The sequence below is a fragment of the Methylobacterium sp. genome (assembly GCF_019745455.1).
Classification (GTDB): Bacteria; Pseudomonadota; Alphaproteobacteria; order Rhizobiales; family Beijerinckiaceae; genus Methylobacterium.
The window spans coordinates 1-54,197 of the sequence record NZ_JAIETD010000020.1 but is presented as its reverse complement, the minus strand read 5'-3'; the positions used below and the strand labels follow the sequence as shown (position 1 = coordinate 54,197).

General features: G+C 66.3%; 62 protein-coding genes, 1 tRNA gene and 1 pseudogene (1 of these 64 running past the window's edge). 39 read left to right on the top strand and 25 right to left on the bottom strand.

Translation table 11 applies throughout. From position 1 onward, the window contains the following. The 4 genes in view from K2Y56_RS03555 to K2Y56_RS03540 are tightly spaced (at most 35 nt apart) and all read right to left on the bottom strand, a layout consistent with a single transcriptional unit that may run on beyond the window. A protein-coding gene (locus tag K2Y56_RS03555; protein ID WP_292505128.1) for a methyl-accepting chemotaxis protein crosses the window boundary here: on the bottom strand, positions 1–1,337 show its 5' portion. 334 nt of this gene lie to the left of the window's left edge; only the first 1,337 of its 1,671 coding nucleotides appear in the window; the start codon lies at positions 1,335–1,337; the stop codon falls past the left edge of the window. A 35-nt stretch (positions 1,338–1,372) separates the two neighbouring features. After that, complete coding sequence (locus K2Y56_RS03550; protein ID WP_292505124.1) at positions 1,373–1,945, bottom strand: chemotaxis protein CheW; 573 nt, start codon at positions 1,943–1,945, stop codon at positions 1,373–1,375. Continuing rightward, positions 1,942–3,381 carry a CheR family methyltransferase gene (locus K2Y56_RS03545; protein WP_292505121.1) on the bottom strand — a complete coding sequence of 480 codons (1,440 nt, stop codon included), beginning with the start codon at positions 3,379–3,381 and terminating at the stop codon, positions 1,942–1,944. The genes K2Y56_RS03550 and K2Y56_RS03545 overlap by 4 nt, the downstream gene beginning before the upstream one ends. Further along, positions 3,381–3,965: a chemotaxis protein CheW gene (locus K2Y56_RS03540; RefSeq protein WP_366848178.1), complete on the bottom strand. Its 585-nt coding sequence runs from the start codon at positions 3,963–3,965 to the stop codon at positions 3,381–3,383. Before K2Y56_RS03540 ends, K2Y56_RS03545 begins: the two co-directional genes overlap by 1 nt. Before the next feature lie 302 nt (positions 3,966–4,267). Between K2Y56_RS03540 and K2Y56_RS03535 the strand changes: the two genes are divergently transcribed. The 10 genes from K2Y56_RS03535 (at position 4,268) to K2Y56_RS03490 (ending at position 13,546) form a co-directional block, all read left to right on the top strand. After that, positions 4,268–6,043 (top strand): acetolactate synthase 3 large subunit, encoded by a 1,776-nt coding sequence (locus K2Y56_RS03535; protein WP_292505118.1) that lies wholly within the window; start codon positions 4,268–4,270, stop codon positions 6,041–6,043. Positions 6,044–6,066: 23 nt separating this feature from the next. Then, the gene (gene ilvN, locus K2Y56_RS03530) at positions 6,067–6,609 is read left to right on the top strand and encodes an acetolactate synthase small subunit (protein WP_292505115.1); all 543 of its coding nucleotides are present in this window, start codon (positions 6,067–6,069) and stop codon (positions 6,607–6,609) included. Positions 6,610–6,672: 63 nt separating this feature from the next. After that, positions 6,673–6,909 (top strand): MazF family transcriptional regulator, encoded by a 237-nt coding sequence (locus K2Y56_RS03525; protein ID WP_292505112.1) that lies wholly within the window; start codon positions 6,673–6,675, stop codon positions 6,907–6,909. Next, positions 6,893–7,249 carry a type II toxin-antitoxin system PemK/MazF family toxin gene (locus tag K2Y56_RS03520; protein ID WP_292505109.1) on the top strand — a complete coding sequence of 119 codons (357 nt, stop codon included), beginning with the start codon at positions 6,893–6,895 and terminating at the stop codon, positions 7,247–7,249. Before K2Y56_RS03525 ends, K2Y56_RS03520 begins: the two co-directional genes overlap by 17 nt. A gap of 19 nt (positions 7,250–7,268) precedes the next feature. Next, entirely contained in the window at positions 7,269–7,904 is a 636-nt protein-coding gene (locus tag K2Y56_RS03515; RefSeq protein ID WP_292505106.1) for a glutathione S-transferase family protein, read from the top strand. A 125-nt stretch (positions 7,905–8,029) separates the two neighbouring features. Beyond that, the gene (gene ilvC, locus K2Y56_RS03510; protein WP_292505103.1) at positions 8,030–9,049 is read left to right on the top strand and encodes a ketol-acid reductoisomerase; all 1,020 of its coding nucleotides are present in this window, start codon (positions 8,030–8,032) and stop codon (positions 9,047–9,049) included. Positions 9,050–9,288: 239 nt separating this feature from the next. Then, positions 9,289–10,758 (top strand): NAD(P)/FAD-dependent oxidoreductase, encoded by a 1,470-nt coding sequence (locus K2Y56_RS03505; RefSeq protein WP_292505100.1) that lies wholly within the window; start codon positions 9,289–9,291, stop codon positions 10,756–10,758. Positions 10,759–10,939: 181 nt separating this feature from the next. Then, positions 10,940–11,866 carry an SDR family oxidoreductase gene (locus tag K2Y56_RS03500; protein ID WP_292505098.1) on the top strand — a complete coding sequence of 309 codons (927 nt, stop codon included), beginning with the start codon at positions 10,940–10,942 and terminating at the stop codon, positions 11,864–11,866. Between the two features lie 27 nt (positions 11,867–11,893). Then, the gene (locus tag K2Y56_RS03495; protein WP_292505095.1) at positions 11,894–12,781 is read left to right on the top strand and encodes an alpha/beta hydrolase; all 888 of its coding nucleotides are present in this window, start codon (positions 11,894–11,896) and stop codon (positions 12,779–12,781) included. 111 nt (positions 12,782–12,892) lie between these two features. Further along, positions 12,893–13,546 carry a pyridoxamine 5'-phosphate oxidase family protein gene (locus tag K2Y56_RS03490; RefSeq protein WP_292505092.1) on the top strand — a complete coding sequence of 218 codons (654 nt, stop codon included), beginning with the start codon at positions 12,893–12,895 and terminating at the stop codon, positions 13,544–13,546. Positions 13,547–13,550: 4 nt separating this feature from the next. On the opposite strand, the gene K2Y56_RS03485 is transcribed toward K2Y56_RS03490, so the two are convergent. Further along, positions 13,551–14,243: a haloacid dehalogenase type II gene (locus K2Y56_RS03485; protein WP_292505089.1), complete on the bottom strand. Its 693-nt coding sequence runs from the start codon at positions 14,241–14,243 to the stop codon at positions 13,551–13,553. A gap of 2 nt (positions 14,244–14,245) precedes the next feature. Further along, a complete protein-coding gene (gene trpS / locus K2Y56_RS03480) occupies positions 14,246–15,307 on the bottom strand; it encodes a tryptophan--tRNA ligase (protein ID WP_292505086.1) in 1,062 nt (353 codons plus the stop codon). 174 nt (positions 15,308–15,481) lie between these two features. On the opposite strand from trpS, the gene K2Y56_RS03475 reads away from it, so the two are divergent. Genes K2Y56_RS03475 through K2Y56_RS03465 form a run of 3 tightly spaced genes read left to right on the top strand, consistent with a single transcriptional unit; the run spans position 15,482 to position 17,021 of the window. Further along, positions 15,482–16,267, top strand: coding sequence for a heme ABC transporter permease (locus K2Y56_RS03475; RefSeq protein WP_292505254.1), 786 nt, complete (start codon positions 15,482–15,484; stop codon positions 16,265–16,267). A gap of 5 nt (positions 16,268–16,272) precedes the next feature. After that, positions 16,273–16,434, top strand: coding sequence for a heme exporter protein CcmD (ccmD, locus tag K2Y56_RS03470; protein WP_292505084.1), 162 nt, complete (start codon positions 16,273–16,275; stop codon positions 16,432–16,434). After that, on the top strand, positions 16,431–17,021 hold the full coding sequence (locus tag K2Y56_RS03465; RefSeq protein ID WP_292505081.1) for a DsbE family thiol:disulfide interchange protein: 591 nt from the start codon (positions 16,431–16,433) through the stop codon (positions 17,019–17,021). The genes ccmD and K2Y56_RS03465 overlap by 4 nt, the downstream gene beginning before the upstream one ends. Before the next feature lie 4 nt (positions 17,022–17,025). On the opposite strand, the gene K2Y56_RS03460 is transcribed toward K2Y56_RS03465, so the two are convergent. Next, complete coding sequence (locus tag K2Y56_RS03460; RefSeq protein WP_292505252.1) at positions 17,026–17,637, bottom strand: septation protein A; 612 nt, start codon at positions 17,635–17,637, stop codon at positions 17,026–17,028. Positions 17,638–17,755: 118 nt separating this feature from the next. After that, positions 17,756–19,099: a signal recognition particle-docking protein FtsY gene (gene ftsY / locus K2Y56_RS03455; protein ID WP_292505078.1), complete on the bottom strand. Its 1,344-nt coding sequence runs from the start codon at positions 19,097–19,099 to the stop codon at positions 17,756–17,758. Between the two features lie 41 nt (positions 19,100–19,140). On the opposite strand from ftsY, the gene K2Y56_RS03450 reads away from it, so the two are divergent. Then, complete coding sequence (locus K2Y56_RS03450; RefSeq protein ID WP_292505075.1) at positions 19,141–19,857, top strand: RluA family pseudouridine synthase; 717 nt, start codon at positions 19,141–19,143, stop codon at positions 19,855–19,857. A 36-nt stretch (positions 19,858–19,893) separates the two neighbouring features. Here the strand turns inward: K2Y56_RS03450 and mtaB are convergent, their stop codons facing one another. Both mtaB and dapF read right to left on the bottom strand, forming a co-directional pair. Beyond that, complete coding sequence (gene mtaB / locus K2Y56_RS03445; protein ID WP_292505072.1) at positions 19,894–21,129, bottom strand: tRNA (N(6)-L-threonylcarbamoyladenosine(37)-C(2))-methylthiotransferase MtaB; 1,236 nt, start codon at positions 21,127–21,129, stop codon at positions 19,894–19,896. After that, entirely contained in the window at positions 21,130–22,014 is an 885-nt protein-coding gene (gene dapF, locus K2Y56_RS03440) for a diaminopimelate epimerase (RefSeq protein WP_292505070.1), read from the bottom strand. A gap of 271 nt (positions 22,015–22,285) precedes the next feature. On the opposite strand from dapF, the gene K2Y56_RS03435 reads away from it, so the two are divergent. Both K2Y56_RS03435 and K2Y56_RS03430 read left to right on the top strand, forming a co-directional pair. After that, entirely contained in the window at positions 22,286–22,963 is a 678-nt protein-coding gene (locus K2Y56_RS03435; RefSeq protein WP_292505250.1) for a GyrI-like domain-containing protein, read from the top strand. Positions 22,964–23,018: 55 nt separating this feature from the next. After that, entirely contained in the window at positions 23,019–23,783 is a 765-nt protein-coding gene (locus K2Y56_RS03430; protein WP_292505067.1) for a Fe-S cluster assembly protein HesB, read from the top strand. Positions 23,784–23,884: 101 nt separating this feature from the next. Here K2Y56_RS03430 and ccmB read toward each other — a convergent pair whose 3' ends face one another. Then, complete coding sequence (ccmB, locus tag K2Y56_RS03425; RefSeq protein ID WP_292505065.1) at positions 23,885–24,553, bottom strand: heme exporter protein CcmB; 669 nt, start codon at positions 24,551–24,553, stop codon at positions 23,885–23,887. Next, complete coding sequence (gene ccmA, locus K2Y56_RS03420) at positions 24,550–25,206, bottom strand: heme ABC exporter ATP-binding protein CcmA (RefSeq protein WP_292505063.1); 657 nt, start codon at positions 25,204–25,206, stop codon at positions 24,550–24,552. Before ccmA ends, ccmB begins: the two co-directional genes overlap by 4 nt. Positions 25,207–25,485: 279 nt before the next feature. On the opposite strand from ccmA, the gene acnA reads away from it, so the two are divergent. Beyond that, positions 25,486–28,185 carry an aconitate hydratase AcnA gene (acnA, locus tag K2Y56_RS03415; protein WP_292505060.1) on the top strand — a complete coding sequence of 900 codons (2,700 nt, stop codon included), beginning with the start codon at positions 25,486–25,488 and terminating at the stop codon, positions 28,183–28,185. A gap of 65 nt (positions 28,186–28,250) precedes the next feature. On the opposite strand, the gene K2Y56_RS03410 is transcribed toward acnA, so the two are convergent. Then, on the bottom strand, positions 28,251–29,345 hold the full coding sequence (locus K2Y56_RS03410) for an AI-2E family transporter (protein ID WP_292505058.1): 1,095 nt from the start codon (positions 29,343–29,345) through the stop codon (positions 28,251–28,253). A 345-nt stretch (positions 29,346–29,690) separates the two neighbouring features. On the opposite strand from K2Y56_RS03410, the gene K2Y56_RS03405 reads away from it, so the two are divergent. The 8 genes from K2Y56_RS03405 to K2Y56_RS03370 all read left to right on the top strand — a co-directional run bounded on the left by K2Y56_RS03405 (position 29,691) and on the right by K2Y56_RS03370 (position 36,164). Beyond that, positions 29,691–29,990, top strand: a complete 300-nt coding sequence (locus K2Y56_RS03405; protein ID WP_292505054.1) for an acyl carrier protein — start codon at positions 29,691–29,693, stop codon at positions 29,988–29,990. Between the two features lie 35 nt (positions 29,991–30,025). After that, positions 30,026–30,493, top strand: a complete 468-nt coding sequence (locus tag K2Y56_RS03400; protein ID WP_292505051.1) for a 3-hydroxyacyl-ACP dehydratase FabZ family protein — start codon at positions 30,026–30,028, stop codon at positions 30,491–30,493. Continuing rightward, positions 30,490–31,635, top strand: coding sequence for a beta-ketoacyl-ACP synthase (locus K2Y56_RS03395; RefSeq protein WP_292505048.1), 1,146 nt, complete (start codon positions 30,490–30,492; stop codon positions 31,633–31,635). Before K2Y56_RS03400 ends, K2Y56_RS03395 begins: the two co-directional genes overlap by 4 nt. Before the next feature lie 87 nt (positions 31,636–31,722). Then, a complete protein-coding gene (locus K2Y56_RS03390) occupies positions 31,723–33,006 on the top strand; it encodes a beta-ketoacyl-ACP synthase (protein WP_292505046.1) in 1,284 nt (427 codons plus the stop codon). Further along, positions 33,003–33,761, top strand: coding sequence for an SDR family NAD(P)-dependent oxidoreductase (locus tag K2Y56_RS03385; protein ID WP_292505043.1), 759 nt, complete (start codon positions 33,003–33,005; stop codon positions 33,759–33,761). The genes K2Y56_RS03390 and K2Y56_RS03385 overlap by 4 nt, the downstream gene beginning before the upstream one ends. Before the next feature lie 8 nt (positions 33,762–33,769). Beyond that, positions 33,770–34,048 (top strand): SH3 domain-containing protein, encoded by a 279-nt coding sequence (locus K2Y56_RS03380; RefSeq protein ID WP_292505040.1) that lies wholly within the window; start codon positions 33,770–33,772, stop codon positions 34,046–34,048. A gap of 54 nt (positions 34,049–34,102) precedes the next feature. After that, complete coding sequence (locus tag K2Y56_RS03375; protein ID WP_292505037.1) at positions 34,103–35,125, top strand: zinc-binding dehydrogenase; 1,023 nt, start codon at positions 34,103–34,105, stop codon at positions 35,123–35,125. Positions 35,126–35,213: 88 nt separating this feature from the next. Next, positions 35,214–36,164: a lipid A biosynthesis lauroyl acyltransferase gene (locus K2Y56_RS03370; protein WP_292505035.1), complete on the top strand. Its 951-nt coding sequence runs from the start codon at positions 35,214–35,216 to the stop codon at positions 36,162–36,164. Here the strand turns inward: K2Y56_RS03370 and K2Y56_RS03365 are convergent. The 3 genes from K2Y56_RS03365 to K2Y56_RS03355 form a co-directional block, all read right to left on the bottom strand. Then, on the bottom strand, positions 36,161–37,426 hold the full coding sequence (locus K2Y56_RS03365; protein WP_292505032.1) for an aminopeptidase: 1,266 nt from the start codon (positions 37,424–37,426) through the stop codon (positions 36,161–36,163). The two genes, K2Y56_RS03370 and K2Y56_RS03365, sit on opposite strands and share 4 nt — an antisense overlap. A 74-nt stretch (positions 37,427–37,500) precedes the next feature. Next, entirely contained in the window at positions 37,501–37,794 is a 294-nt protein-coding gene (locus K2Y56_RS03360) for a DUF2218 domain-containing protein (protein WP_292505029.1), read from the bottom strand. Positions 37,795–38,031: 237 nt separating this feature from the next. Next, on the bottom strand, positions 38,032–39,501 hold the full coding sequence (locus K2Y56_RS03355; RefSeq protein ID WP_292505027.1) for an FAD-binding oxidoreductase: 1,470 nt from the start codon (positions 39,499–39,501) through the stop codon (positions 38,032–38,034). A gap of 149 nt (positions 39,502–39,650) precedes the next feature. On the opposite strand from K2Y56_RS03355, the gene K2Y56_RS03350 reads away from it, so the two are divergent. From K2Y56_RS03350 to K2Y56_RS03340, 3 genes are all read left to right on the top strand, one after another. Continuing rightward, entirely contained in the window at positions 39,651–40,349 is a 699-nt protein-coding gene (locus K2Y56_RS03350) for a fumarylacetoacetate hydrolase family protein (protein WP_292505022.1), read from the top strand. An 8-nt stretch (positions 40,350–40,357) separates the two neighbouring features. Continuing rightward, positions 40,358–40,828, top strand: a complete 471-nt coding sequence (locus K2Y56_RS03345; protein WP_292505019.1) for an NUDIX domain-containing protein — start codon at positions 40,358–40,360, stop codon at positions 40,826–40,828. Between the two features lie 136 nt (positions 40,829–40,964). Beyond that, positions 40,965–41,039: transfer RNA gene (locus tag K2Y56_RS03340), tRNA-Gly, on the top strand. A 375-nt stretch (positions 41,040–41,414) separates the two neighbouring features. Here K2Y56_RS03340 and K2Y56_RS03335 read toward each other — a convergent pair. The 3 genes from K2Y56_RS03335 to K2Y56_RS03325 form a co-directional block, all read right to left on the bottom strand. Then, entirely contained in the window at positions 41,415–41,819 is a 405-nt protein-coding gene (locus tag K2Y56_RS03335) for a hypothetical protein (protein ID WP_292505016.1), read from the bottom strand. Between the two features lie 206 nt (positions 41,820–42,025). After that, on the bottom strand, positions 42,026–42,445 hold the full coding sequence (locus K2Y56_RS03330) for an SPW repeat protein (RefSeq protein ID WP_292505013.1): 420 nt from the start codon (positions 42,443–42,445) through the stop codon (positions 42,026–42,028). Then, positions 42,438–42,677: a biotin/lipoyl-containing protein gene (locus K2Y56_RS03325; RefSeq protein WP_292505011.1), complete on the bottom strand. Its 240-nt coding sequence runs from the start codon at positions 42,675–42,677 to the stop codon at positions 42,438–42,440. Before K2Y56_RS03325 ends, K2Y56_RS03330 begins: the two co-directional genes overlap by 8 nt. Before the next feature lie 205 nt (positions 42,678–42,882). Between K2Y56_RS03325 and K2Y56_RS03320 the strand changes: the two genes are divergently transcribed. From K2Y56_RS03320 to K2Y56_RS03285, 8 genes are all read left to right on the top strand, one after another. After that, positions 42,883–43,500: a potassium channel family protein gene (locus tag K2Y56_RS03320; protein ID WP_292505008.1), complete on the top strand. Its 618-nt coding sequence runs from the start codon at positions 42,883–42,885 to the stop codon at positions 43,498–43,500. Next, positions 43,497–43,712: a hypothetical protein gene (locus tag K2Y56_RS03315; RefSeq protein WP_292505006.1), complete on the top strand. Its 216-nt coding sequence runs from the start codon at positions 43,497–43,499 to the stop codon at positions 43,710–43,712. The genes K2Y56_RS03320 and K2Y56_RS03315 overlap by 4 nt, the downstream gene beginning before the upstream one ends. Positions 43,713–43,737: 25 nt before the next feature. After that, positions 43,738–44,025 (top strand): hypothetical protein, encoded by a 288-nt coding sequence (locus K2Y56_RS03310; RefSeq protein WP_292505003.1) that lies wholly within the window; start codon positions 43,738–43,740, stop codon positions 44,023–44,025. Positions 44,026–44,145: 120 nt separating this feature from the next. Further along, positions 44,146–44,355 (top strand): hypothetical protein, encoded by a 210-nt coding sequence (locus K2Y56_RS03305; RefSeq protein ID WP_292505001.1) that lies wholly within the window; start codon positions 44,146–44,148, stop codon positions 44,353–44,355. Positions 44,356–44,450: 95 nt separating this feature from the next. Then, complete coding sequence (locus K2Y56_RS03300; protein WP_366848165.1) at positions 44,451–44,951, top strand: histidine kinase; 501 nt, start codon at positions 44,451–44,453, stop codon at positions 44,949–44,951. Continuing rightward, positions 44,948–45,595: a BON domain-containing protein gene (locus K2Y56_RS03295; RefSeq protein WP_292504998.1), complete on the top strand. Its 648-nt coding sequence runs from the start codon at positions 44,948–44,950 to the stop codon at positions 45,593–45,595. Before K2Y56_RS03300 ends, K2Y56_RS03295 begins: the two co-directional genes overlap by 4 nt. An 88-nt stretch (positions 45,596–45,683) precedes the next feature. Next, on the top strand, positions 45,684–46,493 hold the full coding sequence (locus K2Y56_RS03290) for a universal stress protein (RefSeq protein WP_292504995.1): 810 nt from the start codon (positions 45,684–45,686) through the stop codon (positions 46,491–46,493). Between the two features lie 103 nt (positions 46,494–46,596). Further along, a complete protein-coding gene (locus tag K2Y56_RS03285; RefSeq protein ID WP_292504992.1) occupies positions 46,597–46,836 on the top strand; it encodes a hypothetical protein in 240 nt (79 codons plus the stop codon). Positions 46,837–46,941: 105 nt separating this feature from the next. Here K2Y56_RS03285 and K2Y56_RS03280 read toward each other — a convergent pair whose 3' ends face one another. The 4 genes from K2Y56_RS03280 to K2Y56_RS03265 form a co-directional block, all read right to left on the bottom strand. Beyond that, the gene (locus tag K2Y56_RS03280) at positions 46,942–47,283 is read right to left on the bottom strand and encodes a cytochrome c (protein ID WP_292504989.1); all 342 of its coding nucleotides are present in this window, start codon (positions 47,281–47,283) and stop codon (positions 46,942–46,944) included. Further along, positions 47,283–48,098 carry a universal stress protein gene (locus K2Y56_RS03275; RefSeq protein WP_292504986.1) on the bottom strand — a complete coding sequence of 272 codons (816 nt, stop codon included), beginning with the start codon at positions 48,096–48,098 and terminating at the stop codon, positions 47,283–47,285. Before K2Y56_RS03275 ends, K2Y56_RS03280 begins: the two co-directional genes overlap by 1 nt. Positions 48,099–48,289: 191 nt before the next feature. Next, positions 48,290–49,324: a sodium-dependent bicarbonate transport family permease gene (locus K2Y56_RS03270; protein ID WP_292504983.1), complete on the bottom strand. Its 1,035-nt coding sequence runs from the start codon at positions 49,322–49,324 to the stop codon at positions 48,290–48,292. Between the two features lie 198 nt (positions 49,325–49,522). Then, positions 49,523–50,458 (bottom strand): LysR substrate-binding domain-containing protein, encoded by a 936-nt coding sequence (locus K2Y56_RS03265; protein ID WP_292504982.1) that lies wholly within the window; start codon positions 50,456–50,458, stop codon positions 49,523–49,525. Positions 50,459–50,816: 358 nt separating this feature from the next. On the opposite strand from K2Y56_RS03265, the gene K2Y56_RS03260 reads away from it, so the two are divergent. Together K2Y56_RS03260 and K2Y56_RS26435 are read left to right on the top strand one after the other, a co-directional pair. Beyond that, positions 50,817–51,782: a TerC family protein gene (locus K2Y56_RS03260; RefSeq protein WP_292505245.1), complete on the top strand. Its 966-nt coding sequence runs from the start codon at positions 50,817–50,819 to the stop codon at positions 51,780–51,782. Positions 51,783–52,048: 266 nt separating this feature from the next. Then, entirely contained in the window at positions 52,049–52,243 is a 195-nt protein-coding gene (locus K2Y56_RS26435; protein ID WP_366848200.1) for an ATPase inhibitor subunit zeta, read from the top strand. A 107-nt stretch (positions 52,244–52,350) separates the two neighbouring features. Here the strand turns inward: K2Y56_RS26435 and K2Y56_RS03255 are convergent, their stop codons facing one another. Both K2Y56_RS03255 and K2Y56_RS03250 read right to left on the bottom strand, forming a co-directional pair. Continuing rightward, positions 52,351–52,995: a BON domain-containing protein gene (locus tag K2Y56_RS03255; RefSeq protein ID WP_292504979.1), complete on the bottom strand. Its 645-nt coding sequence runs from the start codon at positions 52,993–52,995 to the stop codon at positions 52,351–52,353. Positions 52,996–53,027: 32 nt separating this feature from the next. Further along, positions 53,028–53,228 carry a hypothetical protein gene (locus K2Y56_RS03250; protein ID WP_292504976.1) on the bottom strand — a complete coding sequence of 67 codons (201 nt, stop codon included), beginning with the start codon at positions 53,226–53,228 and terminating at the stop codon, positions 53,028–53,030. 316 nt (positions 53,229–53,544) lie between these two features. Between K2Y56_RS03250 and K2Y56_RS03245 the strand changes: the two are divergent. Beyond that, positions 53,545–54,122, top strand: a pseudogene (locus K2Y56_RS03245) (phosphoketolase); the annotation flags it as partial. Positions 54,123–54,197 lie beyond the last annotated feature (75 nt).

The following is a 54,197-nucleotide window of genomic DNA, read 5'->3' as shown; positions in this document are numbered from 1 at the left end:
AGAATCGAACGGACCTGGGCCGTAGCGCCCTTGGCCTGATCGGCGAGAAGCTTCATCTCCGAAGCGACGATGGCAAAGCTGCGTCCGCTCTCGCCTGCCGCCGCCGCCTCGATGGCGGCATTGAGGGCGAGGAGATGGGTCCGCTCCGAGATGTCGTTGACCGTGGTGATGATCTCGCCGATCGCCTGGGTCTTCTCGCTGAGGGACACGATGTTGCCGGCTACGGCCTCGGCCTGCTCGCGGATCGCGTCCATGGCCTTTGCGGTGTCTGCGACGGAGCGCAGGCCCGCCCGCGAAGTCTGCGCCGTGGATTGGGCCGTCGCGATGACCTCGCCGGCGCGCTTGCCGATCTGAGCGCCCGAATGGGTGATTTCGTCGACGGTGGCGGCGGTCTCCTGAACCGCGGCAAATTGCTCCTCGACGCTGGCCGCCTGCTCTTGCGCCGAAGCCCGGATCTGGGCGGCCGCAGCGTTCAGGTCCGATGTCGCTGCCCTGTTCGTCCTGGCGAGGTCGGCGAGGCCAGCCACCATGGCGTTGAGCGTGCTTCCCAGACGGCCGATCTCGTCGCTGCCGGCGCGGGCGAGATTGCCGGTGAGATCCCCCGAGCCGACCCGCTCGACGAACTCCATGATCTCTTCCAGGGGTCGGACCACCCCACGCCGGATCAGTGCCGTGACAATGAGGCTCAGCACAACGCAGGCAGTCATGAACAGGCCGATGGAGAGGCGGCTCAGCTCGTAGATCTCGGTCGACCGCCGCTGGCCGGCGGCGATGCCGTCATCGAGGACGTCCCGCGCCCGTCCGATATTGCGCAGCAGAGCATCCTGAATCTGGTTCACGGTGTCGTTCCGCGCCTCGACCGCGTCCATGTCTCTGGCGCCGATGGCGACGAACTGCGCCTCGCTCGCGGCCTGAAGCTGGCGGAAGCTGGCGAGGGCGACGCCGCCGGTATCACTCAGTTTCTTCCAGATCGCCGACCGCTCGGAGGATGGCGCCGTGGCGGAATAGTCTGTGGTAGTGCGAACGATGTCGTTGAGGATGGCCTCGGCCTCCACCGCGACGCGTCGCCAAGTTTCCGCTGTCCCCGACTGATCCGTCCCGGCCTGGCTCGGCCTGAGGGCAGCGATCACGGCATTGCGCCGGACAAGGCCGAGGTCGCGGGATTTGTTGGCGAGGTCATCGAGCTTGCGGGCGATCGACAGGTCGCGGCCGATAATGGTGTTCGTATTGTCGCGCACGGCGCCGACCTGGCTCAAGGCATAGATGCCGAGGGCGATCATCACCGCGATGATGGCCGCGAAGCCGAGGAGGATGCGTCTTCCGATCGAGATCGCCACGCTCAATGAAGCTCCCTGGATGAGGTCCGGCCGCCTCAGGGGCGGTAGCGTCGCAGCAGGCGCCGCGTGTCGACCAAGACGATGGCCTCGTTCGACGATCCGGTCGCTGCATAGACCGAAACCGCAGCGCTTCCCAGGCCCGTGCCCTCCTTGCCTGGGGGCGGATCGATCGCGTCGACCGGGATCTCCACGACGCCCTCGACGCGATCGACGGCGAGGGCGAACGCGGCTCCAGCCCCCTTGAGCACCACGAAGTGACCGGATGGCTGCTCCGTCTCGTAGCCTTCGACGTGGCGCGCGTGCCCTCCCATCGCGGCAGCCAGGGCAATGACGCTCACGACGCGCCCGGAAAGGCCCGCGAGACCGACGACCGCCGCGCTGGCTCCCGGAACGCGGGTACAATGCCGTGCTGGGATGACTTGGGCGACGCTGTCGAGCGAGAGGCCGTAGCGATCGGGCCCGCAGAGGCAGAGTAGAATCGAGCGGGTGGCCAAAGCTGCCTCGGAGGCTCCCCGCCGGGCCAAGGCCACGGAGCGCTCGTCGAGGAGGGCCTTGATACGGGCGTCCGAATCTCGGGGTGTTTCAGCGACGGGGAGCGGTATGGTCATGAGACTTTGTCCAGAAGCGCATCGCGCGCCAGGGCAGCGCCGACGGCAAGGTCGCCCGCGCGGGTACCATCGCCCTCGGGCAGGGCTTCTTGGGGAGGCAGGAGGCTCGCAATCCGAACGGCATTGTCCAGGATGCGCAGAGCTTCGGCCGCCCGGCCCGTGGAGATCATGAGAAGCCCGAGTTGGTAATGCGCCATGACGAAGTCACGGTCGAGGTAGAGCGCGCCCCGCAGCGCCCGTTCGGCTTCGGCATCGCGCCCCAGGCTCCAGGCGAGGAGGCCGTCATAATAGTGCAGCGGCGCCAAGGTCGGGTCGTCGTCGATCGCCACGCGGACCTCGCGCCACGCCTCGGCGGTCTCTCCGGCATCCGAAAGCATGCGGATCCGGTCGAGAGACGACGTGGCCTGCGGGCCCTCTGCGATTGCGAAGACTGCCGGAGGTGGAGCCAAAGGCGGTCGATGCGCTGGCTCGAACTCAGGTTTCATTTCCGGTTCCAGATCGAGCTCCGGCATCGGCAGCGGCCTCCATTCCGGGCGAGGCGCCCGGATCGGGATGGCGCCGCGCGGGCGGTACGCGACGGTTCCGGGAAGGGTGACCGGGTCGAGGACGTCGGCGAAGCTCGGGTTCGGCTCGGCATGGCCGAGGAGGAGCCAACCATCGAGCTTCAGACGCCAGCCGAAACTGCGAACGAGGCTCAGAACGGTCTCGGCATCGAAATAGATCAGTACGTTGCGGCACAGGATGAGGTCGAAATCGGAGAACCGGGGCAACCCGCCGTCAAGGAGCGCCAGGAGATTCTGGAGCTCGAACCTGACCATTCGACGGAATTGCTGACGCAGGGTGAAGCTGCCCTCGCGGGCGGCGCCCGGAGCCGGAGGGCCGGCGACGAACAGGCGCTGACGCTCGTCCGGCAGCATCGTCCTCAGAGCCCAGCGGCCATATTCCCCGGAGCGACCCACCTCCAGCGCGGCAGCGTCGATATCGGTGCCGGTGATGGAGATATTCCAGCTGGTGAGTTCGGCGCCCAGAAGGTCGTAAAGCAGGACCGCGATAGAGTAGGGCTCGGCACCGGTTGAACAGCCGGCGCTCCAAATTCGAAGCGTCCGGTCTTTCGAACGCGCCGCGATTAGGCCGGGCAGGATCGTTTCGCGCAGGGCCGCGAACTGCTCGGCGTAGCGGAAGAAGAACGTCTCGCCGATGGTGATCTCGGATTCCAGGGCTGCCCATTCCGGCGGACCTGCTTCTCTGTCCTTCAAGCGGGCGAGATAGCCGCCGGAATCCGCCAGCCCGCAGGCTTTGAACCTCCGGTGGAGTCGATCGAAAAGAAGGGAATCCTTGTCGAGGTAGTAATGATGGCCGGTTCGGGCGATCACCAGCGCCTTGAGCGCCGGGTAATCCGGGTCCTCACCGGGACCGGGCCGGATTGGGCGCATCATCAGATCGCCAGCGCGGCGAGACGCTCCGCCTCCAGCCCCGCGAGTGCCGCCACGCGGCTCGTCTCCTCGGCGGTCAGAACCTGGGCCATGGCCAGAACCGGGATGAGGGCGTCATCCCAGGCGATTTCAGCCACGACGCAGCCGTTCAGGGTATGGGCGCTGGAAACCGGGCGAATCGCGTCAGCTGGAACCCGCAGAAGGTCTTCGACGCGGTCGACCAGCAAGGCAGTATCTGAGAATGCCGACAGGATGAGGTGGCGATAAGGGTCGTCGTCCTGTGGCGACGGCGTTTTCGACCGCAATCCGAGCAGCCGGGCGAGATCGATCGCCGCCACCGGCATCCCGCCGAGATCGAGGAAGCCTGCGAGGAGCGGCCCCGACGCCGGCGGCCGATGGAGATGGGGAAGCGGCAGAATCTCGCGTATCTCGGCCTGTGCGAGGGCGCAGCGCGTATCCGCCACCGTGAGGAGGAGATAGGCCGTGGTCGATGAGAGGGCCAGGGAGTGACTCCGGTCGAGGCGGCGCGAGGGGTACGACGGTGAAGACCAAGGCCTGAAATAGGACGGACTTGCCGATGGGAGCAAACGAGAACAGTGATCACCCGATGCGATGCGAGCAATGGCGGCGGTTTCGCCGTTGACCAGCTATGCGCCGTCGGATATTCAGACGCACTAACGTTCGAATCGTCATAGTGGCGATACGGGGACTTTTGGGTTTTCGATGCGCGTCATCCTTATCGTAACGGAAGCGTCACCGACGGGGCGCCCCTGATACCAGGGGTCGCGATCCGGATGGTGGCGCATGCAGGGTCCCTCGGGGCCCTTTTTTATTGCCCGTGACGAGACGAATGACACGCGGTTCAGGCGCGTTTCGAGGAGCAGATACGATGAGCGGCGAGGTCATGACCGGGGCCGAAATGGTCATCCGGGCGTTCCGGGATCAGGGTGTCGACACGCTGTTCGGGTATCCGGGCGGCGCGGTGCTGCCGATCTACGATGCCCTCTTCCATCAGGAAGAGCTCAAGCACATCCTCGTGCGCCACGAGCAGGGCGCGGTCCACGCGGCCGAAGGTTATGCTCGCTCGTCCGGCAAGGTCGGCTGCGTTCTCGTCACGTCCGGGCCCGGCGCCACCAACATCATCACCGGGCTGACCGATGCGATGATGGATTCGATCCCGCTCGTCTGCATCACCGGGCAGGTGCCCACGCACCTCATCGGCACCGACGCCTTCCAGGAATGCGACACGGTCGGCATCACGCGCCACTGCACGAAGCACAATTACCTCGTCAAATCGATCGACGACCTGCCGCGTATCCTGCACGAGGCCTTCTACGTCGCCTCGAACGGCCGTCCCGGCCCCGTCGTCGTCGACCTGCCCAAGGACATCCAGTTTGCCAGCGGACTCTACGAGCGCCCGCCCCAGAACGGCCACAAGACCTACCGCCCTGCCTTCAAGGGCGACGCCCAGGCCATCCAGGCCGCCGTCGAGCTGATGGCCTCCGCACGGCGTCCGATCCTCTATACCGGCGGCGGCGTCATCAATTCCGGCCCGCACGCATCGACGCTGCTGCGCAAGCTCGCGGCCGAGACAGGCTTTCCCGTGACCTCAACCCTGATGGGTCTCGGCGCATTTCCGGCTTCGAACGAACAGTTCCTCGGCATGCTCGGCATGCACGGGACCTACGAGGCCAATCTCGCGATGCATGAATGCGACGTGATGATCTGCGTCGGGGCGCGCTTCGACGACCGCATCACGGGACGCCTCGACGCCTTCGCGCCATTCTCGAAGAAGATCCACATCGACGTCGATGCCTCCTCGATCAACAAGGTCGTCAAGGTCGATGTCGGCATCGTCGGAGATTGCGGCTCGGTGCTCGAGGACATGCTCGCCGCCTGGCGCGCGCTGCCGGCCAAACCCGACAAGGATCGGCTCGAGGGGTGGTTCTCCAAGATCCGCACCTGGAAGGCGCGGGAATGCCTGAACTATTGGCCGTCGGGCACGATCATCAAGCCGCAATACGCCGTTCAGCGCCTCTATGAGGCGACCAAGGACCGCGAGACCTACATCACGACGGAAGTCGGCCAGCACCAGATGTGGGCGGCGCAATACTACAAGTTCGACGAGCCCAACCGCTGGATGACCTCAGGCGGCCTCGGCACGATGGGCTACGGCCTGCCCGCCGCCATCGGCACTCAGCTCGCCCATCCCAATGGCCTCGTCATCGACATCGCCGGCGAAGCCTCCATCCTGATGAACATGCAGGAACTCTCGACGGCTGTTCAGTACCGGCTACCGGTCAAGATCTTCATCCTGAACAACGAGTACATGGGCATGGTTCGCCAGTGGCAGGAACTGCTGCATGGCTCTCGCTACTCGCAGAGCTATTCCGAGAGCCTGCCGGACTTCGTGAAGCTCGCCGAGGCCTACGGCGCCAAGGGCATCCGTTGTGAGAAGCCGGGCGACCTCGATGCGGCGATCCAGGAGATGCTCGATTACGACGGGCCGGTCCTGTTCGACTGCGTCGTCGACAAGAAGGAGAACTGCTTCCCGATGATCCCGTCGGGCAAGGCGCATAACGAGATGCTGCTGTCGGACTACCTCGGCGAGACCGGGGTCGAGCTCGGCGACGTGATCTCCGAAGAAGGCAAGATGCTGGTCTGACGGCCGGCTGAGGAGACACGCCCATGAACGCCATGAACACGCACTACCCCGACGCCGGCAAGGTCGAGGCCATCAACCGGCACACGCTGGCCGTCATCGTCGACAACGAGCCGGGCGTCCTCGCCCGGATCTCCGGCATGTTCTCGGGGAGAGGCTACAACATCGAAAGCCTGACGGTGTCGGAGACCGAGGTGGCGCGCCACTTGTCGCGCATCACCATCGTCACCGCCGGCACCGATGCGGTGATCCAGCAGATCAAGGCGCAGCTCGACCGGCTGGTGCCGGTGCACCGGGTCGTCGACCTGACGCTCCAAGGCAAGGCACTCGAGCGCGAGCTCTGCCTCGTGAAGGTGGCAGGCACCGGCGAGCATCGCACCGAGTCCCTCACCCTTGCCGCCGCCTTCGGCGCCAAGACCCTCGACGCAACCCTGAACTCCTTCGTTTTCGAGGTGACCGGCACGACGGAGGAGATCGACCGCTTCATCGGCCTGATGACGGTGATCGGACTCGTCGAGATCTCCCGCACCGGGATCGCCGCCATGGGACGGGGTGCCGAACCGATGTGAGGCGAAGCTTTCAGCGTCGTTCTACGCTATCACTTCGGTGTCATCTAACCTGTGGAGACCGCCATGGAAGCGAAGGTAGTCCGATGGGGCGACGACCTCGCGGTGAAGCTTTCCTCCGATGAGGTCCGTGCGCTGGGCCTCAGCGAGGGACAGATCGTCGAGGTGACTCCAAAGCGGCGACGCATCACGGCCGAAGAGATGTTCGCAGAGATGCGGCGGCTTGGACCCGCTCATGAGCCGGAAACGATCGATTGGGGGCCAGACCGCGGTTCCGAGATCATTGATGACGATCCGCGATGACGTAGGTGTCGAGCCCGGTGACCTCGTTCTGGTCGAGCTCGGACCCGTGCGCGGCAGCGAGCAGGACGGCCGCCGTCCAGCTCTCGTCGTCTCGGTCCGGAACGTACATCTTCTAACCAGACGCGCTCTCATCTGCCCGATCACGAGCAACATCGATCCTTGGCCGAGCAAGGTCCTGCTGCCGCCAGGACTCGCTGCCAAGGGCGCGGTGCTGACGGATCAACTGCGGGCCATCGATCGCCATGAGCGGATTCTGCGCCGTCTAGGCTCAGTTCCGGACCATGTTCTCACCGAGGCGAAGGATCAGATCGCGGTTCTGCTCGGTCTTCGTAACGATTGACGGGAAGCACAGATCTCCGATGCCGACCACCCTCTACTACGCCCCCGGCGCCTGCTCGCTAGCGTCTCACATCGCCCTCGAAGAGGCGGGCGCTCCCTTCGAGACCGCGCGTCTCAACCTCATGGCCGGTGACCAGCGCAGCCCCGAATATCTTGCCGTCAATGAGCGCGGCCGGGTGCCGGCTCTGGTCGAGGACGGCTGGGTACTCACGGAGAACACCGCCATCCTGCGCCACATCGCCCGTCTCCATCCCACCTTCTGGCCGGAGATTCCGCGCGATCAGGCGATCGCCGACGAGTGGCTGACCTGGATGGCGACGAGCCACCACATCGCCTACGCGCATGTCCGCCGGCCAGAGCGATATACCGCCGACGAGGAGGCCTATCTGGCCATCAGCGCCAAGGGCGCCGACACCTGCGGCGATCTCTTCACGATGACAGAGGTGAAGCTCTCGAACGGCGGCTGGGCCGTGGCGGATCGCTACAGCGTGGTCGATCCCTACCTGCTGCTGTTCTGGACCTGGGGTCGCGGTCCCGCGCTCAAGTTCGACATGCCCGACCGCTTCCCGCATTGGACGGCGCATGCCCGCGCCATGGCGCAGCGGCCTGCGGTGCAGGCGGTCTTCGCGCGGGAAGGCCTGGAACTGCCGGCGTGAAGCAATTCCCCCTTTCGCCGCGGGGATCACCCCGCTAAAAGCCGGCTCTCGCACGGCCGCGCGGATGTCGTTTCAGATGAGGGCGCCGGGGCGCACTCATGTCTATTGGAAGAGAAGGGACCGCCATGCGGGTCTATTACGATCGTGACGCCGACCTCAACCTGATCAAGGGCAAGAAGGTCGTCATCGTCGGCTACGGCAGCCAGGGCCACGCGCACGCACTGAACCTGCGCGATTCGGGCGTGCAGGGCATCGTCATCGCCCTGCGTGAGGGCTCGGCCACCGCCAAGAAGGCGGAGCACGAGGGCTTCACGGTGATGTCCGTCGCCGACGCCGCCAAGCAGGCCGACGTCGTCATGATGCTGACCCCGGACGAGCTGCAGGGCGACATCTACAAGGAGTCCCTGGAGCCGAACATGAAGCAGGGCGCCGCCCTCCTGTTCGCCCACGGCCTCAACGTCCACTTCAACCTGATCGAGCCGCGCAAGGATCTCGACGTCCTCATGGTCGCCCCGAAGGGCCCCGGCCACACCGTGCGCGGCGAGTACCTCAAGGGCGGCGGCGTGCCGACCCTGATCGCCATCGCCCAGGACGCCTCGGGCAACGCCCATGACCTCGGACTGTCCTACGCCTCGGCCAATGGCGGCGGCCGCGCCGGCATCATCGAGACCACCTTCAAGGAAGAGTGCGAGACCGACCTGTTCGGCGAGCAGGCCGTGCTCTGCGGCGGCCTCGTCGAGCTGATCAAAGCCGGCTTCGAGACCCTGGTGGAGGCGGGCTATGCCCCCGAGATGGCCTATTTCGAGTGCCTTCACGAGGTGAAGCTCATCGTCGACCTCATCTACGAGGGCGGCATCGCCAACATGAACTACTCGATCTCGAACACCGCCGAATACGGCGAGTACGTCACCGGCCCGCGCATCGTGACCCCCGAGACCAAGGCCGAGATGAAGCGCGTCCTCACGGATATCCAGTCGGGCATCTTCACCCGCAACTGGATGCTGGAGAACAAGGTCGGCCAGACCTCGTTCAAGGCCACCCGCGCCAAGCTCGCCGCCCACCCCATCGAGGAGGTCGGCGCTCGCCTGCGCGGCATGATGCCGTGGATCGGCGAGAAGGCTCTGGTGGACAAGACCCGGAACTGAGGACGTCGGAGCGGCGACAGCCGAGGTTTTTTCAGTTGGGCCAGGCTCCGATGGAGCCTGGCCCTTCTTTTGCCGCGGCATCCTGAGACGAGTGTGCGACCTCGTGTTTCCTCCCGAACCTTAGCGTGATCGGGATGAACCTCTTCCATCGGATCGTCCCATGAGGTTCGCCGTGATCTCCCAGACCCGCCCATCCCGTTCGAGGATCGCGAAGCCATCCTCTCTGCCGACCATCGGGCGTGAAGCCGTTGGCTGATCCCGCCGTTACCGTCGCGATCGTCGGCGCGGGTTTCGGCGGGCTCTGTCTCGCCATGAAGTTGAAGGCCGCGGGCATTCACGACTTCGTGGTGATCGACAAGAACCCGGAGGTCGGTGGCACCTGGTTCGAAAATGCCTATCCGGGCGCAGCCTGCGACATCGATTCGTACCTCTATTCCTACTCGTTCCTTCCGACGCCAGCGTGGACTCGCAAATTCGCTGGCCAGGCCGAGATCCAACGCTACCTCGCCGCATGCGCGCGCGATCAGGGCCTGTTGTCCCATGTGAGATTCGGGACCGAGATCGTGAGCGCCGTCTTCGATGCGACGGCAGGGCGATGGCGGCTCTCGACGGGCGAGGGCGAAATCATCGAGGCGCGAATCCTGGCTCCAGCCTGCGGTCAGCTCAATCGTCCATCGATGCCGGCGATCCCCGGTCTCGAACGCTTTGCGGGTCCCTGCTTCCACTCCGCGCGCTGGGACGCCGCCTTCGATCCGAGCGGCAAGACCGTTGCGGTCATCGGGACGGGGGCGAGCGCAGTTCAGATCGTACCGTCTATCGTTCCGGCAGTGGAGCGGCTGATCCTGTTCCAGCGCTCGGGGGCCTGGGTTCTCCCAAAGGGCGATCGTCCTTTTACGCGGCTGGAACGCAGGCTTCTGTCGGCCGTGCCTTCGCTGGCGCGCCTCTACCGGACGGCGATCGGCGCGAAGAACGAGATGCGCGGGGTCGCCTTCGTCCGCTTCCCGTGGATGCTGGCGCCCATGGCGTGGCGCGTGCGACGGCGGATCCGGCGCGGCGTGCGTTCGCCTGAAAAACGTTCGGCGCTAGTCCCGACCTATCGGCTCGGCTGCAAGCGTGTCCTGATTTCCGACGACTGGTATCCCGCCCTCGACCAGGACAAGGTCGAGATCGTCACTCAGGCGATCACTGCGGTCGTGGCGGATGGGGTCGTGACGGCCGAAGGGTTCCTGCACAAAGCCGACGCGCTCGTGCTCGCGACCGGCTTTGCCGCCGCCAACCCCTTGGCGGCACTCCATATCGTCGGGCCAGATGGACGTGCGCTGAACGAGGCCTGGGGGAAGGGTGCCTTCGCCTATCTCGGCATGAGCGTTCCGGGCTTTCCCAACCTGTTCATCCTCTACGGCCCGAACACCAATCTCAGCCACGATTCCATCGTAAAGATGCTGGAGGCGCAGGCGGACTACGTCGTCGAAGGCATCAAGCTACTTGAGGAGCATCGGCTGCGTACCCTCAGCGTCAAGCCGGCAGCGGCGACTGCCTTCGACCAGTGGTTGAGGGTTCATTTGAAGGAAACGGTTTGGAACGTGTCCTGCCCCTCCTGGTACAAGACGACCGACGGCCGCATCACCAACAATTGGCCAGGACTCGTAAGCCGATTCCGGGCTATGACGCGTCGCTTCAAACGCGATGATTACGACTTTCAGTCATGAGTTCGTTCTGGCCGGCGGGTCGGGATCTCCGCGTGATGTCGAGAGCCGGGTCCGTCGATCGATCTTCCGAGCGGAGCGAAGGGCCGTTGATGCTTGAAGCGCCTTCGAACCGCGATCCTGGACTCGCGGCATGACCGGTTTGGGACGACATTCGGCAGCATCGGCGCCGAGGACGGCGCTGGTGACAGGCGCGGGTTCGGGCATCGGCCGTGCCTTGGCTTGTGAACTCGGGCGACGCGGCTTCCTCGTCACCGCAACGGATATCGACGGCTCGAGCGCCGAGGCGACCGCCGCCCTGATCGGGCCCTTCAGCCGCCACGCCAGCCTCGACGTGCGCGATGCCGAGGCTGTCGCGGCCTGTGTCCGACACATCGTCGAGGAGTCCGGGCACCTCGACATGCTGGTCAACAACGCCGGCATCCCGATCAGTGGCGAGGTACAGGATCTCACGCTGGCTCACTGGGACCGCATCATCGACATCAACCTGCGCGGCGTCGTCCACGGCGTCGCTGCCGCCTATCCGGCCATGCAGCGTCGGGGCAGCGGCACTATCGTCAACGTTTCGTCGATCGCCGGCCTCTCTCTCGGCCCGCTCGGCACGCCCTACGCGGCCACGAAGCACGCGGTTGTCGGGCTGTCGCTCAGCCTGCGCGCTGAGGCTGTTGCCTATGGCGTCAATGTCAGCGTCCTCTGCCCCGGTGCCGTCGAGACCCCGATCCTCGACCGGGACAATCCGTCCGACCTGCCGTCGGTGCCGTGGCGGCCAGATAATCGCTCGTACCTGACACGCCTCTGCGGTGCGCCGATGCCGGTCGATGTCTTCGCGCGGCAGGCCCTCGATGCGGTCGAGCGAGGGGAGGGTGTTGTCGTCAGGCCGTTCCTGGCCCGGGTGGCATGGTGGACGCAACGTTTCATGCCCGTCCTCGCCAGGATGCGAGTCCGCATGGTGCTCGCCGAACAACGCGCGGCGGCCGCGAATGGTACATCCGGCCCACCCCCGACCGCTCTCCGAGCGACCCGAAGCGATCCCCCGCGCGAAAGCCGGCTCATCCCGCCTCCCGAGGGAACCAACGATCTGACCGGTGTCGGCCGGCAGGCGGTCGGATAAGACGCGACGCGCGCCGGAACACAGCCATTGGCAAGTCTGCGGGCCCACTTCCTCCATGCCCTCCTGCATCGCACGGTGAAGGATCACTTCGGACGAGCGAAGGACGCACGGCGGTTCCGGAAGATCTTCGACAAGATTTTCGACCGGCCCCTCCTGCGGGCGCGCAGGGGCGTCCATTACGCTCCCTGCTTGAGCGGAAATGTCGCTTGCGAACGGGTACAGGCCCGGCCGGGAGACCGCCCGCGGCTGTTCTACCTGCACGGCGGCGGCTTCGTGGCGATGTCGAGCCGCATCTACCGGCCGCTCACAGGAGCCTTCGCACTGCGCGGTTTCGACGTGCTGACAGTCGATTACCGGCTGGCGCCAGAACACCCGTTCCCCGCAGCCCTCGACGACGCCATTGCCGCCTGGCTCGATTTCTCGCGTGAAGGACCTGCCGCCATTGCTGGAGATTCCGCCGGAGGCAACCTGGCGCTGGCACTGATGATGAGGGCACGGGACGAAGGCTTCACACCGCCCATCGCCGCAGTTCTGTTCTCGCCGGTCACGGATCTCATCGGTACCGGACCCTCGTATACGGAGAATGCCGAACGCGATGCGATATTCGGAGGGCACGCGCTTGAGCGGCTAGCCGAATGCTATCTCGGTGAGGCTGACCCGGCTCATCCATATGCCTCGCCTCTTGCAGGCGAGATGCGTGACCTGCCGCCGATGCTGATCCATGTCGGCGCCCGCGAGGTCCTGCGCGACGATGCGGTGCGTCTCGCGGGAAAGATCCAGGCCGCGGGTGGCGACGCGGAATTGAAGCTGTGGAAGGTGGTCCCCCATGGCTGGCAGTTCGCCGATCCGCTCCTGCCGGAGGCGCGGCGCTCCCTCAACGAGGCAGCGCACTTTCTGAAAGCGCATCGGCCGTAAAGATCGAGGCTCGGCTTTCCCTTCAGCCGGGATTTCGGGCACAAGCGGAGCAGGACAGGCGGCCCATTCCAGCGAGGCCGCCGCCCTCAAAAGCCATCAAGGGAGGATGTCATGGCGTCGCTTTACTACGATGCGCACCGCGCGCTTCAGGAAGAGTTCAACACCGTCAAGCTTGCCGAACGCCTCGACACCGGCTGGGTTCAGGACCGGATCGGCGAGAACGAGGCGGCCTTCATCGGCAGCCGCGACATGTTCTTCCTCTCCACCGTCGACCCGGACGGGATGCCCACCGTCTCCTACAAGGGTGGAAGCCCCGGCTTCGTGAAGGTCGTCGACGGCAACACGCTCGTGTTCCCGGGCCTCGACGGCAACGGAATGTTCTACTCGATGGGTAACATCGAGGGGCAATCGAAGGTCGGGCTCCTCTTCATCGATTTCGAGACGCCGCACCGCGTCCGCGTCCAGGGCCACGCCCGGATGCTCCGCGACGATCCCCTGATGGCGGAGTTCACCGAGGCGAAGTACCTCGTACGGATCGAGGTGACGAAGGCCTGGGTCAACTGCCCGCGCTACATCCACAAGTACAAGAAGCTCGAGCAGAACCGCTACGTGCCGGTCCCCGAGAAGGAGACGCCGCTCGCGCTCTGGAAGCGCCTCGACATGGTCGGGGACGTGATCTCCGAGGAGGACAAGGCCCGCGTCGCCCGCGAGGGCCGGATCGAGCTGCCCGAATACGAGGCCCGCGTCGCGCGCGGCGAGAGCTGAGGCCTCAGCAGCCGAGTTGGGCGGCGAGATCGGCGAGGTCCGCGGCGGCATAGGTCGTCGGCACGCTTGGCCGCCTCTCGCCGCCGCCCGGCCCGTTCTCCAGCGGACGGGCGATATGGGCGGTGGGTAGGCCGAGCTGGCCCGCCGCCGCAAGGTCGCTCGAATGGGCGGCGACCATCAGGGTCTCGTCCGGCCTCAGTCTGAAGGCCGCGACGGCATCGAGGTAGAGCGCGGGCTTCGGCTTGTAGTCGCGAGAGAACCCGCCGCCGAAGACCGCATCGAAGTGCCAGCCATTGCGGCGCGCCAGCGCGACGGCGAGCCCCACATGGGCGTTCGAGAGCGGTGCCAGCAGGTAGCGTGAGCGCAGGCGGGCGAGGGCCTCTCCCACCTCGGGCCAGCCATCGAGCCGGTGCCAGGCAAGAACGAGTTCCGCCCTCGTCTGGGGATCAACGCCCGCAACGCCGAACTCGGCCATCACCTCGTCCAGACTGTCGGCATGGATCGCGTCGAGATCGACGTAGGCACGTTGCCCCGAGCGGATAGGCTCCAGCGAGGGCTGGTAGCGGCGCCGCCAGGCATCCGCGAAGGCGCCTGCATCGATCCCCGGTCCGAGGATGCGCGCCGCTTCCCGCGCAACGCCGGATCGCCAGTCGACCAGCGTACCGAAGACGTCGAAGACGAGGGCCGCGATCGCCATGATCAGACGCCGCGCAGGCGCGGCCCGCGCCGGACGAAGCCGACGATATCCTTGACCGCGTCGAGGGTCGGAGTGGCGATAGCCTCGGCCCGCTCGGCGCCGTCGGCGAGGACCGCGTCGATATGCTCTGGTTCGGCCACGAGCCGCTTCATCTCGGCGCCGAGCGGCGCGAGGGTCTCGACGGCGAGTTCGACGAGGGCGCCCTTGAACGCCGAGAACTGCCCGCCGCCGAAATCGGCCAGCACGGCCTCGCGGGTCGTCCCCTTCAATGCCGCGAAAATGCCGACGAGGTTGTCGGCTTCCGGCCGCCCGGCGAGGCCCGCCACCTCGGAGGGCAGGGGCTCGGGGTCCGTCTTGGCCTTGCGTACCTTGTTGGCGATGGAATCGGCATCGTCGGTGAGATTGATGCGCGAATTGTCGGAGGGGTCGGATTTCGACATCTTCTTGGTGCCGTCGCGCAGGGACATCACCCGGGCCGCCGGGCCGCCGATCAGCGGCTCGGTAACGGGGAAGAACGCCTCGCCATGGCCATGCGCCGCGATCGACTGCGAGAAGTCGTTGTTGAACTTCTGGGCGATGTCTCGGGTCAGTTCGAGGTGCTGCTTCTGGTCCTCGCCGACCGGGACATGGGTGGCGCGATAGGCCAGGATGTCGGCCGCCATCAGGACCGGATAGGCGTAGAGGCCGATCGAAGCGTTCTCGCGGTCCTTGCCGGCCTTGTCCTTGAACTGGGTCATGCGGTTGAGCCAGCCGAGGCGGGCGACGCAGTTGAAGATCCAGGCGAGCTCGGCATGGGCCGGCACCTGGCTCTGGTTGAACACGATCGACCGCTCCGGGTCGATGCCGGCCGCGAGGAAGGCGGCGGTGACCTCGCGGATCTGCGTCTTCAGCTCGGCCGGATCCTGCCAGAGCGTGATCGCGTGCAGATCGACGACGCAGTAGAGGCACTGCGCCTCGCGGGCCTGCATCTCCACGAACCGCTTCACGGCGCCGAGATAATTGCCGAGATGCAGGTTCCCGGTCGGCTGCACGCCGGAGAAGACCAGATCGTTGAACGCGGCCATCGCGCGTGTCCCCGTGCGTTCGTGAGGCGAGAAAGCAAGCCGCGCGGCTGTCCTTTCCGGACGCGGCGCGGGCGCAGGTTTCTGGACCGGTCGTCAGGGAGGGTCAAGGTAAAGCCGCCAATGCGCCGAACCCCCGCATTGCGATTGCACTGCACCCTGCGCTATGGGCGGCGCATGTGGACGCGCCTTGCTCATCCCGGCCATTTCCTTCGCTGGACCGCCCCGCTGATGCCCTGGCTCGCGGGGCTCTCGGGGCTTCTCCTGGCCGCCGGCCTTTATCTCACCTGGTTCGTGGTGCCGCCCGACTACCAGCAGGGCGAGACCGTCAGGATCATGTACATCCACGTTCCGGCGGCCTGGCTCGGTGTGTTCTTCTACGGGTCGATGTCGCTGTCGGCGATCGGCACCCTAGTCTGGCGCCATCCCCTCGCCGACGTCGCCCAGCGCGCGGCAGCGCCGATCGGCGCCGCCTTCACGATCATCTGCCTCGTCACCGGCTCGCTCTGGGGCAAGCCGATGTGGGGCACCTACTGGGTCTGGGACGCGCGCCTTACCTCGATGCTTGTCCTGTTCCTCATCTATTGCGGCATCATCGCCCTGTGGCGGACGATCGAGGATCCGAACCGGGCGGCCCGCGCCATCGCGATCCTCACCCTCGTCGGGGCCGTGAACCTACCGATCATCAAGTTCTCGGTGAACTGGTGGTCGACCCTCCATCAGCCGGCCTCGATCCTGCGGATGGGCGGGTCCTCGATCGATCCGAGCATGCTCTATCCGCTGCTCCTGATGATCCTCGCCTTCACACTCCTCGGCATCACCCTGCACCTCTACGCCATGCGCACCGAGATCCTGCGCCGACGGGTGAGGGTGCTGACCATCCGCGAGGCCGAGCGCCTCGATGCCGGCAGCGTCGGACGCGGCGCCGTCCCGCCCGGCGGCCCGGCGATGCAGGGCCTGTGACGGCGATGGATCTCGGGCAGCACGGCAGTTTCATCATCGGCGCCTATGCCTTCACCGCCCTGGTGATCGGCGGCCTGATCTTCCACGCCATTCTGGACAACCGGAGCCAGCGCCGGTCGCTCGCGGCGATGCAGGACGAAGGCGGTACGCCCGGGGAGCGCTCGTGAGCCTCGACGCACAGGCCGCGGCGCCGCGGCGCAGGTCGCTCCTCGTCATCCTGCCGCTCGTGACCTTTGCGGCCCTCTGCGCCGTGTTCTTCCTGCGCCTGCGCTCCGGCGCCGACCCCTCGGCCGTACCATCCGCCATGATCGGCAAGCCGGCGCCTTCCTTCGTACTCGAGGCGCTGCCCGGCCTCGTCGGCGAGAACGGCCCGGTGCCGGGCTTGTCGAGCGCCGAGTTCAAGGGCCGGGTCACGGTCGTGAATTTCTGGGCCTCGTGGTGCACGCCCTGTCAGGTCGAGCACCCGCAACTGATGCGGCTCGCGCGCGAGCCCGGCGTCCGACTGGTGGGGATCGACTACAAGGATCCACCCGAGAACGGACGCCGCTTCCTCACCCGCAACGGCGTGCCGTTCCAGGCGGTGGGCATGGATTCGACCGGCCGCACCGCCATCGATTTCGGCGTCTACGGCGTGCCCGAGACCTTCATCGTCGGCCCCGACGGCATCATCCGCGACAAGCTCGTCGGCATCCTGACGCCGGAGAATTACGGGTCGATCCTCGACAAGATCAGGGCTGCCGCGGCCAAATCCTGAAGGTTCAGGTTTTCGGCGCGTCCTTGCGCTCGTGACGCATCAGCAGCGGGGTCTGCGAGAGCGCGAAAATCACGGTCAGGGGCATGATGCCGAAGACCTTGAAGCTCACCCAGAAATCCTCCGTCTGCGTGCGCCAGACCACTTCGTTGAGGATGGCGAGCAGGAAGAAGAACAGGCCCCAGCGGAAGGTGAGCTTGCGCCAGCCCTCCTCGGTGAGCGCGAACATGCTGTCGAGCACCACCGAGAGCAGCGATTTGTTGAAGATCAGGCCACCGAGCAGGACCATGCCGAACAGCGTGTTCACAATGGTCGGCTTCATCATGATGAAGGTCTTGTCCTGCAGCAGCAGGGTCAGTCCGCCGAACACCACCACCACCACGCCGGATACGAGCGGCATGATCGGCAGCCTGCGCATCAATGCGTAGTGGATCGAGAGCGCCACGACGGTGGCGAGGATGAAGACCCCGGTGGCGACGAAGAGCTTCTGGTCCGCGGTCACGCCGAACCGCTCGGCATAGGCATTGGCGAGGAAGAACACGACGAGAGGCCCGAGCTCCAGGACGAGCTTCAGGAGCGGCGGCAGGTGGCGCTGCGGCGGGACGGCTTCGATCTGCATCATGAGGGTCGCTACGGGTCCCGACGAGCGCAGGCAAGGGCGTTGCCGGCGCGGCCGCTATACATCAGATCAGGGACGAGCCTCCAGCGACGCGGAGACGCCGCCTCATGCCCATCACCTAATCCGCCTCCAGCCCGGCGATCGCCCGCGCGAAATCGCGCGCCGCGAAGGGCTCCAGATCGTCCACGCCCTCGCCGACGCCGATGAAATGGACCGGCAGGCCGAACTTCGCCGCCAGCGCCACCAGGATGCCACCGCGTGCCGTGCCGTCGAGCTTGGTCATCACGAGGCCGGTGACGTCGGCGGCCTTCGAGAACAGCTCGACCTGGCTGATCGCGTTCTGTCCGACCGTCGCGTCGAGGACGAGCAGCACCGCATGAGGCGCCGAGGCGTCGATCTTGCGGATCACCCGCAGGATCTTCTCGAGCTCCGCCATCAGCCCGGCCTTGTTCTGCAGCCGCCCGGCGGTGTCGATGAGGAGGACGTCGGTGCCCGTCACCTTGGCCTTCTGGAAGGCCTCGAAGGCGAGGCCGGCCGCATCGGCCCCTTGTGCGCCGGAGATCACCGGCGTGCCGGTCCGTTCGCCCCAGACCTTGAGCTGCTCGATCGCGGCCGCCCGGAAAGTATCGCCGGCCGCCAGCATGACGCTATGCCCCTCCGCCTTCAGCTTGAGCGAGAGCTTGCCGATGGTCGTGGTTTTTCCCGCTCCGTTGACGCCGATCATCAGGACGACGAAGGGCTTCTTCGCCGTGTCGATGGAGAACGGGATGGCCACGGGCGCCAGCGCCCGCTCGACCTCCGCCGCCAGAATCGACCGAACCTCGTCGGGGGAGATGCCCTTCTCGTAGCGGCCCTTGCCGACCGCCTCCGATATCCGCGTCGCGGTCTCGACGCCGAAATCGGCCTGGATCAGCGCATCTTCCAGCTCCTCCAGGGTATCGGCATCAAGCTTGCGCTTGGTGAAGAGCCCGGTGACCCGTTCTGAGAGAGCGGATGAGGTGCGCTTCATGCCCCCCGTCAGGCGGCTCCACCAGCTCCGCTTCTCCGGCTCGGTGCTGGCTACCTCAGGGGGTGAGGTCAGGGGCGCAAAGGCCTGGCTCGTTGTGTCGGCCCACTCGCCGCCGCGCTCCGGCGGATCGCCGGCGGTGCCGGCGGGCGGGCGCTCCTCCTGGCCTTCCACCGGCTGCAGGTCGGCGCCCTCGATCTCGTCCGGAACGGCGTTGGCGTCGGGTTCGACGGAAGACGGCTCGCTCGGGGGCAGCGGAACGTGGGCGACGTCATCCGCAGCCGTGGCGAAATCGGGCTGGCCTTCCGAGAGGGACGCGGGCGAGTCGAGCGGCGGCGTGACGGGTTCCGGTTTCGGATCGGGCGGCTGAACCGGCACCGGCTTCGGCGGCCAGGACTCCTCCTTCGTCCCGAACATCCGCCGCAGCAGCCAGCCGGGTCTCTTGTCCTCACTCATTCACGCTTGCTCCCCGGCCCCGGCCTGATTAGCGCAGGGCCATGCCCTCAGCCGACGCCCTCCTAGCAGACATAGGCGCACGCCTCCTCTATCGCGATGGCCTCGTCCTCGTCATCGACAAGCCGGCGGGATTGCCGGTGCATCCTGGCCCAAAGGGTGGACCGACGCTCACTGACGGGCTCGACGCCCTGCGGTTTGGTCTGCCACGCCGGCCGGAAGCCGCGCACCGCCTCGACCGCGACACCTCCGGCTGCCTGGCTTTAGGACGGCATCCGAAGGCGCTCGCCCGCTTGAACAAGCTTTTTGCCACCAGCGCCGTCGGCAAGACCTATTGGGCGATCGTCGAAGGCGGTCCAGCGGAGGAGGCCGGCAGCATCGACTTGCCGCTGGCCCGGCGCTCGGACGACCCTCGAAGCTGGTGGATGAAGACCGATCCGGCCGGCGATCCCTCGCTGACCCATTGGCAGGTGATGGGACGCAGCGGCGACCGTACCCAAACCTGGCTCGCCCTGACCCCCGTCACCGGCCGCACGCACCAGCTCCGGGTCCACTGCGCCGCCATGGGCTGGCCGATCCTCGGCGACCCGATCTACGGCAATGCGCCGCGCTCGGGAGGGCCTGGGCTGCAACTGCACGCCCAGCGGCTGAGCCTGCCGCTCTATCCGAGAAAGCCGCCCATCGTCGTCGAGGCGCCGGCACCGGGGCATATGCGGGCGGGATTGGAGGGGTGCGGGTGGACGGCACGGCGGTCGGATTAGGTTCTTTTGCCTCGCTCTCGCGAGAGTGCGGGTTCATCAAGCCGCGATCAGCACCCGCCCATCGTGCCCCGCGATCACGACGTCGGTGATCTCGCCGGGCTCGCCGGCAAGCCGAACGACCGTGAATTCTTCCGTCCGCCCCGTCCCGCCGCGCTCGGTCAACACCCGCCTCGTCAGGCCGACCTCGGCGTCGAGGTGGCGCGTGAGCGCCGCCGCACCGGCCTCGCGCAGCCTCGCAGCGCGCTCGCGTACGATCTCGGCAGCGACCGGCGGCATGCGTGCGGCGGGAGTTTCCGGCCGGGGCGAGTATGGGAAGACGTGGAGATGCGTCAGTCCGCACTCGCGCACGAGGTCGAGGCTGCGTGAGAACTGTTCGTCGGTCTCGGTCGGAAAGCCTGCGATCAGGTCGGCGCCGAACACGATCCCAGTCCGCATGCGCCGCACCTCCTCGCAGAAGCGGATTGCGTCGTCGCGCAAATGCCGCCGCTTCATCCGCTTGAGGACGAGATCGTCGCCGGCCTGGAGCGAGAGGTGGAGATGCGGCATCAGCCGCTTATCGGTCGCAAGAGCCTCCATCAGTTCGGGATCCACCTCGACGGAATCGATCGAGGAGAGCCGTAGCCGCGCAAGGTCCGGCACGCGGGCGAGGATGGCGCGCACGAGCCGCCCCAGCGTCGGCGTTCCGTCGAGGTCGCGACCATAGGCGGTAAGGTCGACGCCGGTCAGCACCACCTCGCGGCCGCCATGGTCGACGAGGCGTGCGACCTGCTCGACCACCGCGTTCAGGGGCACCGAACGCGAGTTGCCGCGGCCGAACGGGATGACGCAGAAGGTGCAGCGGTGATCGCAGCCGTTCTGCACCGGCACGAAGGCGCGGGTATGGCCCGGCAGATGCGCGAGGGAGGTCGCGGCCGGTCGCCTTGCCGACATGATGTCGTCGATGGCCACGCGCTCGGCGGGCCCAATCTGCTTTTCACGCCAGGTCTCGGGCCGCAGCTTGGCATCGTTGCCGACGAGGCGGGCGACCTCGGGCATCGCCGCATAGGCCTCTGTCTCCACTTGCGCACCGCAGCCGGTGACGACGATCTCCGCGCCGGGCCGCTCCCGGGCGAGCCTTCGGATCGCCTTGCGGGCCTGGCGCCCGGCTTCCGCCGTCACAGCGCAGGTGTTGACGACGACGCGGTCGCGGCCCTCAGCCTCGGCGTGGAGGCGGATGATTTCCGATTCGACGATGTTGAGGCGGCAGCCGAAGGTCAGGGTCTCGACGGCCACTCAAGCAGCCTCGAAGATCTCTGGCGGGAAGGCATCCTCCCATTCGAGCGCCACCGGGCCGGTCATCAGAACATGCTCATCGGCGCGCCATTCGATCATGAGGTCGCCTCCCGGAAGGCTCACGGTGGCGTGGCGGCCGATCATTCTGAGGCGCGAAGCCGCGACGACGGCTGCGCAGGCGGCGGTGCCGCAGGCGAGGGTCAGACCGGCGCCGCGCTCCCAGACCCTCAAGCATATAGCCTCGTAGCCGGTGACCCAGGCCAGCGAGATGTTGGCTCGCTCCGGGAAGATCGGGTGGTTCTCCAGCATCGGGCCGATCCGGCCGAGGTCGTAGCTGTCGGGATCGCGGTCGACGAAGAAGACCGCGTGCGGGTTGCCCATGCTCACCGCTCCCGGCGAATGCAGGACCGGATCGTCGATCGGGCCGACCTGCAGCTCGATGCGGCGGGTATCTGGGAAGGGCTCGGCCAGGGGTATCTCGTCCCAGGCGAGCTTTGGCCGACCCATGTCGACGGTGAAAGAGCGCTCGGCCATCCTGGCGACCGTGACGAGGCCGGAGACCGTTTCCAGGGTCAGCCTTCCGCCCTCGGCCGGGCGCGCCATGGCCGGGTCGTCGAGCATCGCGAAGGCCACGCAGCGGGTACCGTTGCCGCAGGCCCCCGATTCCGAACCGTCGGTGTTGTAGATCCGCAGGTAAGCGTCGGTGCCCGCCGAGCGGGGATCATGGATCACCATCAGCTGGTCGAAGCTTGAGCGCGGATGCTTCGCGATGCGCCGAGCCTCCTCCGACGTGACCCGGTTGCTCGAGCCGCGGAGGTCGAGGACCACGATCCGGTTGCCGGCGCCGTGCATTTTTAGGAAGCGTCGATGGGCGAGGGGACTCATGCGTGGGTTTGCTCGGGTTAGCGATCCGCTGCCTATAGGGCAAAGCGAAGGAGGGCGCACGCCGGGACGGCGTTGCAGAACCGCCGCGCTCGCGCCCCATCGTGCGTTACGGCACAAGCGATGGCTCGCGGGTCGACCCATTCGCCGATACGGTGACGGAAGCGCCATGGTGAAGCGCGCGACCTCAACGTGACGCCGCCGGAGTGCCGCAGTGACCCGCCTTCGCCTCTCGCTCCTTCCTGGTGTCTTGCCCTGTGTCCTGCCGTGTGCCTTGGCCGGCGCCCTGGCGGTTTCCGCCTCTGCCCTGGCGCAGTCTCCGTCTCCTGCCGTCACGAACCCACTTCCGACGACGACCTCGCCAGATCCGGCAAAGCCCGCGACGCCCGAGATCCCGGCCCCGGCGCAATCCGTCCCCCAGGCGCTGGCGCCAGCGAAACCCACCACTCCCGCGCTGCCGACCTTGGTTGAGACGCCCGGCGAGACCAACGACGTCGACGACGTCGTGCTACCGGCCAAGCCCGCCGCCATCCTCGCCGGCCGTGCCAAATGGGAGGAGGCGGTGCCGACCCTGCAGGGCGCCTTCAAGCGCATCGAGGCCGAGCTCGCCAAGGCCGGCCTTGCTCCGGCCGGAAGGCCCCTCGCGGTCTTCGCCAAGACCGACGACGACGGCTTCCTTTTCGAGGCGATGGTCCCGATCACCGGAGTGCCCGAGGGCAAGCCGGCGCTGGGCGAGGACGTCCGCTTCGGCAGCACCCCGAGCGGCAAGGCCCTGCGTTTCAACCACAAGGGCTCCTACGACGACATCGACGGCACCTACGAGACGCTGACCGCCTATCTCGACGCCAAGGACTTGGTGGTGCAGGACCGCTTCATCGAGGAATACGTCACCGACTTGAGCGACAGGGCCGACGATCGGCTGGAGGTGAATATCTACGCCTTGCCCCGGTGACCTCACCGCGATGACGTGATCGGAACCATGCGCGAATCTTGTGGATTCGCGTCTTATGGCAATTGCATCGACACCCGACCTCTTCACCGTTCGATCAAGGAGCCGCAGCCCCGATCCGGCGGCTTTGCGCGACACGGCCCTTGAGATCCATCGCCGGCTCTGTCCGGTCTATGGTTGCCCGATACCCTATTTCCACAGCCTCGATCCGGTCAGCGAACTCGTCTCCTCGCTGCTCTCGCACCGGACGCGCAACGCCGAGTCGGGCCGTGCCTTCAAGGCGCTCAGAGCGCGGTACCCCGATTGGAAAACCTTCCTCGACGCACCGGTAACGGAGGTCGAATCGCTCATCGACGGCGTCACCTGGCCCGAACTGAAGGCGCCGCGCATCCAGGCGATCCTGCGTGCGGTCCGCGAGCGCCGCGGTTCACTCGACCTCGATTTTTTGGCGGATCTCCCCGTCGCGGAGGCACGGGGCTGGTTGGAGGCGATTCCCGGCATCGGTCCGAAGACGAGCGCCGCCGTCCTGGCCTTCAGTCTGCTCCGGATGCCGGCCCTGCCAGTGGACAGCCATCACCACCGCGTCGCCCAGCGTACCGGCCTCATTCCGGCGTCGATGGATGTCGGCCCGTCGCACCCCGTCCTGCGGGGGCAGCTCCCCGAAAATTGGAACGCGCAGGAGCTCTATGACAACCACGAAGTCCTGATGCTTCACGGCCAGCAGGTGTGCCGCCACCGCGCCCCGGCCTGCCATGCCTGCGTGCTGGTCGATCTCTGCCCGACCGGGCAGGCGCGTCTCGCGGAGCGGGGGCGGATGTCCTGACGGGCTGCGCTCAATCGTTTCGGCGTGTCCGAGCTGAACGCATCCACTCCCCACAAGGAGGAGAGAAGCCGCCTAGCCTATCTCCTTGAGCGGAATCACCGTCACTCAGACCAGCGCAGGGCCGCCGCCGCGGCTAGGGTGCCGATCACCGCGGCGATCAGGCTCAAGGCGGAGAGGATCACCAGGGGCGTCGCGAACGGCACGGTGCCGCCGGAGGCCGCCTGGCTCGCCGAGACTCCGAAGATCAGCGTCGGGATCATCAGGGGCAGCACCACGACCGCGAGGATGAGTCCGCCGCGGCGGATCGAGGCGGTGAGGGCCGCGCCGACCGCGCCCACGAAGGTGAGGGCAGGGGTGCCGACGAGGAGCGTGAGGGCCGTCGCCGCCATGGTCGTGCCGTCGAGGGCCACCAGCAGACCGAAGAGCGGCGAGGCGAGGGCGAGCGGCAGGCCAGTGGTGAGCCAATGGGCGAGCACCTTGGCGAGGACTACCGCCTCCATCTGGACCGGCGCCCCCGTCATGAGGTCGAGGGAGCCGTCCTCCTCATCGGCCTGGAATAGTCGGTCGAGGCCGATCAAGGTGGCGAGCACTGCCGCGAGCCAGAGGATCGAGGGTCCGATCCGGCTGAGCAGGTTGAGATCCGGCCCAAGCGCGAAGGGGACGATCGACACGATCATCAGGAAGAAGACGAGCGACAACGCGCCCGAACCGCCCACCCGGGCGGCGAGAAGGAGGTCGCGGCGGACGAGGGCGACGAGGGCGCGGATCACCACCATACCTCGGGCGCCGACGCAGTTAGGGGAGACGTCGCAGCTCGAGGTGCCGCCGCCTCGCCGATGTTCAGTTCGCGGGTGCCTTCGAGGCCGAGCGACTGATGGGTCGCGGCAATCACGAGGCCGTCCTCCGAGAGATGCTGGGTCATCAGATGGGCGAGCACGGCCTGCGAGGCGGTATCGAGTGCGGCGGTGGGCTCGTCGAGGAGCCAGAGCGGGCGCCGGCACACGAGGAGCCGGGCCAAGGCCACCCGCCGCCGCTGACCGGCCGACAGATAGGCGACCGGAAGCTTCAGGGCATGGCCGAGGCCGAGTTCCTCCAGGGCGGCTCTGGGGCTCAGCGTCGGCGCGCCGAGGAGATCGCGGGCGAAGACGAGGTTCTCCTCCGCCGTCAGGGGACTTTTGAGCCCGTCGCGATGACCGACGACGTGAAGACATTCCGGCAGCGTCGCCTCGCCGACATCTTCCACCGTGATCGTGCCGGCATCGGGCTTCAGCCGGCCGGCCAGCAGGCTCAGCAGCGTCGATTTGCCCGCGCCATTGCGCCCCGTCACCATCAGCGCCTCGCCGGGGACGAGGGTGAAGGACAGATCGGAAAAGATGCGGCGGCCGGAGCGGCGGGCGGCGAGATGGGACGCGGTCAGCCGCACGAGGTGTCCTGCACGTTCAATTCTCTGCCGACCTCGACACGACACACGCCGTCCCGTGTCACCGCGCGGCGTAGCGGCCCGTTTCGAACTGTTCTATACCGATTCCAGGCTGCGCCGCGCGAATCCCGAGCGTCCAAATCGCTCGTCGCGCATCATCCTGTCCGGGCACCCCCGGAGCGGCGCGCGCTTTTTTGAGAAGCGCTCCAGCCGAACACGACCTTCGTGGCGCAGGTCATGCCTGCGCGTGTTCGACAACCGCTCGTGAGGAAGACAACCACCGTGGCATCGATCGACAGCTTCCGCTCCCGCCAGACCCTCACCGTCGGCGACAAATCCTACACCTACTACTCGATCCCCCATGCCGAGCAGGCGGGCCTCGCCGACGCCACGGCGCTGCCGTTCTCCATGAAGGTCATCCTCGAGAACCTACTCCGGTTCGAGGACGACCGCTCGGTGAAGAAGGACGACATCTCGGCCACCGTCGCCTGGCTCGGCAACCGCGGCAAGGTCGAGACCGAGATCGCCTTCCGGCCCTCGCGCGTGCTGATGCAGGACTTCACCGGCGTGCCCGCCGTGGTGGATCTCGCGGCGATGCGCGACGCCATGGTGGCGCTCGGCGGTGACCCGCAAAAGATCAACCCGCTGGTGCCGGTCGATCTCGTCATCGACCACTCGGTGATCGTCGACGAGTTCGGCACCCCGAAGGCCCTCGCCGACAACGTCGCCCTCGAATACGAGCGCAACGGCGAGCGCTACACCTTCCTGAAATGGGGCCAGTCGGCCTTCGACAATTTCTCGGTGGTGCCGCCGGGCACCGGCATCTGCCACCAGGTCAACCTCGAATACCTGTCGCAGACGATCTGGACCAAGAACGAGGACGGCACGGAAGTCGCCTATCCCGACTCGCTCGTCGGCACCGATTCCCACACCACCATGGTCAACGGCCTCGCCGTGCTCGGCTGGGGCGTAGGCGGGATCGAGGCCGAGGCGGCGATGCTCGGTCAGCCGCTCTCGATGCTGATCCCCGAGGTCGTCGGCTTCAAGCTCTCGGGCAAGCTCCCCGAGGGCACCACCGCCACCGATCTCGTGCTCACCGTCACGCAGATGCTGCGCAAGAAGGGCGTCGTCGGCAAGTTCGTGGAGTTCTACGGCCCCGGCCTCGACGACATGGCGGTGGCCGACCGCGCCACGATCTCCAACATGGCCCCCGAATACGGCGCCACCTGCGGGTTCTTCCCCATCGACCAGAAGACCATCGACTTCCTGCGCGTCACGAGCCGCACCGATGAGCGCATCGCCCTCGTCGAGGCCTATGCCAAGGCGCAGGGCATGTGGCGCGATGCCCATACGCCCGACCCGGTCTTCACCGACACCCTCGAACTCGACATGGGCGAGGTTCGCCCCTCGCTCGCCGGCCCCAAGCGTCCGCAGGATCGGGTTCTCCTCGACGGCGCCAAGCCCGGCTTCGCGCAGTCGATGGAGACCGAGTTCCGCAAGGCCGCCGACATCGCCAAGCGCTATCCGGTCGAGGGTGCGAATTTCGATATCGGCCACGGCGACGTCGTGATCGCCGCGATCACGAGTTGCACCAACACCTCGAATCCGAGCGTGATGATTGGCGCCGGGCTTCTCGCCCGCAACGCCGTGGCCAAGGGCCTGCGCTCGAAGCCATGGGTGAAGACCTCGCTGGCACCCGGTTCCCAGGTCGTCGCCGAGTACCTCGAGAAGGCCGGCCTGCAGCAGCCACTCGACGCCCTCGGCTTCAATCTCGTCGGCTTCGGCTGCACCACCTGCATCGGCAATTCGGGGCCGTTGCCGGCGCCGATCTCGAAGGCGATCAACGACAACGACGTGGTCGCGGCCGCCGTGCTCTCGGGCAACCGCAACTTCGAGGGCCGCGTGAACCCGGACGTGCGGGCGAATTACCTCGCCTCGCCGCCGCTGGTCGTCGCCTACGCGCTCGCGGGCTCGATGCAGATCGACATCACGACGGAGCCGCTCGGCACGGGATCCGACGGCAAGCCTGTCTACCTCGCCGACATCTGGCCGACGAGCGCGGAGGTCCAGTCGTTCATCGAGGCCAACATCACCTCGGCCCTGTTCAAGTCGCGCTACGCCGACGTGTTCGGCGGCGACCATTACTGGAAAGCCGTCGAGGTCACTGAAGCCGAGACCTTCGCCTGGGATTCGACCTCCACCTACGTGCAGAACCCGCCCTATTTCGAGGGCATGCAGAAGGAGCCGGCGCCCGTCACCGACATCGTCGATGCGCGCATCCTCGGCCTGTTCCTCGATTCGATCACCACCGATCACATCTCGCCGGCCGGCAACATCCGGGCGAACTCTCCGGCTGGCGCCTACCTGCAGGAGCATCAGGTCCGGGTGCAGGACTTCAACCAATACGGCACGCGGCGCGGCAACCACGAGGTCATGATGCGGGGCACCTTCGCCAACATCCGCATCAAGAACCAGATGGTCCGCGACGAAACCGGCCAGGTCGTCGAAGGTGGCTGGACGCTGTTCCAACCCTCGGGCGAGCGGATGTTCATCTACGACGCGGCGCAGAAATACGCGGAAGCAGGCACGCCGCTCGTCGTCTTCGCCGGCAAGGAATACGGCACCGGCTCGTCACGCGATTGGGCGGCCAAGGGCACGAAGCTCCTCGGGGTCCGTGCCGTCATCGCCGAGAGCTTCGAGCGCATCCACCGCTCGAACCTCGTCGGCATGGGCATCGTGCCGCTGGTCTTCCAGGGCGAGACGTCCTGGGCCTCCCTCGGCCTCAAGGGCGACGAGACCGTGAGCCTGCTGGGGCTCGCAGGCGAGATCAAACCGCGTCAGACCATGGTCGCGGTGATTACCTCGGCCGACGGCACCAAGCAGGAAGTGCCGCTCACCTGTCGGATCGATACGCTCGACGAGCTCGAGTATTTCCGCAACGGCGGTATCCTGCCCTACGTGCTGCGCTCGCTAGCGGCCTGACAAGCAAGAAGCTGCCCCTCTGATCCCGTTCTGACCTGGGAATCAGAGGGGTGAAGTGATGCGCTTCATGCGTGCGACTCAGTGTCGGTGAATTCCCGCCACAGCAGCATCAAAGCCGCCATCACAGCCGGCCCGAGGAACAGACCGAGCAGGCCGAAACTCTCGACGCCGCCGAGGATGCCGAGCAGGACCCAAAGGAAGGGGAGGCGGGTCGTGCCGCCGATCAGCGCCGGCCGCACGAAATGGTCGGCGACGAACGTCACCACCAAGCCGGCCGCGACGACGATTGCCGCGGCGACCATCGCGCCCTTGGCGAGCAGCAGCAGCGCGGCGATTCCGAAGACCAGTGGCGCCCCGAATGGAATCATCGCCGCCACCGCGGTGAGTGCCCCGAGCAGGACCGGGTGCGGCACGCCGGTGAAATAATAGATCAGTCCGAGCAGGAAGCCCTCTCCGATCCCGACGAGGACGAGGCCGTCGACGGTGCCGTGGACCGACGCAACGACCTGTCGGGCGACGCGCTCGCCGCGCGGGCCGAACAGCTTGGCGCTCGCAGTTAGTCCCTGCGCGATGATCGCCCGACCGTCGCGAAAAAGGAAGAACAGCGTCACCAGCGTGAACCCGAACAGCACGACGCGCCGGACGATCTCTGAACCGAGGCTACGGGTCATGCCGAGAACCGAGGAGTTATCGAACCGGTGCAGCAGGTCGGAGCCGGCGGAGGGATGGCTGAGGTTCTCATTCCACCAGGCCATCGCCTGCGCAGCACCGAAGGGCAGGTTGTTCAGGATCTCCGGCGCCGGGATGCCGTTCAGCTCGGCCTCCTTCGCCCATGTCAAGGCATCGTGGGCCTCGCGCGCCGCCTGCACGCCGAGCACCACGAGCGGCGCCAGGAACACGATTGCGACGAGGGCCGTGAACAGGGCTGGCAGGGCGACATGGTGGCCAATCGACGGCCATCGCTGCTCAGCCCTCGCGTAGAGCGGCCAGAGAGCGATCGCCAGGATCGCCGCCCAGACCAAGGCCGGCAGGAAAGGGTGCAGGACCCACAGGCCCGTAGCCGCCAGAGCGAGGACGAGGGCGACGCGGGCAATCGCTTGTGATCGCGCCCGCGTCAGAACCGGCTCGGTGTCGTTCGCGGCCCGCAGGGGTCGGTCCATGGTCGGGCCCTCTCGGACTCAGGCGCAGCCGGGCGGCGCGGCCTCGACATAGGCGCGGAGTTGCCACGGGGGAATAGGTCGCCGCCCCGGGGTCGCAACCGATGGTTCAACCGTCAAGGTTTAACCGCCAAGCAGAGAAGACTCGGAATGAGGCCAAGGTTGCCCCTCCAACACCCCTCGTGTAAGCCACCGCCATCGCGCACCCGCCGTGTCGAGCGGCGCGCTGCGCGTCGCAAGACCGCGCGACCGGGGGCACCGGGCGTCCTGCATCCTGCCCCGATCGCCGAACGTCGCTTCCCCAGCGCGAGGGATGCCGCCGGGCGTGCGAGAAACCAGCGAGTGTCCATGTCCGACCCCTCCACAGTCACCTTCGACCGCGTCGCGGACATCATCGCCGAGACCGCCGACATTCCGCTCGACACCATCAGCCCCGAGAGCCATGCGATCGACGATCTCGGCATCGATTCGCTCGCCTTCCTCGATATCGCATTCGCGGTGGACAAGGCCTTCGGGATCAAGCTGCCGCTGGAGCGCTGGACCCAGGAGGTCAACGAGGGCAAGGTCCCGGCCGAGGAATACTTCGTGTTGAAGAACCTCTGTGCGCGCATCGACGCCCTCGTCGCCGAGAAGGCCGCCAAGGCCTGATCTGACCCGAAGCCCACCAGCGCGAAGCGATCGCCATGCGCCTCGAATATTTCGAGATGATCGATCAGGTCATCTCACTCGACCGCGAGGCCGGTCGGATCGTCGTGCGGGCCGACGTGCCACGCGAGAGCCCGGTTTTCGAAGGTCATTTTCCCGGCCATCCGCTCGTGCCAGGGGTACTCCTCACGGAGACGATGGCCCAGGCCTCCGGCTACCTTCTCCTCGCCCATCTCGATTTCAAGCTGATGCCGTTCCTGATGTCGGTGGAAAAGGCTCGGTTCCGCGGTTTCGTTGGGCCGGAGGCGTCGCTCACCGTCGAAGCCAGCCTCGAACATGACGGCTCCGGCTACGCTGTGACCAAGGCGGCGATCCGCAACGGCACCAAGCTCGTCGCCGATTCCGAGTTGCGCTTCCGTACCATGCCGTTCCCGGATTCGCTGGCCGCGCCGATGCGCGAGCGCGCCCAGGCAATCGGTCTCCTCGCCTTCGGGCCGTTCTCGTGAGCGGTCACCGGCGCGACGTCGTCGTTACGGGCATCGGTCTCGTTTCATGCGCCGGCGAGGGCATTGCGGCTCATCTCGACGCTTTGAATGCCGATGCGCCGGCCCGCATCGATACGACAAGCTTCGCACCCTATCCGGTCCATCCGGTGGCACCCCTCGTCCTCGACGGGCAGATCCCCAAGAAATCCGACCAGCGACAGATGGAGCCTTGGCAGAGGCTCGGCGTCTACGCAGCCGGCCTCGCCCTTGAGTCCGCAGGGGTGAAGGACGATGCAGCCTTCAAGTCTGCCTTGCATCTTGTCGTGGCCGCTGGCGGCGGCGAACGCGATACCGCCGTCGACGGCGCGATCCTCACGGGTCTGCGCGATGCCCCCGATCCCGGCGCCTATCTCAACGAGCACCTCCTGAACGACCTGCGCCCGACGCTGTTCCTGGCCCAGCTCTCGAACCTCCTCGCTGGCAACATCGCCATCGTCCACGGCGTCACCGGCGCCTCGCGCACCTTCATGGGCGAGGAGGCCGCCGGCACCGATGCCCTGCGCATCGCGCAAGCGCGGATCGCGGCCTCGCAGCTCGACGCCATGCTGGTCGGCGGCTCCTACAGCGCCGAGCGCCCTGACGTGATGGTCGTCCACGAAATGGGCGGCTATCTCGCCAAGGGCGAGTACCGCCCCATCGCCGAGCGGGCGCGTGCTGGCGAGGGCGGCATGATCCTCGGCAGCGTCGCAGCCTTCCTGGTGCTGGAAGCGGCCGATCACGCCGCCGCACGGGGAGCCAGGGCGCTGGCGCAGATCTTCCCCGTCGCGAGCGACAGAACTCGACGCGAGCCCGGCTCCGTCGCCTTAAGCCTCGACAGAATCTGGCGCGAGGCCGGGATCGCGACGCCGGATGCCGTGATCTCTGGCGCCTCGGGCGTTGCAGCCGCGACCACCGAGGAATTGGATGCCCTGTCGCGCCTCGCTCCGGGCGCGCCGGTCACAACGCTCGGCGACGTCACCGGCCATGGCCTCGAAGTCACAGCCCCGTTCGGCGCCGCCCTGGCCGTGGCACTCATTGCCGAGCGTGGCGCCCGCGAGGTCGCGGTGACGACGGTTGGGCATCACCGCGGCGAGGGCGCGCTGCGCCTGACGGCCATTCCTTGAGCCGGCGGCACTTGCGCTGCCATCATCCGAAAAATGATCTATGAGGGTCGCCCGGAGCCGGCGCGACGGATCGACCGAGACGGCGTGATGACCAACTCACCTCTGCGCGACTCGAAGGGCCGGCCGCTGGTGGCAGTGACGGGCTTCGGCATCGTGACCTCCCTCGGCCAGGGCCAGGACGACAACTGGACGGCATTGACGGCCGGTCGCTCGGGCATTCACACCATCGCGCGGTTTCCCACAGAGGGCCTGCGCACGCGCATCGCCGGCACGGTCGACTTCCTCGATGCCGAACCGCTGGTGGCGCCCGCCCTTTCGCAGCGCTTCGCCGAGAGCGCGGCCGACGAAGCCGTGGCCCAGGCCTGCATCGGCACGAAAGGCGATTTTCCTGGTGCGCTCTTCATCGCAGTACCGCCGATCGAGATGGAATGGCCGCAGCGGCGGGCGATGGCCGAGGCTCTCGGTGAAAAAGGACCGGTGACCTACGCGGTGCTGCAGCGGGCGGCCGCCAGCCGGCGCTTCGATGCCCTGCACCCCTACATGATCTTCGGGACCGTCGCCGACAGGATCGCAGACCGTTTCGGCACCAAGGGATCACCGATCTCGCTCTCCACCGCCTGTTCCTCGGGGGCAACTGCGATCCAGCTCGGCGTCGAGGCGATACGGCGCGGCGAAATGTCGGCGGCGCTCTGCATCGGCACCGACGGTTCGGTGAACCCGGAATCGCTGATCCGCTTCTCGCTGCTCTCGGCGCTCTCGACCCAGAACGACCCGCCGGAGGGCGCCTCGAAACCGTTCTCGAAGAATCGCGATGGCTTCGTCATGGGCGAAGGCGCCGCCGCCCTGATCCTGGAAGACGCCGAGGCCGCGAGGGCACGGGGTGCAAAGATCCTCGGCTACGTGCTCGGCTGCGGCGAGAAGGGAGACGGGTTCCATCGCACCCGGTCGAGCCCTGACGGCGCCCCGATCATCGCGGCGATCCAAGCGGCGCTGGATGATGCCGGCACCTCGCCTGCGGAGATCGACACGGTCAACGCGCACGGCACCTCGACTCCCGAGAACGACAAGATGGAGGCGATGGGCTGCATGGCGGTCTTCGGTGAGCGCATGGGCGCTATCCCGATCTCGTCGAACAAGTCGATGATCGGCCATACGCTCACCGCCGCCGGCGCGATCGAGGCAGTGGTCTCGCTCCTCACGATCCGGCACGGCCGCATCCCGCCGACCATCAACTACGCGGTGCCGGATCCGGCGATTCCCCTCGATATCGTCGCGACGACGCGAGATATGCCGGTCAACCGCGTGCTCTCGAATTCCTTCGGCTTCGGCGGCCAGAACACCTGCCTCGTCTTCGGCGGAGAGCCGACATGAGCGACGCCCGGCGCATCCTCGTTACCGGTGGCGCCTCGGGGCTCGGAGCGGCCATCGTGCGTGGGCTGGCCGCGGCCGGCCGCGATGTCGACTTCACCTATCGCTCCTCGGGTGATGCGGCCGAGGCTCTGATGGCGGAGTTGCGGACCTCGTACCCGGAGCGACGCTTCCAGGCCCATTCCCTCGATCTTGCCGACAAAGCCGCGCTCGACGCCTTCTGCGAGAACGTAGAAGGGGAGGGCTTCCACGGCCTCGTCCACAATGCCGGGCAATCCTACGACGTGCTGGCCGCGATGATGGCGCAGGACAAGGCGGAAGCCGCCATGCAGGTGAACTTCTGGTCGCTCACGCGCCTCGCCAAGAGCCTCGTGCGCGGGATGATCCGAGCCCGCTCGGGCCGGATCGTCGCCATCGGCTCCGTGGCGGCGCTCCAGGCCAATCCTGGCAACGCGGCCTATGCGGCGACGAAAGGCGCGCTCATCGCCTATTGCCGCACGCTTGCCATCGAGACCGCCAAGCGCGGCGTCACTGTGAATGTGATCGCGCCCGGCTTCATCGACACCGACATGATGACGCCTTACGCCGCTTATCGCGAGGGGATGGAGCGCCAGATCCCGTCCGGCCGCTTCGCCATGCCCGATGAGGTCGCGGCGCTGGCGACCTTCCTCACGAGTGATGCGGCCTCCTATATCACCGGGGCGGTGCTGCCGGTGGATGGCGGCCTGACCGCGATGATGGGCGTCCATCGCGCCTGAGGTCGAGCATGATCTTTCGTCCGGTCTGCGTCTTCGTCGTCTTGTGCTGGGCCGGGTCGGCCTCCGCCCAAGAGGCTTTTCGCGTCTCCGGCCTGCCGCCGGGCGACACCCTGAGCATCCGCGAGACACCGGACGCCGAGGCCGTCGCTTTGGGACAAGCCCCATCCGGCGCCCGCCTGCGCGGCTTCGGCTGCACCGCGGATACGCCGAGCAGGCTGACCTGGTGCCGGGTCAAGGCCGGCCCAATCCTCGGCTGGGCGCGGCGGCGCTATCTCGCGCCGGATTGAGGTGAGATGACTTTCGTCCGATATGGGTCGCCATTCCTCATTTGAGACGAGCTGATGCAAGCCCTCCAACTCTTCGGCGACCGCGACCTGCGCGTGAGCGAGGTCGAGCCTCCGCCCGCTCCCGGCCCCGGCGAGGTCCGGATCCGTGTGCGTGCCGTCGGTCTCAACTTCATCGACGTCTGGGGTTTTCGCGGCATGGCCTTCGCCAAGCGCAAGCTCCCGCTCACCGTCGGCGCCGAGGCCTCGGGCGAAATCGTGGGCGTCGGCGAGGGAGTCGAGGGCCTCGCCGAGGGTGATCGCGTCGTGATGTACGGCGCCCAGACCTGTGGCCGCTGCAAGGCCTGCCGAGAGGGCCGCGACAACCTCTGCGAGGACGTTTCGGGCGTAATGGGCTTCCACCTCGACGGTTTCGCCCGCGAATTCGTCACCATGTCGGCGCGCCTCGTCATCAAGGTGCCGGAGGGCGTGAGCTTCACCGATGCCGCCTGCGCGCCCATTGCCTTCGGCACGGTCCAGCACATGCTGTTCGACAACGCCAAGCTTGAGCCCGGCGAGAGCATCCTCGTCCATGCGGGGGGTTCGGGAATCGGCACCGCCGCGATCAAGATGGCGAAGGCCATCGGCTGCACCGTGTTCACCACGGTCGGCGACGATGCCAAGGGCGAGAAGGCGGCGGCCCTCGGCGCCGATCACGTCGTCAACTACCGCACCGAGCGCTTCGAGGGTGAGGTCAGGCGGCTGACGAAGCGCAAGGGCGTCGACGTGGTGTTCGAGCATGTCGGGCCGGAGACCTGGAACGGCTCGCTGCTCTGCCTCAAGCGCGGCGGGCGTCTCGTCACCTGTGGCTCGACCTCAGGCGTCTCGACGTCGATGAACCTGATGCAGCTCTTCCAGCAGCAGTACCGCATCACCGGCTCGTTCGGTTGCTCGATGACCAACATTCGCGCCTCGCTGGCGAAGATGGCGGAGGGTCTGACGCCGGTGATCGACACGGTGCTGCCGCTCGCGGAGTTCGGCCAGGGCCTGGAGCGCCTCGAATCCCGAAAGGTCTTCGGCAAGATCCTGGTGACGCTGTAGGTCGCCAAGGGGTGTCCGCGGCGGAGAAATCGCATTAAGCGAAGCGCTACCGTGCCCGGTCGGGCGCTGCCCCACACTCGAGTCCGCTTTGCTCCGCCTCGCCCTGATCCTGAACCGTCACCTGCCGCGCCTCGCGGGACTGGCGATGATCCCGCTCGTGCGCGGCCTGTTCTGGCTCGCGCGCGCGCTGGGGCCCGAGAGGGCGAGCCGCTATGGCGGCGCTCTGACCCGGGCCGTCGGCCCCTGGCTACCGGCTCACCGCACAGCCCTCGCCAATCTGCGCGCGTCGTTTCCCGAAAAGAACCAGGCGGAGATTCGGTCACTCGCCGCTGAAGCCTGGGACAATCTGGGGCGAACAGGCGCCGAATACGCTCACCTGCACACCCTGTTCGACGCAGCGGACGGCGAACTGATCAGCTCGCGCATGGAGGTCGAGGGCATCGAGCATTTCGAGGCCCTGCGCGACGACGGCAAGCCCGGCCTGATCTTTTCCGCTCATCTCGCAAATTGGGAATTACCGGCGATCTGCGCCGCGCGCTACGGCCTCGACGCCACCGCGATCTTCCGGCCGCCGAACGATGCTGCCACCGCCCGCCTCGTCCAGGAGATCCGCCGCGAGACCATGGGCGGATTGGCCGCGGCAGGGCAGGGGGCTGTGTTCTCGATGCAGGGTGTGGTGGAGCGCGGCGGCCATCTCGGCCAGCTCATCGACCAGCATTTCACCCGTGGCGTGGTCGTCGAATTCTTCGGCCGGCCGGTCCTCGCCAACCCGCTCCTCGCCAAGCTCGCGCGGCACTACGAATGCCCTGTCCACGGCGTACGGGTTATCCGGCGCCCCGGCGTCCGTTTCAAGCTCGAACTCACCCCGCCCCTCGACCTGCCGCGCGACGGCTCTGGCGCCATCGATGTTCAGGGCGCCACCCAGGCGATGACGCGGATCGTCGAGGAATGGGTGCGCGAGAACCCCGGCCAATGGCTGTGGATGCACCGCCGCTGGCGCCCGAACATGCTGCCGAAGCCGAAGGAACCTAAGGGCTAGTCGATCCACTCGCCGCCGCGCATCACCGGCACGGCGCGGCCTTCCTGGGTGAGCCCGTCGACGTCGACCTCGGCCGATCCGATCATCCAGTCGATATGGATCAGGCTGCGGTTGGCGCCGCGCGCCGCGAGGTCGTCCTCGCTCATGCCCTCGCCGCCATTGCGGAAGCACTTGCTGTAGGCTTGGCCCAGCGCGATGTGGCTCGCGGCGTTCTCGTCATAGAGGGTGTTGTAGAACAGGAGGCCCGAAGCCGAGATCGCGGAGGAGGCCGGCACCAGGGCGACCTCGCCTAGCCGGCGGGCGCCCTCGTCCGTATCGAGCACCTTGGCGAGGACGTCGGCACCGGTGCGGGCATTCGCCTCGACGATGCGTCCTTCCGAGAACTTCACCGTGATGCCCTCGATCAAGGTGCCCTGATAGGAGAGCGGCTTGGTGCTGGTGACGAAGCCGTCGACCCGCGACTTGTGCGGCGTCGTGAAGACCTCCTCAGTCGGAATGTTGGCATTGCAGACGATGCCGTTGCGGGCAGTGGAAGCGCCGCCGCACCATTCGTGATCGACGGCCAATCCAACCGTGAGATCGGTGCCAGGCCCTTTGAAATGCAGCGCTGCGAAACGGTGGTAGTTCAGCGACTCGGTCCGGCTGCGAAGCGCGGAATTATGCGCTTCCCAAGCCGCGACGGGATCGTCGCCATCGACGCGTGAGGCCGCAAAGATCGCATCCCAGAGCTTGGCCACCGCGACGTCGTCGGGTTCGTCGGGAAAGACCGTACGGGCCCATGGCAGGGTCGCAGCCGAGACGATGGTCCAGTTGGTGGAGAAATTCGCGATGAGTTCGAGGGCCGGCACATAGGCCTTCGACCGAGCCCGGTTGGCGCGTGCTACCTTGGCCGGGTCCTGCCCCGCGAGCAGGGATGGATCGTCCCCTGCGATGGCGAGCCGGGCGGCGCCGTTGCGGTAGGCATCGGCCATTCCGGCATAGAGCCAGCCCGAAGCCGTATCGAAGGCCTCGTCGGGGGCGTGGGCAAAGCGCGCGAGCGTCGCGGCGTCGTCGGTGTAGAAGGTGGTCACCAGGGAGGCGCCGGTCTTGTAGGCGGCTTCCGTGATGGCCCGCGCCAGCGGAACGGTCTCGAGCGGCGCCGTGATCACCAATTCTTGGCCGCGTTTCAAACCGAGGCCGACTTTAACCGCCACCTCCGCAAGCCGCGCAAGGCGGGCCTCATGAGGACGGTTCGATCCCATCGCATTGCCGGCATGCGTCATGATCTGTCTCCCGCGTTCCCCGTCGGGTAGGCGGGAACGGCGTCCCGTTCAAGCTCGGGATGCGTCGCAGCGGTTCAAGCAGCGCGCGACCAGCGTATCTCGCCGAGGTTTTCGCGGAAGGCGAAACGCAGGAGGTGATCGGCGACAACATTCTCGAGACGGGTCAAAGCCGCAGGGTCCGGGGTCACGACACGCATCAGGAGGGCGTCGGCCTCCGCCTCGAAGGTGCAGACACGGTCGTCGCCGAAAGGTACGGTACCGTGATCGTCCGTCGTCTCCACCGGAAATTTGTGGCTCCAGTGCCGGCAAAGTTGCTTCAGGTAGCGGCTCGCTTCGGCAGTGGGCACCCGGGCCTGCGAGGTCGGCATCTCGTCGTCTCCAAAATCATGCTTCGGTCCCAGTCCAATCGACCAGGATCGCGGCAGTGCAGCGGACCCGAGACCTGCTAGCCAAGGCGCGATCGCGACCTTGAAAATGCTTCCCGTCGGTTAACGCGCGGCTAACATCGGGAGTGGGAATTCCGTCGGTCTGCTGCAATGCGTCCGGTATCCTTGCCTGGATTTGTGCGCCGCACAATCCCCTTTCGGCTCGGAAAATCTGATACCTTACCAACTGGCCGACGGGACTTTCGGTTCATCTGAAGCAAGGACGCCCGGCACAACCTTGCCGGGAACGACCTTTCCGGGATTGAGGGTTTCGCGCGAGTCCAGGGCGTTCTTGAGGCAGCGCATCAAGTCGAGTCCGACCGGATCGCCATACAGAGCCAGTTCGTCGCGCTTGATCAGACCGATTCCGTGCTCGGCAGCGATCGAGCCATCCATGCCGTGGACGATGTCGTGGACGATTCGGTTGAATCGGCCCCATTCCCGAAGGAACGCCGCCTTGCCCATCCCGACGGGCTGGCTGAGATTGAAGTGGATGTTGCCATCGCCGAAATGCCCGAAGGCGCAGACACGCAGGCCCGGCATGGCGGCCTCGCAGGCAACGGTTGCCTGTTCCAGGAAATCTGCGAGGCGTCCGAGAGGCACCGAGACGTCGTGCTTGATCGAACCGCCCTCCTGGCGCTGCACCTCGGACAGGTTCTCGCGAAGGGCCCAGAGCGCTTCGGCCTGGGCATCGCTGGCGGCAATGGTGGCGTCCTCGACGAGGCCGTTCTCCATCCCGCTCTCGAGGGCGGCGGCGAGGTCATCGGCGGCGACGGCGCCGGGCCGGGGGGTGGAAAGCTCGATCAGCGCATAGGCCGCATGCTCGCCCTCCAGGGGCTTGCGGGCGCCGGGCAGGTGCTTGAGCACGATTTCGAGGCCGAAGGGCGGAATGTACTCGAAGGCGGTGAGATCGCCGCCGGCCTGCCGGCGCAGGTCCCCGAACAGGGAGAGGGCATCCCGCGGCGAAGCGAGCCCGGCGAAGGCGACGGCGCGCGACAGGGGCTTGGGAAACAGCTTCAGCACCGCGGCGGTGACGATGCCCAGCGTCCCCTCGGAGCCGATGAAGAGGTGCTTCAGGTCATAGCCCGCGTTGTTCTTGCGCAGTGCCTTCAGCCCGTTCCAGACCCGCCCGTCGGCCAGCACGACCTCGAGGCCGAGCACCAGGTCGCGGGTGTTGCCGAAGGCGAGGACGGCGGTGCCGCCGGCATTGGTGGCGATGTTGCCGCCGATCCGGCACGAGCCCTCGGAGGCGAGGGAGAGCGGGAACAGCAGCCCTGCCTCACCCGCAGCCGCCTGGACCTCGGCGAGGGTCGCGCCGGCCTCGATCGTGATGGTCGAGCCGATGGGGTCGAGGCCGCGGATCGCGGAGAGCCGCACCAGCGAGAGCACGATGCCACCGTCGGGAACGCCGCCGCCGACGAGGCCGGTATTGCCGCCCTGCGCCACCACCGGCACCCCTGCCTCGGCACAGGCGGCGACCACGAAGGCGACCTCCGCCGTGTCGGCAGGACGTACCAGCGCCAGGGCGCGGCCCTGATAGAGGCCGCGTGTCTCGATGAGGGCGTGCGCCATGGTGTCCGCGTCGGTGAGGACGTGGCGGGCACCGAGCCTTTCGACCAGGGTGGCGAGCAGCGTGTCGGATGACGTCATGCGGAAATCGCCTCTCGCGTCGCGTATGATGGGCCTGCGGCTGGCGCGCCGGACTCTCCCGCCTATGATAGCGGGACGGCCGCGTCTTTGCAGGCGGGGCGAGGATTTCCATTCGGCAGGCCGAAGCGCCGCCGACCAGCGAGGCGCTCATGCTCTCCGTCATCCCCAATCCGCCGCGGATCGCCCTGCCGATCGTCGGCAGCGACGATCTCTTCCCGGTTCGCCGGGTCTACTGCATCGGTCGCAACTACGCCGCCCATGCCCGGGAGATGGGCGCCGACCCCGATCGCGAGCCGCCCTTCTTCTTCATGAAACCGGCCGACGCCCTTCAGCTCGTTCCCGCTCACGGGACGACGGAGCATCCCTACCCTCCGCGCACGACGAACTACCATTTCGAGGTGGAGCTGGTGGCGGCCCTTGGAGAGGGCGGCATCGACATTCCGAAGGAGCGCGCTGCGGCGCATGTCTACGGCTACGCCATCGGCCTCGACATGACGAGGCGCGATCTCCAGGACGAGGCGAAGAAGCTCGCCCGCCCTTGGGATCTCGGCAAGGCCGCGGATTTCTCCGCACCGATCGGTCCTCTGCATCGCGCCGCGTCGTTCGGGCACCCCGACAGAGGAGCCATCACCCTCGGCGTCGACGGCGTGGTCCGCCAGTCCGGTGACCTTGGCGAGATGATCTGGTCGGTGCCCGAGCAGATCGCGCTGCTCTCGACCTATTTCACCCTGGCTCCTGGCGACCTCATCTTCACCGGCACGCCTTCGGGCGTCGGCCCCGTCGATCGCGGGCAGACGATGAGTGCCGCCATCGAGGGCCTCGGCACGATCAGCCTCGTCGTGACCTGAGCGAGTTCATGCTGCTCGATCGGCCTATCTTCCGGCGCCTGTTCCACCTCGGCGCCCTGGCCTTGCGCGGAATGACGCTGGGGGTGAGGGGCGTCGCCATCGACGAGCAGGAGCGCGTCTGCCTCGTGCGCCACACCTACGTCTCGGGTTGGCAATTGCCGGGAGGCGGCATCGAGGTCGGCGAGGACGCGGCCTTGGCGATGGCGCGGGAATTTCGAGAGGAGGCGGAAATCGTCGTCGATCCGGCCGTTCCGCTGCGCCTTCACGGATTCTACCACAATCTGGCCGGCTCCCGCCGCGACCACGTCGCCCTGTTCCTTGCGCCCTCCTTCACCATCCCCAAGCAGAAGGAGCCCGACCGCGAGATCGCGGCCTGCGGCTTCTTTCCGCTGAACTCCCTGCCGGAGGGCACCACCCGCGCCACCCGCGAGCGCCTCAGGGAGATCCGCGACGGCTCGGCACCGGCAGCCATCTGGTGAGGAACGTCCATGGACCAAAGACGCGCCGGCTACCGGCATCGCGATTTCCGCGCTTGCCAGCGCCAGCGGAATGGTGTTTAGAGACGCCGTCCGCAGCCGCCGGGGCGTTTCTTACCTCCAGCGGCACGGTTTGTGAGCGGGTGTAGCTCAGGGGTAGAGCACAACCTTGCCAAGGTTGGGGTCGAGGGTTCGAATCCCTTCGCCCGCTCCAAATCAGACTGCAATTTTCCCTTCTTAATCAGCGATGCTTCAAAGCGGCCTCCGGGCCGCTTTTTCTCAGTGAGGCCCTAACTGGGGCCGAAACGAAGGAAAACCCTGCTCGGGGCTCCGTCGTCTGGATCAGGTGACGGTTGCCGGCCGGGATCAAGGCCGTCGCGCCGAGACCCGTGCCCGGTCCGATGACGAGACGCGTGCCCTTTCCGGATCCTGTTTGGCGATCCGCACCAAATCGGCCGGATCGTCCTGGTCGAGGACGGTCAGAATTGCCGATAGGGACTGTAATCATTGACGAGGCGCATCGCCTCAAGTCCAAAAACAATGCCAATCTCGTTGAGATCGAACCGACAAACCGCATTTGCCATGCGAGTCACGCCACCATTGATCCGCCCTGCGACGGCGAGGAAGGGAACGCGGTCGGATTGCGTCCTGTTGGGTTCAGATAAGCCTGGATGGCCGCGAGTGGACCGTGAAAATCGGCGGTCGCTACCTTCCAGATCGGCGTCGGATGAGTCCCGGTACTCACGAGGACGGCAAAACGCGCGTAGGTACCAACGACGTCAGCGAGCAAGACAGGATAGGTCAGCATCGCGGCAGTTCCTCCTGTGCGGGCCAGCCCGCACTTGCCTCGGGGATTCGCCTTCCTGTCGGACTTCAGGGTGAGGATGTCGTCGATCACTGCATCCATCTCATCGCGATCCAGCCTGATGCTGGGCGTCCCTTGGTAATGGCTCCGCAGGAAGACGTTGAGCGCCCAGCCTGCGGTCGGCGGCATGGCAGCGATGGTCCTGAAGGAAGGTCCGACATGTCCGTTTGGCTGCGACTCCCTGCCGATGACGTGACACCGGCTGCAGAGCTCCACCGACACGGTCCACCCCGGGATGCGACGGTCCACTTTCGCCTCGCTGGCCGGATGGCGGGCAGACGCCGTCAGCAATCCTGCAACGATAGTCGCTACGATCCGGCATGACGTTCCGCGGGTCATGGCTCCCTTTCGAACTTCAGCCAAACCATCGCGCAACCGACGGACAGGATGCCGAGTGTCAGGTGTGCCCAGGTGGCGAAGTCATGAGCGGCGAAGCCGAGCATCCAGGGAGCAAGCACGGCGCACGCACCAGCCACCGCGACGAGGTACTCGACCGCCGTTCGGAAGCGGATCTGGTTGGCCCGGGTCAGAGCTGAGATCAGGAGACCGAGCAGAAGCGCCGATCCTGCGGCTCGGCTTTGGTTGGTGGAAACAACCAGGACGAAAGCGGACACGATCAATGCGGTGCTCGCTAATTGCTGAAGTATCCCGAGCAAGATTTCGTCGGTTCGCCAAACAGGATTGTGAGAGGTGTGTCGTCGAACCCGAGCCATGGCTTTACCCTTCCAGACGAAGCGGGGCGGGCTTTCAGGCATGGATCTCGGCGATGATGCATCCGGGATCGACGATCTCGCTGGCGGGCGCGATGACGTCCAGTTGCCCCCCAGTCGGCGAAATGATGTCATGGAGAGCCTCACCGATCCGGACGGTCGCCACGGCCTCTCCGGCCCTGACCCTCGCTCCGTCCTCCACGAGCCAGCGTTCGAGGATGCCTTCGGGCAGCATCCCCGTGGACCAGAGATCCTCGGATACGCGAATGTCCGGCATGGCCTGCTTCCCTGAGTTCATGGCACCCGACACCCGGATCCCACGAGGGAAAGTTTCCGCATCGAGGCAGCGGCCGCGTTGATCTGGATCAGCAAGCATCCGTCCGCTTCAAGGTCGAGACGCGCCGACCGGGGTTGAGGCACATCAAGGCGGCGCTGGCAGCGGTGCGCGTACATCCTTCGACGCCTTGCCCCGGGTCGGCACCATGCTCCTCGCGATGTTCGCCAGCGTGATCCTCGTCATCGGCACTATCATGGTGCTGTACGAAGTCCTGCGCCTGACTTCCGAGCACCTCGCGGAACTGCCGATCCCGCCGCGTGCCCGCATTCTCGTCGTGGTGCTGGCAGCCTTCGTCGGCCATACGGCGGCAGTCTGGATCTATGCCGGCGCCTACTGGCTTCTGGTGCTCCAGCTCGGCAACGGCGCTTTCGCGGGAGTGCCCGTCACCACCTTCGAGGACTGCCTTTACTTCTCGGTGGTGACTTATACCTCGCTGGGCTTCGGCGACCACTTCCCGACAGGCCACGCGCGGCTGATCTCCGGCGTCGAGGCGCTCAATGGCCTACTCCTGATCGGCTGGTCGGCATCCTTCACGTATCTCGCCATGGAACGCTACTGGCCGCTGCACGGGAAAGGTCTCACGCAAGAGGCAGGAAGCGCCGGCCTCGATGTCGTCGAAATGGAAACGAAACGCGCTCGCTTCTATCCGGCGGTGGGTGCCGCGTTTGCGGCAGATCAAGGCGCCCGCCTGGCCACAGGCTCCATCCCGCTCTCAGAAGACGAGACATCATCTCTTCACGGGAGATCGGAGGCGAGCCGATGAGGCAGTTTCTGGTGACGTTCCACAAGCTGGTCGGCGATGGACGGGGTTACGAGCGGTGCGCGCTTCAGCACCAGGTCCTCATTCCGGCGACATCGACAGCGTCAGCCATCGCAGGTGGACAAGCCCTGTTTTGCGAAGCCAACGGCATCGTCGACTGGCGGCTTCGCGCGGATACATGCGAGGCCACGGTGATAGAGGAAAAGTTCACCTAGCCTTGCTCGAACGGAGACCGACGTCATGGTCCACGATCTGACCGATCACGTGCATTGGCAGGGCCGCCAATGGGCGGTTACCGAGTTCGGGATCGAAGCTCTCGACGGGATGTATCATGTCCCTTCGTCCGAGATCTGGGACGACAATGGGCGGCCGCCGGGTTGGCTCAATAGCCTGCACCGCCGCTATGGCACGGACCGTGACGATCTGAACGCCGCCGTGAAGGTCGCCAGGTCGATCTGGTCGCGCCCCTGTGCCCCGCCCTTGGAAGGCACAAGGGCAGGGACAGGAGCGACCTGGCGCCAGCGCTGAAACAGCCGGTAGAACCCGATGATCCGGAAGGTCTGAGCACCGCCATCGGTCCCTCGAAACCGCGTCTTGTGGGCATTCCCGGATCGCGCCTGATCACGGGCGCCTCGGACGACGATCCTGGTGGGATCGCCGCTTACGGGTAGGCCCGAGCGCAATGACGTCATTGCGGTGCCGATCATGGGGGTGATGATGCGGGCCGCCTCTCGGAGCGACATCATGGGCACCTTCGCGGTGCATGGCCCCATCAAGTGGTTTGAGTGGACGGCCGCCGCCTGCATGCTGCTCGCCGTCGCAGCGATGCTGGTCGGCGCAGTTATTCCCTTGCGATAGATCAAGGCCGGCCAAGCCTAGCTGCTGGATCCTCGGTGAACCCATCGACGCAAGGGCGCACCATGCCAGAGACAGACCAACCTTCACGACCAGCCGTGCTCGTGGCCGAGCCGCAGGCGTTGCCGGCCATGTGGCTGGAGGACACGCTGGCCGAGAAGGGTTTCACGGTCGAGGGGCCCTACGCCACCTGCGAGGCGGCCGTTGATGCACTTGCCCGCAGCGAGCCGGCCTTCGCCATCGTGAGCGTCGACCTCCGGGAAGGACCTTGCTTTCCGCTGACCTGCGCGTTGCGCCGCCGCGGCATTCCCTTCGCGATGCTCTCGGGCTCGATCCTCGTTCCGCGGTCCTTCCTCGACATCCCGGTGCTCGACCGGCCTTGCTTGGCCGAGGTCGTCGAACGGGCCGTCAGGACGGGTCGACTGCCGGAGGGGGGACAAGCGGAGCTCAGGACATGCCCGATGGAGGACAGGATCCGGTCCGGTGAACCCTTTGCGCTGAATCAATGCCCCCCGTCCTGCGGGGGCGAGGATGCATTACCCGGCCCGGAACATCCGAATCCCTGCCGGCCTCCTCCGTCCAAGGGAGATTCCCGATGAACGACAAGATCCTTCGCCAGAGCATCATCGACGAGCTCGACTTCGAGCCCAGCATCGACGCGGCCAACATCGGCGTCGCGGTGGACAACGGCATCGTCACGCTCACCGGACATGTCGGGAGCTACGCCGAGCGCCTGACGGCCGAAAGAGCCGCTCGAAAGGTGCGCGGCGTGCGGGGAGTGGTCGAGGAGATCAAGGTCCGTTTCGCCGGCCAAGCGGCGCCACGCGACGAGGACTTGGCCAAACGCGCCGTGCAGATGCTCGACTGGTCCGTCACGGTTCCCGAGAACGCCGTCCAGGTGAAGGTGCAGGACGGCTGGGTGACGCTCACGGGCGACGTCGAGTGGCAGTTCCAGAAGGAGGAGGCCCAGGCCGCCCTCAAGCGGCTCTCGGGCGTCGCCGGCATCATCAACATGATCGAGGTGAGGCCCAAGGCGAATGCCGCCGACGTGCGAAAGAAGATCGAGGCGGCGCTCAAGCGCAACGCAGAGGTCGAGGCCGACGCGATCAGGGTGACGGTCCAGGACGCGAAGGTGACTCTGAAGGGGAAGGTGCACGCCTGGCACGAGCGGAGCCTCGTCGAGAATGCCGCCTGGTCGGCTCCGGGCGTGCGGTCCGTCGTGGATCACCTGACGCTGGGATGAGAGGCAGGCCGGAGCCAGAGGAAAGCTCGGTTTTGGACGCCCATACGCTTGGACCTACCCCAAGCCGTCATTGAGCAGGAGATCTTCCATGACCTACGCCAGCCTCATGGTCGCCGTCGACCTCGGCAAGCATGCGCGCGACCGCGTCCGACTGGCCGGGCACCTCGCCGACGAGTTCGGGGCGCGCCTCATCGGCGTCGCAGCCGAGATGCCGGCCTACGAGGCCGCACCCGTCGGTCCGACGCTCGGCGGAGCGTATAGCCTCCCCTCGATCCGGGAAGCCGTACTCGTCGACCTCCAGATGGCCCATGCCGCCTTCGACGAAGCCTCCCGTGGCCGAAGCCGCGTCGAGTGGCGTTCGAACCTCGACCTCCCGATGGCGTTCCTCGCCCGCCAGTCGGCCGCCGCAGACCTCGTGATCACGGGCCGAGGTAACGACGGCAACCCGCTGCTGTCCGTCGATCCGGGAGATGTGCTGATGCAGCTCGGCGGTCCGGTGCTGGTCGTCCCACCCGAAATCGACCGCCTCGACATCAAGCGTGTGGCGATCGCCTGGAAGAACACGCGCGAGGCACGCCGAGCCCTCCGAGACGCTTTGCCGTTTCTCAACCTGGCGTCCCACGTGGTGGTGGTGAGCATCGACGACGGAAAAGGCGCGGCCGACACCCGCGACGTCGTCGGCCTACTCCAGGCACATGACGTCTACGCCACCGCCGTCGCGAAGGACGCCTATGGCGCCGCGACCGCCGAGGTGCTCGTCGAGGCGGCCTGCGAACATGCCGCCGACCTCATCGTGGCAGGCGCCTACGGACATGGTCGTCTGCGCGAGTGGGCCTTCGGAGGTGTTACGCGAGACCTGCTCGCGAGCTGCCCCGTCTGTTGTCTGATGAGTCACTGACCAAGTCCGACACGTCGCGGGACCTCATCCTGTCCATCTCGTAAGACCAAGCAGAACGGATAGACCGGTAATTCGTTGGAATATACCATTCTCGGGGATTGCAATGCCCTTGTATTTCTTCGATGTTTATGATGGCGCTATGCAGTTGGACGAAGAAGGCGTCCAATGCGAAGATCTGCAGGCTGCGCGCCTCGTGGCAAAGAAGCTCCTGCCGAACATCGCGAGAGATGAGGCTTCTCAAGGCAGCGACTCCCACATCTACGCCGTCGTAGTCAGCGACGCAGATCATTGCCCGGTCTATACGGTCAGCCTTACCGTCATAGGGCTATGGATCATCCGATGACCCGAACCGCACCGCGGCGGCGGTTCTCAGCGAGTTCAGCGAAGCATTTGCCATCAGCTGCAGGTATGCAGACCACCATAGGGAAATCGAGCTCGGGGCGGCGGATCAATTCGCCAGCGATTTCATGTAGGCGATGAGAGCGTCCGCCTCGTCCGGTTCGAGCCGGAACTCAGGCATGGTCGGATGTCCAGTAGTGATCCCCTCGACCAGAGCCTCCGCCAAGTCCCCGACTGGATAGCGCTCGTGCAGCGCGCGGAAGGGGGGCGCCTCGCGAAGGGGGCTAGACCCGAACCGCGCCACGGCATGGCAACGGGCGCAGTTGGCCAAGGCGATGAGCTCGCCCCGCTTGACCCGACGGTCCCAGGCGGCCGCAGAACCGACCGAAAGGGTTTCGATGAAAACGAGCGCCAGGACGGCTAGGATGCGGACAGAGCTTGAGCGGAGCATCAGTGGCTCATCAGGCAGCAGACCGGCATGGTCTGTAGAGTGTCGCGAGTGGCACCACCGAAGATCCACTCCCTTAGTCTGGTGTGGCCGTAGGCGCCCATGACGACGAGGTCGGCTCGCTCACGTTGGGCGAGGCTCATGATCTCGTCGGACGGTTCGAACGTTGGGTTCGGCAGCAGGTGCGTGGTCACGCTGACGCCATGTCCTGACAAATAAGCGGCCACGTCCTCGGCCCCCTCCTGATGCGCATGTGATCCGACCACCACGACATGGACCGCGTCCGCGCGGCAAAGGAACGGCAAGGCGTCCTGGACAGCCCTCCGTGCCTCGCGCGTATCCTTCCAGGCCACGACGACCCGCTTGGCCGAGAGACGTTCGATGCCGGGCGGAGCGACGAGCACGGGGCGACCGACCTCCATCAGGAGCGGGCCGGCCGAGACGCCCATCAGGCCAGGATCGCCGTCGGCCGGTCCCTGGCGTCCGATCACCACCAGATCCGCGGCGCGGGCCTGTTCGACTAGAAAAGCCGTCGGGTTGGCCAATGCCGCGCGCCATGCCATCCGCACGCCACGTTCCACCTCACGCTCGAACACGGCTCTGACCTCGGCGAGTTGCTCGTTCGCGCGCCGTTCCTCCACCTCGTAAATTCGCTCCACCTCCCCGACGTCGCTGACAGCGACGAGGCCGGGCACCTGGCGCGCGGCGACGCCGGTCAACGTGGCCTCGAAGCGCTCGGCGAGACCTGCGGCGAGCTGGACCCTGTCCGCTGTGGCTGACCCGAGATCGAGCGACACCATTATGTTGGAGATCTTCATTTATGCCTCTCCCTGGTCAGTTGCGCCAGCCATAGGGAGGATTGAGCACTCACGCCTGCGGACCGCCTTGATCCATCTCAAGGGTTGGTGATGGTCGGTCCAAGGCTGAAGCCGATGACACGACGGTGTGTCCTTCGTTCGCCGATGCGGCCATCAAGGGTGGGTTCCATGGATTGGCGCCGTGAGCAGGATCAGCTGTAGAGAGCCTGAGCGAGGGCTTGATAGAGCGGCAACCCGACAAGGATGTTGAACGGGAAGGTGATCGCCAGCGAGCAGGTCAGGTAGAGGCCAGGATTGGCCTCAGGCAGCGCCAGTTGCACGGCGGCTGGAGCTGCGATGTACGACGCGCTGGCGGCGAGCGCCGCGAGCACGACCGCTCCGCCCGGCGACATCCCCAGGACATGCGCCAGTCCGATTCCCATCAAGCCGTGCAGGACCGGCATCACCAGTGCGAACCCGATGAGGAAGGCACCGACCTTGCGGAACTCTCCCGCCTTGCTCGCCGCCATCCGGCCGAGTTCGAGCAGGAACAGGCAGAGCGCACCCTGGAAGAGATCGACGAAGAACGGCTTGACCTTGTCGATGCTCGCAGGTCCGGCGAGCGCCCCGATGGCGAGGCCGCCGAGGAGGAGGACGATGCTTTTGGAAGACAGCACCTCCGCCAGGATTGAATGATGACACGTACGGCCGAGCTGCGGTGAGTCGCCGAGCATCAAAGCACCGCCTCCGCCGCTCGCCACGAGGTGGTTCGCACCTGCGCTCTGCGCCAGGCGCGCGAGAGCGATGGCGACGATGATGGCCGGCACCTCCATCGTCGCGAGGAGGACCGCCACGTAACCCTCATAGGGCGTGCCCTGGCGGTCCAGCATGGTCGTGACGGCCGCGAAGGTCACGGCGGACACGGACCCGTAATGCGCAGCGATCGCTGCCGCGTTCTCCACCGAGAGGCCGCCGAAGCGGCGCAGGGCGGCGTAGCTCCAGAGCGGGATCAGGCTGCAGAGGGCGAGCGCGCCGGCGATCGGGGCGGCGATGGCCGCAAGGTCGGCGTGACGCAGCTCCGCTCCGCCGCGCAGGCCGATCGAGAACATCAGGTACATCGACAGAGCGGCGAAGACGCCGTCCGGCACGCGAAGGTCGGATCGGGCCAGGACGGCCAGTCCACCGAGACCGAAACACAGGACCGCCGGCGACAGGAGGTTGGCTTGCGCGAGTTCGAGGGCTGTCATCTGGTCTGCTCCGGGTCGTTGAGATGCCTCGGACGAGCGACGAGCCGCGCAGTCATTGGACTACCGGGGCGGCGTTTCGCTTCCTGAGGTCACCGTCTCGAGGTGCAGGATAGAGGCACCAACGGAGCGATAAATGTCGCGGGATCTAGGCAGCACATTGCTTTAGGCAATGAGTTTCGTCGAAGCCGTTGAATTCCTCTATCGATGATCGGCACCCGGCAGAGGGCTGTTCCCGGCGATGGGCTCCGGGGTCCTTGGCGAGGCGTGGGCACTCCTTCGCTCCAGGGATGTCTTGATGGTGTCCGACAGCAGCTCCGCAGCGCGCGAAAGGACGCCGGGCGCACGGTAGAGGACGATCTCGGTATCCGGCAGTTTGGGCAGGTTCAGCTGGACGGCCACCGAAACCAGCCCCGCCGGCACCATCTCGGTGGGGAGGACGGTGATCCCGAGCCCTGCCTGCACGGCCGCCTGCAAGCCAGCCAGGCTCGGGCTCGTATAGGCGATGCGCCAAGGGCGGCGGGCTGCGTCGAGGGCCGTGAGCGCCCGCTTCCGGTACACGTCGGGAACAGGCGAAAGGACGAGGGGCACCGGCGCGTCTTCGCTCAGAACCAGCCGCGGCGACGCCGCCCAATCCAGAATTTCGCGCCAGACGCCGATGCCGCCACCGGGACCCTGCGGCTCGCGCTTGAACAGCATGAGGTCGTAGTGGCCCTTCGAGAAATCGTCGAGAAGGTTGACGGTGAAGTCGCAGTTGACCTCCAGGGCGACCTGCGGATGCGCCCGAGCGAACTGCGCCAGGATCTCCGACAAATGCGTTGTGGCGAAGTCCTCGGGTGTCCCGAGCCGCACCGTTCCGGAGACGTCAGGCTCCATCACGCGCGCCCGGGCTTCGTTGCCGAGCTTGAGCATCTGCCTCGCGTAGTTCAGCAGGATTTCGCCGTGCGGCGTGAGCTGCACCTCGCGTCCCTCACGGTCGAACAGCCGGCATCCGAGGCTGTCTTCCAGGCGCTTGATCTGCAGCGAGACCGTCGGCTGCGCTCGGTTGATCCGCTGTGCGGCCCGCGTGAAGCTGCCATTGTCGACGACGGCGACGAATGTACGCAGGACGTCGAGGTCGAACGGCAGGGGCTGCATCGTCGGCTCTTCAAGGGTTCGGCTTCGGCATTCTACGGTGCGGACAGGGATCCAGCCGGGGCTTCGACTGCCGACGCACATCTCGGTCGCCTCTGCGGCTGGAAATGAAATTCCGCAAATCCAAGATGGTCGAGAAACCCATTGCCTTTCGCAATGACCGTCATTGCAGATTTAGGGCCTTTCACAACCCTGCTCAGCCGCCCAACTTCGATGGCAACCCGGATCCGGGCCCCTCTGGTGAGAGCTGTCGGCGCTCTCGCGATGTCGGATCGTTCTCGACATCGCTTGCCGGCCTCAGCAGGGGTACCTCGTGGAACTCGCCATTGTCTCCGTCCTGTGGCTCGGCAAGCCGCTCTGGATGTGGCTCGCTTTCCTTTCGATCGTCGCGACCCTTTTGGTTCTCGACCTGGGCGTTCTTCACCGCAAGACGCGCGAGATCGGGGTGCGCGAGAGCCTCGGCCTGAGCGCGATCTACATCGCGCTCGGTCTCGCGTTCGGCGGCTGGATCTGGTGGTACCTCGGCCAAGACGCCGGCATGGCCTATCTGACGGGCTTTGCGGTGGAGAAGGCGCTGGCGATGGACAACGTCTTCGTCATCGCGATGATCTTTACCTTCTTCTCTGTGCCGCGCCTCTATCAGCACCGGGTGCTGTTCTGGGGTATCCTCGGAGTCATCGTGCTGCGCGCGATCATGATCGGGGTAGGCGCCACTATCGTCGCACAGGCCTCCTGGGTTCTCTACCTGTTCGCGATCTTCCTCATCGCCACGGGCGTGAAGATGATCGTGTTCGCCGACAGGACCTACGACGTCGCCGCGAACCCCGTGCTGCGCTTCATGCGTGCCCGCCTCAACGTCACGGATGATCTGCACGGCGAGAAGTTCTTCGTTCGCCAGACCTCGCCGACGACCGGCAAGGCCGTGTGGTTCATGACGCCGCTGTTCCTCGCGCTTGTGATGATCGAGATCGCCGACGTGATCTTCGCGGTCGACTCGGTTCCGGCCATCTTCGCGATCACCACGGACCCGTTCATCGTCTACACCTCGAACATCTTCGCCATCCTCGGGTTGCGCGCACTGTACTTCGCACTCGCGGCAATGGTGGACCGCTTCCACTACCTCAAATACGCGCTCGCTGGCGTGCTGATCTTCATCGGATCGAAGATCTTCGTGGCGGGTATCTTAGGTATGGAGAAATTCCCGCCGGCCCTGTCGCTCGGGATCACCTTCGGCCTTCTCATTACGGGCGTGCTCTGGAGCCTGTGGAAGACGAGGAGCCACGCAGCTGCGGCTTCGGCCCAGGGCGCAACATCGCTTCCCCGCTGACGAGGATCAAGTTCGGAGCCGGCCATGCTCGGTTCCGGAAAGGCGCGGGATTACCCCCGGGTTACGCGCCTCGGACGGGCCGATCTTCGACTAGAGCGGCCCCTCCAAATCGGGGAAGGCCACGACAAGGAGCAAAGAGCCATGAACCTCATCACCATCGATCGTCTCACCCGCCCGGAGGCGCTGCTCATCGAGAAGGACACACGCGAGGGCGTCATCGCCCGCCGTAATGTCCTGTAGGTCTTTGGGCAGCAGAACGCCTTGGTCTGATAGGACTCGAAGCGGAAACCTGCGCTTGGACCGTACGCTTCGCCGACCTTGAGGAGCCGGGGCATGACGACGTCATCGCGAGAATGTTCGCGGATCTGAGCTCTTCGAGCGCGTCGGTCTGCGAACGCAGCCTCCGCCGGCAGTCGCGGGAGAAGCAGATGCGGGCGGAGCTGCAACTCGGCTGCGAATGATGCAAAGGTCGAGCCCTGCGATTTCACGGAGCCTTCTTAGCCTAGTCATCTGCACGAGGAGCCCGCCGACTTCGCGCAGTGTGCTACGCAATCGCTGCCCGACCCACTCAAGCCAGCTTCAAATGGTCATGGACCGAATGGACGCCAGCAGCCGACCACGCCGCACGCTCGGCCAGTTCGCGCTCGCTCCAGACGTCGACATACCCATCGAGGAACACCGTGTCCCCCTCGACGCGTACCGTGATGTTGTCGGGGTCCTTCGCCGTGCGCCTTAAAGCCGCGAGGACCTTCGATTTCACGTCCGCAGAACTCGCCGTCGGCTTGACCGCGAGGAGGTTCAGAACCTCCCGGACCCCGGTCAGCCTTGATACGGCGGATTGTGCGACCACCCTCTGGTAGTACCAGGGCACGGAGCCATCGAGCGTGACGCAGCCATGCTCGACCTTGACCTTGATCGCCCCGTCGGGAACCTGGACGTTCCAGGCCAGGACCTTCACGACACGCGCGGCGAGTTCCTCGTCACCTGTCTTCTCGTCGGCGGGGTAGCGGACCTCGATTTCCTCGACGACGGCCCTGACGCCCTGAACCCGCTGCACGGTCTTCTCGGCTGCGATCTTCTCGGCATAGGTGGCGACGTGACCTGACAGCGTCACGATGCTGTCCCGAACGGCCACGCCGACATGCGCTGCGTCGACCTTCGGGTCGAAATCCAACTCCGCCAGAACGTGCTGGCGCAAGGTCATGTCGTCCATCTTTTATCTCCCACGCGGTGTTGCCTGCGTTTTCAGAGCACCAGCCAAAGCAGCATCGGCGTCACCACGGCAGCCGCGACCGCGAGGCCAAGCGCCTGCAGGCTGCCGATGCTCTGGTAGCGGTGCCCCTCTGTGACGATGGAGGGCGCATCCGAGTTGCTCGCCCGCAGGCCAACCGGCATCCGGATGTACCGGATGGTCTCGATGTAGGTGGATCTCACGACCAGGGTCATCGCCCGCTCCCGTTTTCGATTACGAAAGCCATGATCACCGCGGCGACGGGCCTCGCCTTGAGGTGGATCAAGGCCGTCGCCGGCGGGGGCGTGCCTGCTCCACAGGAGGGCCAAGACCTCTTTGCAAAGCTGACGCCGCAACGGAAGTCGGATCGAAGGGAAGGAGGGTGGCACTAGCGGTAACGATGCCTGCCAGGAGCCTCAGGTCGTCCGGCAGCCGTGGATCGCGCGAGATGCGATCTGCTTCCCATTGCAGGCGAAGATTGCAGGAGATGGAAGGCAGGGCTGCGACAGGCGTGCAGGCGTCGTGCCGAGCGCAGCACGCCAGTGTTCGGCGGGCGCTGCGACCCGGGATTGGGCTTCCAAAGAGGGCGAGGCAGCGCCAGACGTGGTCATGGCATGTTCCGGCGATGTCCCGACGCAGGAGACCCTTGCTGCCGTGAACTGGCTACGCCGACACGTCCCGGAGCTGCGCGTCAGAGTGGTGAACGTCGTCGACCTGATGACGCTGCCGTCCCGCGAGATGCACCCGCACGGCCTCGACGACCCGACCTTCGACAGCCTGTTCACCCGCGACCGCCCGGTGGTATTCGCCTATCAGGGCTGTCCTTGGCTGTTCCACCGGCAGACCTACAAGCGGACCAATCACCCGCAATGCCACGTGCACGGGTTCATCGAGGAGGCGCCACCACGACGCTCTTCGACATGTGCGTGTTGAACCGTATCGACCGCCTTCACCTGGCGCTGGCAGCCTTGCAGTCGGCATCTCGGCTCGCCGGACGCGTCGAGCATGCCGAGACAGCGCTTCGGAAGGCACTTGCGGCTCAGCACGAGCACGTCCGTCGCATCGCCGACGACCTGTCGGAGGCGAGGGATTGGGTCTGGCCGGAACGAAGTGTGCCTGAAGTCGCGTCAGAGGCCTCCGACTCCCGTCGAGCCTTGTCGGATTTTCAGAGCGTCCGCTTCTAG

Bases quoted from the DNA above. Each gene is read 5' to 3' on its own strand.
- K2Y56_RS03550 (WP_292505124.1), bottom strand. From the start codon at position 1,945: ATGACCATACCGCTCCCCGTCGCTGAAACACCCCGAGATTCGGACGCC.
- K2Y56_RS03545 (WP_292505121.1), bottom strand. From the start codon at position 3,381: ATGATGCGCCCAATCCGGCCCGGTCCCGGTGAGGACCCGGATTACCCG.
- K2Y56_RS03535 (WP_292505118.1), top strand. From the start codon at position 4,268: ATGAGCGGCGAGGTCATGACCGGGGCCGAAATGGTCATCCGGGCGTTC.
- ilvN (WP_292505115.1), top strand. From the start codon at position 6,067: ATGAACGCCATGAACACGCACTACCCCGACGCCGGCAAGGTCGAGGCC.
- K2Y56_RS03525 (WP_292505112.1), top strand. From the start codon at position 6,673: ATGGAAGCGAAGGTAGTCCGATGGGGCGACGACCTCGCGGTGAAGCTT.
- K2Y56_RS03520 (WP_292505109.1), top strand. From the start codon at position 6,893: ATGACGATCCGCGATGACGTAGGTGTCGAGCCCGGTGACCTCGTTCTG.
- K2Y56_RS03515 (WP_292505106.1), top strand. From the start codon at position 7,269: ATGCCGACCACCCTCTACTACGCCCCCGGCGCCTGCTCGCTAGCGTCT.
- ilvC (WP_292505103.1), top strand. From the start codon at position 8,030: ATGCGGGTCTATTACGATCGTGACGCCGACCTCAACCTGATCAAGGGC.
- K2Y56_RS03490 (WP_292505092.1), top strand. From the start codon at position 12,893: ATGGCGTCGCTTTACTACGATGCGCACCGCGCGCTTCAGGAAGAGTTC.
- K2Y56_RS03485 (WP_292505089.1), bottom strand. From the start codon at position 14,243: ATGGCGATCGCGGCCCTCGTCTTCGACGTCTTCGGTACGCTGGTCGAC.
- trpS (WP_292505086.1), bottom strand. From the start codon at position 15,307: ATGGCCGCGTTCAACGATCTGGTCTTCTCCGGCGTGCAGCCGACCGGG.
- K2Y56_RS03475 (WP_292505254.1), top strand. From the start codon at position 15,482: ATGTGGACGCGCCTTGCTCATCCCGGCCATTTCCTTCGCTGGACCGCC.
- ccmD (WP_292505084.1), top strand. From the start codon at position 16,273: ATGGATCTCGGGCAGCACGGCAGTTTCATCATCGGCGCCTATGCCTTC.
- K2Y56_RS03460 (WP_292505252.1), bottom strand. From the start codon at position 17,637: ATGCAGATCGAAGCCGTCCCGCCGCAGCGCCACCTGCCGCCGCTCCTG.
- ftsY (WP_292505078.1), bottom strand. From the start codon at position 19,099: ATGAGTGAGGACAAGAGACCCGGCTGGCTGCTGCGGCGGATGTTCGGG.
- K2Y56_RS03450 (WP_292505075.1), top strand. From the start codon at position 19,141: ATGCCCTCAGCCGACGCCCTCCTAGCAGACATAGGCGCACGCCTCCTC.
- dapF (WP_292505070.1), bottom strand. From the start codon at position 22,014: ATGAGTCCCCTCGCCCATCGACGCTTCCTAAAAATGCACGGCGCCGGC.
- K2Y56_RS03430 (WP_292505067.1), top strand. From the start codon at position 23,019: ATGGCAATTGCATCGACACCCGACCTCTTCACCGTTCGATCAAGGAGC.
- K2Y56_RS03410 (WP_292505058.1), bottom strand. From the start codon at position 29,345: ATGGACCGACCCCTGCGGGCCGCGAACGACACCGAGCCGGTTCTGACG.
- K2Y56_RS03405 (WP_292505054.1), top strand. From the start codon at position 29,691: ATGTCCGACCCCTCCACAGTCACCTTCGACCGCGTCGCGGACATCATC.
- K2Y56_RS03400 (WP_292505051.1), top strand. From the start codon at position 30,026: ATGCGCCTCGAATATTTCGAGATGATCGATCAGGTCATCTCACTCGAC.
- K2Y56_RS03390 (WP_292505046.1), top strand. From the start codon at position 31,723: ATGACCAACTCACCTCTGCGCGACTCGAAGGGCCGGCCGCTGGTGGCA.
- K2Y56_RS03385 (WP_292505043.1), top strand. From the start codon at position 33,003: ATGAGCGACGCCCGGCGCATCCTCGTTACCGGTGGCGCCTCGGGGCTC.
- K2Y56_RS03380 (WP_292505040.1), top strand. From the start codon at position 33,770: ATGATCTTTCGTCCGGTCTGCGTCTTCGTCGTCTTGTGCTGGGCCGGG.
- K2Y56_RS03375 (WP_292505037.1), top strand. From the start codon at position 34,103: ATGCAAGCCCTCCAACTCTTCGGCGACCGCGACCTGCGCGTGAGCGAG.
- K2Y56_RS03365 (WP_292505032.1), bottom strand. From the start codon at position 37,426: ATGACGCATGCCGGCAATGCGATGGGATCGAACCGTCCTCATGAGGCC.
- K2Y56_RS03360 (WP_292505029.1), bottom strand. From the start codon at position 37,794: ATGCCGACCTCGCAGGCCCGGGTGCCCACTGCCGAAGCGAGCCGCTAC.
- K2Y56_RS03355 (WP_292505027.1), bottom strand. From the start codon at position 39,501: ATGACGTCATCCGACACGCTGCTCGCCACCCTGGTCGAAAGGCTCGGT.
- K2Y56_RS03350 (WP_292505022.1), top strand. From the start codon at position 39,651: ATGCTCTCCGTCATCCCCAATCCGCCGCGGATCGCCCTGCCGATCGTC.
- K2Y56_RS03345 (WP_292505019.1), top strand. From the start codon at position 40,358: ATGCTGCTCGATCGGCCTATCTTCCGGCGCCTGTTCCACCTCGGCGCC.
- K2Y56_RS03335 (WP_292505016.1), bottom strand. From the start codon at position 41,819: ATGCCGCCGACCGCAGGCTGGGCGCTCAACGTCTTCCTGCGGAGCCAT.
- K2Y56_RS03330 (WP_292505013.1), bottom strand. From the start codon at position 42,445: ATGCCTGAAAGCCCGCCCCGCTTCGTCTGGAAGGGTAAAGCCATGGCT.
- K2Y56_RS03325 (WP_292505011.1), bottom strand. From the start codon at position 42,677: ATGCCGGACATTCGCGTATCCGAGGATCTCTGGTCCACGGGGATGCTG.
- K2Y56_RS03320 (WP_292505008.1), top strand. From the start codon at position 42,883: ATGCTCCTCGCGATGTTCGCCAGCGTGATCCTCGTCATCGGCACTATC.
- K2Y56_RS03315 (WP_292505006.1), top strand. From the start codon at position 43,497: ATGAGGCAGTTTCTGGTGACGTTCCACAAGCTGGTCGGCGATGGACGG.
- K2Y56_RS03310 (WP_292505003.1), top strand. From the start codon at position 43,738: ATGGTCCACGATCTGACCGATCACGTGCATTGGCAGGGCCGCCAATGG.
- K2Y56_RS03295 (WP_292504998.1), top strand. From the start codon at position 44,948: ATGAACGACAAGATCCTTCGCCAGAGCATCATCGACGAGCTCGACTTC.
- K2Y56_RS03290 (WP_292504995.1), top strand. From the start codon at position 45,684: ATGACCTACGCCAGCCTCATGGTCGCCGTCGACCTCGGCAAGCATGCG.
- K2Y56_RS03285 (WP_292504992.1), top strand. From the start codon at position 46,597: ATGCCCTTGTATTTCTTCGATGTTTATGATGGCGCTATGCAGTTGGAC.
- K2Y56_RS03280 (WP_292504989.1), bottom strand. From the start codon at position 47,283: ATGCTCCGCTCAAGCTCTGTCCGCATCCTAGCCGTCCTGGCGCTCGTT.
- K2Y56_RS03275 (WP_292504986.1), bottom strand. From the start codon at position 48,098: ATGAAGATCTCCAACATAATGGTGTCGCTCGATCTCGGGTCAGCCACA.
- K2Y56_RS03270 (WP_292504983.1), bottom strand. From the start codon at position 49,324: ATGACAGCCCTCGAACTCGCGCAAGCCAACCTCCTGTCGCCGGCGGTC.
- K2Y56_RS03265 (WP_292504982.1), bottom strand. From the start codon at position 50,458: ATGCAGCCCCTGCCGTTCGACCTCGACGTCCTGCGTACATTCGTCGCC.
- K2Y56_RS03260 (WP_292505245.1), top strand. From the start codon at position 50,817: ATGTGGCTCGCTTTCCTTTCGATCGTCGCGACCCTTTTGGTTCTCGAC.
- K2Y56_RS03255 (WP_292504979.1), bottom strand. From the start codon at position 52,995: ATGGACGACATGACCTTGCGCCAGCACGTTCTGGCGGAGTTGGATTTC.
- K2Y56_RS03250 (WP_292504976.1), bottom strand. From the start codon at position 53,228: ATGACCCTGGTCGTGAGATCCACCTACATCGAGACCATCCGGTACATC.